Origin of the sequence: Amycolatopsis mongoliensis (assembly GCF_030285665.1) — a bacterium.
Taxonomy (GTDB): Bacteria; Actinomycetota; Actinomycetes; order Mycobacteriales; family Pseudonocardiaceae; genus Amycolatopsis; species Amycolatopsis mongoliensis.
Window position 1 is genome coordinate 113,461 of record NZ_CP127295.1, and the last position, 55,995, is coordinate 169,455.

Below are 55,995 nucleotides of genomic sequence, written 5' to 3' on the forward strand. Positions count from 1 at the left end.
CATTCCGATCGTGCCGCTCCACCTGTACCACCGAACGGCGAAGATAACCGTTTCCGCAGGTACCGACCGTGACGACGGAGCGGGCGGCGGGTACAGGCGCTCGTCCACCACGGTTTCCTAGGCTTTCCGGGTCCGGTGGTGGCGAGGGGTTCGGAGCAGCCGTCGCATGGGGTACGACGGCTGCACCCGAGCCTTCAGACGCCGAAGCGCCCGAGGAGGGCGCGCACGGCGGCTGGTTCCTCGACGTGGGCGTTGTGCCCGAGGCCGGTGAGGGTGACCGCGTCCGGGTCCAGCGCGCACAGCTGCTCCGGTCGGCTCATCGGGTCGTTCTCACCTGCCGCCAGCACGACCGGGCACCGCGCCGCGGCGAGCAGCGCCGGCATGTCCGGTGCGCCGACGCCGAACGCGGCCGGGTCCATCGCGAGGCGCCAACCTCCCTCGGTCTCGCGAAGCCCGGCCGGGTCCGCGGGCGCGATGCCGAGCAGCCCGGACACCTTCAGGTACGCCTGGTCGGCGTCGGCCTGCGTCTCGAACACCCGGGGCGGCCGCGCCGCGAACGTCGCCGCGCGCCCCAGGTCGTCCTGGGTCCACTCGACCTTCACCCCGAGGGCGAGCACGCCCGCGACCTCGACGTCGTACTTGCCGGACGCGAGTTCCAGCCCGAGCACCCCGCCGAGCGAGTGCCCGGCGACGAGGAACGGGCCGCTCCCGGGCAGCGCCCGCGCGACGGCCGTCGTCAGCGTCTCGAAGCTGTAGTGCGGGAGCGGCGCGGACGGCCCGTGGCCGGGCAGGTCGGGCACCAGCACGCGCCGGGGCACCAGTTCGGTCAGGTGGGCCCACACCGCGCCGGTCGCGCCGAGACCGTGCAGGAACAGGACGGCCGGTTCGCCCTCGCCGCCGGTGCGCATGTTCAGCGTGTCCATCGGAGCAGCCTGCCCCAGGACGGCGTGCGGAGCTAGGGTCGGCCTGTGGGGATCACCGATCCGGACACCTACGTGCGAGGTGTCCCGTACGACGAGCTGGCGCGGCTGCGGCGGGCGTCGCCGGTGGTGCGCGTCGACGACTTCTGGGCCGTGCTGCGGCACGCCGACGTGCGGCGCGTCCTGCGCGATCCCGCCCTGTTCTCCTCGCAGCTCGGCGGGACGCAGATCCGCGACCCGGCTTCGGCGGCCGACCTCGCGTACGTGCGCCGGATGATGCTCAACATGGACCCGCCGGAGCACGGCCGGCTGCGCGGGCTGCTGACGCGGGCGTTCACGCCCCGCGCGATCGCGAAGCTGACCGAGCGGATCGAGACGTCGGCGCGGGACCTGGTGGCGAGCGTCGCCGGCCAGGGCGCCTGCGACTTCGCGGCCCTGGCCGCCGACCTGCCGCTGCTGACGCTGGCGGCGGTGTTCGGTGTGCCGGAGCAGGACCGGCGGCTGATGTACGACTGGAGCAACCGCGTGATCGGCTACCAGGACGCCGAGTACGCGGTCAGCTCGACGGTCGACGCCTCGTCGGTGAGCGACCTCGCGCGGGCCGCCCTCGCCGTCCGCCCGTCCCCGGGTCCGGACGGGTCGATGCCGGACCCGCGCACGCGCGCCGGCATGCCGGACCTCTACGCGTACGCCAACGCGCTCGGCGAGTACAAGCGCGAGCACCCGGGCGACGACGTCATGAGCAACCTGATGCAGCACGTCGGCGACGACGGCGGGCGCGTCTCGCTCGCCGAGTTCGAAAACCTCTTCTGGCTGTTTTCCGTGGCGGGCAACGAAACCCTCCGCAACGGCCTGCCCGGCGGGATGCTGGCGCTGCTCTCGCACCCCGCGCAGTACCGGCGGCTGCTGGCCGACCGGGCGCTGCTGCCGTCCGCGGTCGAAGAGATGCTGCGGTGGTGGGCGCCGGTCATGCACTTCCGGCGCACCGCCACCGCCGACGTTTCACTGTCCGATGTGGACATCCGGGCCGGGGACAAGGTGGTGGTCTGGTTCTCCGCGGCCAACCGCGACGAGGCCGTGTTCGAGGACCCGGACGCGTTCGACGTCGGCCGCACCCCGAACGACCACCTGACCTTCGGCCACGGCCCGCACTTCTGCCTGGGCGCGCACCTCGCCCGCGTCCAGCTGCGGGCGATGTTCGGCGCGGTGCTGGACCTGCTCGGCGAAGTGTCACTCGCCGGTGAGCCGGTGCGGCTGCGGTCGAACTTCCAGAACGGCCTGAAGTCGTTGCCGATCCGGTGGGCGCGCTGATGGAGATCCGCGAGATGCGGGCGTTCGTCGCGGTCGCGGAGGCGGGCGTGCTGTCCAGGGCGGCGCGGCAGCTGCACGTGAGCCAGCCGGCGCTGTCCCAGACGATCACCGCGCTGGAACGCCGCCTCGGCGTCCAGCTGCTGGTCCGCACCAGCACGGGCGTCCAGGTGACCGACGCCGGGGCGACGTTGCTCGGCGAGGCCCGCGCGGTGCTGGCCCGCCACGACCAGGCCGTCGCGGCCATGGCCCGGCACACGACGGCCGGCGGCGGCGTGCTGCGCGTCGGCATCCCCTTGGAGCTGCCGCCGGAGCTGCTGCCGTCGGCCCTCGCGCGGCTGGCCGGGGACTGCCCGGACACGCGGGTGCAGGCCCGCCACCTGTCGTCGGTGGCGCAGGTGGCGGCGCTGCGGGCGGACGAGCTGGACGTCGGCCTGGTCCGCGAACGCCCGGCCGGGCCGGACCTCGACGCGCTGCTCGTCGTCTCGGAGAACGTGGGGGTCCTGCTCGCGGCGGACCTCGCGGAGAAGCTCGAAGGGCCGGCCGGGGTGCGCCTGGAGAGCCTGGCCGGGCTCGACTGGTTCGCCTTCGCCCGCGCGGGCAGCCCGGCCTGGTACGACGAGCTGGCGGCGACGCTGCGCAGCCACGGCCTCGACGTCGGCCCGGAGGTGCCGGAGGACCAGCGGCTGATCGTCGAGCTCAAGATCCCGGCGGTCAGCTCGGGTGCGGCTTACGCCTTCGCCCCGCCCGAGTGGCCGTACCCGATGCCGGACACGGTCCGGTGGCTTCCGCTGGCGGGGAATCCGATCGTGCGGCGGACCTGGGCCGTGTGGCCGGCGACGTCGCACCGCCGGGACCTCGCGAAGTTCGTCGCCGCGCTGGAAGACCATCGGCGCGGCGAATCGCGGGCATAAGGAGCGCCGAACGCCGGACCGGAAGTCCGGTCCGGTGCTTTCGCTTGAACCCGGTGACCGGGGAAACACCCCGGCCACGAGGAGTTGAGTGATGACTGAAGGACTGTCCGGGACCACGGCGCTGGTGACCGGCGGAACCAGCGGAATCGGGCGGGCGACGGCGGTCGCGCTGGCCGGGCTCGGGGCCCACGTGGTGCTGTCCGGCCGGGACGCGGCCCGCGGGGCGGAGGTCGTCTCGCGAATCCGGGCGGCGGGCGGGAAGGCCGACTTCGTCGCAGCCGACCTGAAGGACGCTTCGTCGGCGCGTGAGCTGGCGGCGCGGGCGCGGGAGGTGGGCGGGCACGTCGACGTGCTGGTGAACAACGCCGGGATCTTCCCCACCGGGTCCACTTCGGACACGGCCGAGGCCGACTTCGACCGCGTGTACGAGACGAACGTGAAGGTGCCGTTCTTCCTCGTCGCTTCGCTGGCCCCGGAGATGGTTTCGCGCGGCCGCGGTGCGATCGTCAACGTGTCGACGATGGTCGCGGCGCGGGGCATGGCGGGCATGGCGCTCTACGGCTCGTCGAAGGCGGCGGTCGAGCTGATGACCAAGGCGTGGGCGGCGGAGTACGGCCCGTCCGGCGTGCGCGTCAACGCGGTCAGCCCCGGCCCGACCCGCACCGAAGGCACGGCGGCGTTCGGTGACGGCCTCGACGAGCTGGCCTCGGCGGGCCCGGCCGGCCGGGTGGCCGCACCCGAGGAGATCGCCGCGGCGATCGCGTTCCTGGTGACCGAGGAGTCGAGCTTCGTCCAGGGCGCGATCCTCCCGGTGGACGGCGGGCGCTTGGCGGTGTGAGTCCCGCCGGGACGGCGTCACCGCAGGAAGGTGACGCCGTCCTGGGGACGCTCGTCCACGGTCAGCGCGAAGACGTCCGGCCGCGCGTAGTGCCCCGACACGTCGAGGCTCTTCCGCGCCGCCACGATCTCCTCGCGGTCGATCGATGCCGTGATCAGGCCTTCGCCGTCGCGCAGCGGTCCCGCCAGGACGTCGCCCAGCGGGCCGACGATCACGCTCCCGCCGCGGAACGGGTCGTCGCCCTCGCTCTCGTACGGGCACGCCGAAATCACGAAACCGGCCCTCGTCGGCGATGTGGCGCATCGACGCCTGCCAGACCTCGCGGTCGTCCGCCGTCGGGGCGCACCAGATCTCCACGCCCTTCGCGTACATCGCCGCGCGCAGCAGCGGCATGTGGTTCTCCCAGCAGATCGCCGCCCCGGCCAGGCCCACCGCCGTGGGGATCGCCGGGAGCGTCGAGCCGTCGCCGCGGCCCCAGAAGAGGCGTTCGCGCGCGGTCGGGACCAGCTTCCGGTGCTTCGCCACCAGCCCGAGATCGGGGTCGAAGAACACCGCCGTGCTGTACAGCGTCGAGCCGTCCCGCTCGATCACGCCGACGACCAGGCTCGCGCCCGTGCGCGCCGCGAGGCCGGCCAGCGCGGTCGTCTCCGGCCCAGGCACGGCCACCGACGCGCGGAAGTACTCGGGGAACGGCTGCCGGCCCGGGTACCCGCCGAGCACGGCTTCGGGCAGCACCACCAGCGAGGCACCGCGGAGCTCGTCCTCGAACTCCAGGATCCGGTCGACGGAGACACCGGTCCCGAGCTGCAGCGCCGCGACGACCGTCACGAGCGGGCAGGCTCGCGCCGCGGCCGCCACGGCACCACCGCGGACACCCGGCGCTGGTAGTCCGCGTACTCCGGGTAGCGGGACTTGGTGATGCTCTCGGTGAACTTCGTCGACCCGACGAACAGCAGCGTCAGCAGGACCGCGCCCACCACCGTCCACTGCAGACCGCCGGCGACGACGCCGAACGCCGCGACCGCCCACCACTGCGCCTGCTCGAAGAAGAAGTTCGGGTGCCGCGAGTAGCGGAACAGCCCCTCCTGGAGGAACCGCGTCGACGCGCGGCCCGCGTGCTTCTCCCGGTGGAACACCCACTGCTGCTGGTCGGCGACCGTCTCCCCGACGAGGAACGCGGCGAAGACCACCGCGACGACGACGTCGGCGACACCGAACGAGCCCTGGTGCTCCAGCGCTGTGTACGCGGGCAGCGTGATCAGCAGCAGGATCGCGTTCTGGTAGAGCGAGATGAAGAAGAAGTTGAACACCTGGAACTGCCACGGCGCCATCCGCTCGCGCAGCACCGCCCACCGGTAGTCCTCGCCGCCGCGGGCGTAACCACCCTTCCGGGCGAAGTTGAACGTCAGCCGGATCCCCCACAGGGTGACCAGCGCGAACATCACGTCCAGGCGCGCGTCGGCGAACCCGGCCGCGCCGGCGAAGATCGCCAGGTAGGCCACCGGGACGATCGACCAGATCCGGTCGACCCAGGAGTATTCCCTGGTCAGCACCGACATCACCCAAGTGCCGAGCGTCACCCCGGCGAAGACGTACAGGCAGACCCGCAGCGCGTCCATCCCCTCACCATAAGACCTAGGATCGCTCTCATGAACCTGCCGCTGCGGGACCGCAAGATCGACGTGTTCTTCGCGGTGCTGTTCTCGGCCTTCACGGTGACGTCGCTGATCAGCGACCTGCTGCCGACCGTCGGGGTCGACTTCTCGAAGCCGTCGGGCAACTTCTTCGTGAACTCGAACTACTGGTACGCCCACGACGCCGACCCGCTGTTCATGCACCCACCGGACTGGATGCGGATCGTCACCGGGCTCTCGGCGTTCGTCTACATGCCGTTCTACGTCGTGCTCGTGTTCGCGCTGCTGACCGGCCGCAACTGGATCCAGCTGCCGTCGGTGATCTACGCGACGATGATCGTCACGCTGACCGGGGTCGTCGTGTTCGGCGTCGAGTTCTTCGGCGACCCGGCCACCCGCACCGGCAACCCGGCGAAGTTCCTCGCGTTCAACCTGCCCTACGTCCTGGTGCCGCTCCTGCTGCTGGTCCGGATGCGCAAGCCACTCCCGTTCACCCGCCGTTTCTGACCGGAGGCGCCGTGCCGTACTCGTTCCTCAGCCACCTCGAATGCGCCCGGACCGGCGAGAGCCTCGACGCCGACGCGGTCCAGGGCCTCTCGCCGGCGGGCGCGCCGCTGCTCGCGCGGTACGACCTCGACGGCGTCCGCGAAGCCGTGACGCCGAAGGAGATCGCCGGGCGCGAGCCGACGCTGTGGCGTTACCACGAGGTGCTGCCGGTGCGCTCGCCCGAGCGGATCGTGAGCCTGGGCGAGGGCATGACGCCGTTGCTGCGCCTGCCGCGCTACGGTCGTGAGCTGGGGCTTTCGCGGCTGTGGATGAAGGACGAAGGGCTGGTCCCGACCGGCACGTTCAAGGCGCGGGGCGCCGCGGTCGGCGTCTCGCGGGCGGCCGAGCTGGGCGTGGGCGGGATCGCGATGCCCACGAACGGCAACGCCGGCGCGGCGTGGGCGCTGTACGCGGCCCGCGCGGGCCTGTCGAGCCTGATCGCCATGCCGGACGACGCCCCGGCGATCACCATGCGCGAGTGCGTCGCCGCGGGTGCCGAGCTGTACCGGGTGGACGGTCTCATCGGCGACGCCGGGAAGCTCGTCGCCGAGGCGGTTTCGCGTCGTCCGGGAGTGCAGGACGTTTCGACGTTGAAGGAGCCGTACCGCATCGAGGGCAAGAAGACGATGGGGTACGAGATCGCCGAGCAGTTCGGCTGGCGGCTGCCCGACGTGATCCTCTACCCGACCGGCGGCGGGGTCGGGATCATCGGGATCTACAAGGCGCTGCGGGAAATGCTCGAGCTGGGTTGGGTTTCCGGGCCGCTACCGCGGCTGGTGGCGGTGCAGGCGACCGGGTGCGCGCCGATCGTCCAGGCCTTCTCGCAGGGGGCCCGGGAGAGCGTGGTGTTCCCCGACGCCCGGACGGTCGCTTTCGGCATCACCGTGCCCAAGGCGCTGGGCGACTTCCTGGTGCTCGACGCGGTGTACGCGACCGGCGGCACCGCGGTGGCCGTCACCGACGAGGAACTGCTCGCCTCGCAACGGGAACTGACCACTTTCGAGGGCACGTTCATCTGCCCGGAGGGCGGGGCGTGCTTCGCCGCGTTGCGGCACCTGCGCGAGTCGGGGTGGCTCGGCGGCGACGAAGACGTCGTCGTCCTCAACACCGGCGCCGGAATCAAATACCCGGAGACGGTGCCCCTGGACGTCCCGCTGCTCGCTCGGGACGGTCGCATTCCCTAGAGGACCGAGCGGACCGTTTCGGGGTCGCGGGCGACGACCGTCGTGCCGTCGTCGGCCGTGATGATCGGGCGCTGGATCAGCTTCGGATGCTCGGCCAGGGCCTCGATCCACTTCGGCCGGTCCGCGGCGGTGCGGCCCCACGTCTTGAGGCCCAGTTCCTTCGCGATCGGTTCCGCGGTGCGCGTGATGTCCCACGGCTCCAGGCCGAGCCGCTTCAGGACGGCCTTCAGTTCCTTGGCGGTCGGCGGGTCGTCGAGGTAGCGGCGCACGGTGTACTGCGCGCCGGCTTCGTCCAGCAGCGACACGGCGGACCGGCACTTCGAGCACGCCGGGTTGACCCAGATCTCCACGGGCGGCAGCTTACCGTCCTGGTTTTGGAGCACGTGTTCTGTTACGGTCGCGGCATGCCCCGCCCCCGCGTCCACGACCTCGACGCGCTGCTCGACGTCGCCGAGCGGCTGGTCGCGTCGTCCGGCGAGGTCACCGTGCGTGGCCTGGCCGCGGCCGCGGGCGTGCCGAACGGGACGATCTACCACGCTTTCGGCTCGCTCAGCGCGCTGCTGGCGCAGGTCTGGCTGCGCGCGGCGACCGCGTTCCTCGACCTGCAGACCTCACGGGTGGACGCCGCTTCCTCCCCGGTGGACGCCGTCGTCGCGGCGGCCGACACGCCCGCGGTGTTCGCCTCCCTGCGTCCCGACGGGGCGCGGATGCTGCTGAAGGTGCGGGGCGATCGGCTGTTCGGGCCCGAGCTGCCCGACGAGCTGGCGGACGCCCTGCACGCGCTGGACAAGCGCCTGGTCGCGCTGCTCGTGCGGCTCGCGCGCGGGCTGTGGGACCGCGGCGACGGCCTGGCCGTCGAGGTGATCACCACCTGCGTCGTCGACCTGCCGACCGCGTTCTTCCGGCGGGACATCACCGATCCCCTGGTGCGGGAGAGGCTCGCCGCCGCCGTGCGGGCCGTGCTGACCGTGCCCCCTCGAGAGAAGGACCGACCGTGACCGTTTTGCACCTGGGCGACGACGAAAACCGCTTCTCGCCGGAGTGGCTGCAGCGCGTCCATTCCACTTTGGACGAAGTGGACGACGTGCTGGTGACCACCGGCGGCGGCAAGTTCTACTCGAACGGCCTCGACCTCGAATGGCTGATGGCCAACGGGGACAAGGCTGCCGAGTACGTCGCCGACGTGCAGGAGCTGTTCGCGCGCGTGCTGACGCTGCCGGTCCCGACGGTCGCGGCGGTCAACGGCCACGCGTTCGGCGCGGGCGCGATGCTGGCGATGGCGCACGACTTCCGCGTGATGCGCGGCGATCGCGGGTACTTCTGCTTCCCGGAGGCCGACATCAACATCCCGTTCACGCCGGGGATGGCGGCGTTGATCCAGGGCAAGCTGACGCCGGCTTCGGCGATCGCGTCGATGACGACGGGACGCCGGTTCGGCGGCGCGGACGCGTTGTCTTTCGGGCTGGTGGACGAGATCGCGGCCGAGGACGAGGTCGTGAAGGTGGCTTCGGAGCGGGTCCGCGCCCTGGCGGGCAAGGACCGCGGCACGCTGGGCGCGATCAAGGCGACGATGTTCGCCCCGGCGGTCACGGCTCTGCGGACTCCGGCTTAGGCCTCCGGCCCCCGGTATCCAGCTTATCGGGAGCCACCGACAGTTCCGGGTGGCCGCGACCCCGCCTCGAAGTCCGTGAATGGCACATCGAGGGACTTGAAGTCCCTCGATGTGCCATTCACGGCTTTGCGACCTCGGCCAGGCGGCGGCGCAGGTGGGCACGCTCGGGCTCGGTGCCCGCCAGGGCCAGGGCTTCGCGGTAGGCCTCGGCCGCATCGGTGTGGCGCCCGAGGCGCCTGAGCAGGTCTCCCCGCGCCGCCGGGAACGGGCTGTACTCGCGCAGGCGGGGTTCGTCCGCCAGGGCGTCGAGCAGCGGGAGGCCCGCCGCCGGGCCGTCGCGCATCGCCACCGCCACCGCGCGGTTCAGCTCCACCACCGGGGACGGCGCCAGCCCGCGCAGCACGTCGTACAGCCCCACGATCTGCGGCCAGTCCGTGCCCGCCACGTCCGGGGCTTCGTCGTGCAGGGCCGCAATCGCCGCCTGGACGCCGTACAGCCCCGGCGGCCCGCCCGTCAGCGCGACCTCGACCAGCGCGGTCCCCTCCGAGATCATCGCGCGGTCCCAGCGGCCGCGGTCCTGGTCGTCGAGCAGCACCAGGTCGCCGTCGGGACCCGTGCGGGCGTCGCGGCGCGCGTGGATCAGCAGCATCAGCGCCAGCAACCCCGCGACCTCCCGCTCCCCCGGCAGCAGCCGGCGCAGGATCCGGGCCAGCCGGATCGCCTCCTCCGCCAGGTCGAGCCGCTGCAGGTCCGGCCCCGAGCTCGCCGCGTACCCCTCGGTGAAGATCGAGTAGACGACCTGGAGCACGCCCGGCAGCCGCCCGGGCAGCTCGGCGGCGTCCGGCACCCGGAACGGGATCCGGGCCGTGCGGATCCGGTTCTTCGCCCGCACGATCCGCTTGCCCATCGTCGCGCTGGGCACCAGGAACGCGCGCGCCACCTCCGGCGTCGTCAGCCCGGCGAGGCAACGCAGGGTCAGCGCCGTCCGGTCCTCGGCGGGCAGCGCGGGATGGGCGCAGGTGAAGAACAGCTGGAGCCGCTCGTCCGGCAGCTGGCCGTCCGGCGACGGGGCGGGCGCGGCGCGGTCGGCCTCGACCTGCAGCACCGCGAGCCGGGCCGCGTAGGCCTGGTCGCGGCGCAGCCGGTCGACGGCCTTGCGCCGCGCGGTCGTCATCAGCCAGGCCCCCGGCTTCGGCGGCACGCCGTCGACGGGCCAGCGCACCAGCGCGGCCTCGATCGCCTCCGACGTCACCTCCTCGGCCAGGTCGAGGTCGCCGAACCGGCGGACGAGCGCGGCGAGCAGCAACCCGCGCTCCTCCCGGAACACCGCCTGGACCGTGGCTTCCACCCGCCCCGCCACCGGTGTCAGCTCTCGTAGTCGGCGAGCGGGCGCACCACGATCGACCCGCCGTCGCGCGAACCGGGGCAGCGGGCCGCCCAGTCGAGCGCGACGTCGAGGTCCGGGACGTCGACGACGAAGTAGCCGCCGAGCACCTCGCGGGACTCGGCGAACGGCCCGTCGGTGATCACCCTCTCCCCGCGGTCGTCGACCCGGACGGTGGCAGCCGTCGTGAAGTCGGCGAGCGGGTTCCCGTGGAGGTGGACGCCCGCCTCCTTGATCTCCTTGTAGAACAGCTGCCAGCCCTCCGGCGTGCAGCCGCCGGTGACGTCGCCTTCGTCGTTCAGGCCGGCGTTGATCAGCATCAGGTACTTCACGGGATCCTCCGGTTGCTCGGTTGCCGTACGCGGTGACTACGAACGGCCGGCGCCGCCTTGGACACCCTCGCCGAGAATTTTCTCATGTCAAGAAACTTTGACATGATGTCTGCTTTGTTTTACCTTGGCGACGTGACCCACGAAGAGAAGCGCGCCTGGATCCTCGGGATCGCCGCGATCGCGAGCTACGCGGTGTACCTCGTCCTGGTCCTCGGCCGGGCCGGCGAGCGACCGCTGGCCGAAGTCCCCTACGTCGCGACGCTGCTGTGGACGGTCGGCGCGTCGATCGTCGCGACGATCGTGCTGAGCATCGTCGCCGCGATCGCCTCGAAGGACGGTGGGAAGGACCAGCGCGACCGCGAGATCGGCCGGTTCGGCGAGTACGTCGGCCACTCGTTCGTCGTCCTCGGCGCCGTCGCGGCACTGGTGCTGGCGATGGCCGAGGCGCCGTACTTCTGGATCGCCAACGCCGTCTACCTGGCCTTCACCCTCTCGGCGATCCTCGGGTCGGTCGCCCGGATCTTCGCCTACCGCCGGGGTTTCCAGCCGTGGTGAAACCGACCCGCGTCACGAACTCGCTCCGCGCCCTCCGGTTCGCGCACGGCCGGATGACCCAGGCCGACCTCGCCACCCGGATCGGCGTCACCCGCCAGACCGTCATCGCCATCGAGCAGGGCCGCTACTCCCCGTCGCTCGAAATGGCCTTCCAGATCGCGCACGTGTTCGGCGTCCCGCTCGAAGAAGTGTTCCAGTACCCGGAGAAGTCACCGTGAAAGCCATCGTCCAAGACCGCTACGGCAGCCCGGACGTCCTCGAGTTCCGCGACGTCGGCAGACCGTCGCCCGGTGGCGGCGAGGTCCTCGTGCGCGTGCACGCGGCCGGTGTCGACGCGGGCGTGGGGCACCTGACCACCGGGCAGCCCTACCTGCTGCGCCTCCTGGGTTTCGGGTTGCGCCGGCCGAAGCTGCCGGTGCGTGGCCTCGACTTCGCCGGCACGGTCGAGGAGGTCGGCGACGGCGTCACGCGGGTCCGGCCGGGCGACGAGGTGTTCGGCGTCTGCCAGGGCGCGTTCGCCGAGCACGCCGTGGCACGGCAGGACCTCGTCGCGGCGAAACCCGGCGGCCTTTCGTTCGAGCAGGCGGCGGCCGTCCTGGTTTCCGGCGGCACCGCCCTGCAGGCCCTGCGCGACGTGGGCCGCGTCCGGCCCGGGCAGCGCGTCCTGGTCATCGGGGCGGCGGGCGGCGTCGGCTCCTTCGCGGTCCAGCTGGCCAAGGCCTTCGGCGCGGACGTCACCGGAGTGTGCAGCACCGCCAAGACGGACCTGGTCCGCTCCCTCGGCGCCGAGCACGTCGTCGACTACACGCGCGAGGACTTCGCGGCGCGGCGGTACGACCTGATCGTGGACACCGCGGGCCTGCGCTCGCTGACCGACCTGCGCCGGGCGCTGACCCCGCGCGGCACGCTCGTGATCGTCGGCGGCGAAGGCGGCAAGTGGATCGGCGGAATCCAGCGGGTCTTCCGGGCGGCGCTGCTGAACCCGTTCGTGCGGCAGCGGCTGTGCGGGCTCGTCTCCCGCGTGCGCGCCGCGGACCTCGAAGACCTGCGGGACCTGATCGAGGCCGGGCGGCTCACGCCGGCACTCGACCGGACGTACCCCCTCGCCGACGCCGCCGCCGCGATCGGCCACCTGCACGCGGGCCGCGCGGCGGGCAAGGTCGTGCTCATCCCCTGAAGCCGTGGTCCTTCAGCTTCTTGATCCGGTCGATGTGCGCCGGATGGCCGGCCAGCAGCCGGGCCCAGAGGCGCCGCTCGTCACCGCCGCCCAGCCGGATCCACTCGCGCAGCAGCCTGATCAGCTCCGCTCCGTAGCCCAGCCGCGCCGCCACGAGATCGGCTCGGTACTCGCCGAGCCGTTTCGACCAGCCCAGGATCGGGCCGAGCACCGGCGTCAGGAGCAGCCACGGGTCGAGGAAGGCGAGCGCGGTGAGGATGCCCAGCGCCAGCAGCACGGTGACGAGCACGGCCACCGACCGCCCGAAGGCGGCGAACGCCCGTCCGGCGTAGGGCACGGCCAGCGCGAGCACCCGGACGAGGCGGGCCAGGATCCGGGCCGGGAGCTCGAGCCACCACAGGAACAGCGAACCGCGGGTGTGCCCGGCCAGGTGGTGGCCCAGCTCGTGCGCCAGGATCGCCTCGAGGCTCGGCGGCGGGAGGTCGAGCGCGGTCCGCGTCACCGCGACGGTCCGGCCGCCCGCGGCGAAGGCGTTCAGCTCGTCCGAGCGCTCGACCCACAGCCGGTAGCGGCTGCCGTCGACGCCCGCGGCGGCGCAGACGGCCTGCCAGCTCGGGGTGAGCCAGGCGAGCTCGCGCGCGGTCGGCGACCGCATGCCGAACAGCAGCGGCAGCAGGAAGTGCTCGAACGCGGGCACGAAGGTGATCGCGCCGGAGAGCACCCAGCCGGCCGGGATGACCCAGAAGTACTCCGGCCAGGCGAGCTTCCCGGCGAGCGCGAGCACGAGCAGGCCGCTGGCGACCACGGGTATCGCGAGCACGAAGACGAACACGGCGGAGAGGTCGGGTCGTGACCGCCGATGCGGAAGAGGTGGCTGGGGCTCGCCCACGGGCCGTCAGCGAAACGCGTCCGCGTGCGCGGCCGCCCAGTCGGCGAACGTGCGGGCGGGCCGGCCCGTCACCTCCGCCACCGTCGGGGACACCGCCGCCTCGTCCAGGGTTCCGCCCACGTAGAAGTCCCAGAACGCTTCGACGTACTCGCGCGGCATGCTCGCCTCCAGCTCCGCACGGGTCTCGTCGTCGGACAGGCCGACGAACTCCAGCTTCCGGCCGAGCACCTCGGCCAGCACCGCGACCTGGTCGGCGGGCCGCAGCGCCACCGGGCCGGTCAGCTCGTGGATCCGCCCTTCGTGGCCGCCCGCGAGCGCCCGCGCCGCCACGGCCGCGATGTCCGCCGGGTCGATGGACGCGGCCGCCACGTCCGGGAACTGCGCGCGGACCGTGTCGCCCTCGCGCAGCTGCGGGAGCCAGCGCAGCGCGTTCGCCATGAACGCGCGCGGCCGCAGGAACGTCCAGTCCAGCCCCGACTCCCGCACCGCGCGCTCGGCGAGGGTCAGGTACGCCGAGACCGCGTTGTCCAGGTTTTCCAGCGCCGCCGAGCCGCCGGACAGCAGCACGATCCGGCGGACGCCCGCGTCGCGCGCCTTCGCCAGCATGCCCGGCATGTCGCGGTAACCCGGCAACAGGAAGATCCCGTCGACGCCCTCGAGCGCGTCGCCCAGGCTCGCGGGATCGTTGAGATCGCCCACGACGGCTTCGGCGCCGTCCGGGAGCGCGGCGTCCGGCCGGCGCACCAGCGCCCGGACCGGATCGCCCGCTTTCGCCAGCGCCGCAACCACTTCCGCGCCGACGTTGCCGGTGGCGCCGGTGACCAGGAACATCGCTCCACCCCCGGAGTCGGTTCCCGCCCAGCCTAGCGCCACCGGCTGCCGTCAGTCGTGCGCCGGCAGGTCGTCGAACTCGACGACCTGGCGCACCTCGACCTCGATCTCGAGGTCGAACAGCTCGACGTACCGCTTGGCGAACTCGACCGCCTCCGCCTGGTCGGCGGCGTTGATCAGCGCGAACCCGCCGATGACCTCCTTGGCCTCGGCGAAGGGCCCGTCGGTGACCCGGATCGCCGCGCCGCGCGGCTTGCGGACCAGTGCCCCCTTGTCCGACTTGTGCACCCCCTCCGCCGTGATCAGGATGCCCTTCTCCGCCGACTCCTGGATGAACCCGCCCATCTTCTGCATGAACTCCGGGCTGGGGTTCCACGCCTGCGGGTCGTTCTCGTCGATCCGGTGCATCATGAGGAAACGCATGGTCTGCTCCCTGGTTCTCGTCGGCCGGGGCCCGGGTCTTCCCGGGCTCGTCGACCGGCCTTCACCCCCGCGTCGATCAGCCGCTCGCGGCGTTCGACATTTTCCCCGGCGATTTTTCCGGAAGAGTACTGTGACGCGGGTCACTGGGAGGAAGGTGCTCGATGGCCGTTCTGCTCGCGATCGGTACGCGCAAGGGCCTGTGGCTGGCGACCAGCACGGACGACCGCACGAGCTGGGAGGTGACCGGCCCCCACCACCCGATGACCGAGGTGTACGCGGTCGGCATCGACACGCGCCGACCGGCGCCGCGGCTGCTCGCCGGGGTCACCAGCGAGCACTTCGGGCCGAGCGTGGCCACCAGCGACGACCTGGGCACCACGTGGCAGGAGCCCGACCACGCCCCGATCGCGTTCCCGCCGGACACCGCCGAGTCCCTCGTCCGGGCGTGGCAGCTCGTGCCCGGACCGGCGAGCGAGCCCGACGTCGTCTACGCCGGCACCGAGCCGTCCGCCCTCTTCCGCTCGACCGACGGCGGCCGCACCTTCGAGCTCGTCCGCGGCCTGTGGGACCACCCGCACCGCGAGCACTGGACGCCCGGGGGCGGCGGCAAGGCGATCCACACGGTGCTCCCCGACCCGGTCGAGCCGGGCCGCGTCACCGTGGCGATGTCGACCGGCGGCGTCTACCGCACCGAGGACGGCGGCGCGTCCTGGCGGGCGAGCAACACCGGCATCAAGGCCGTGCACGTGCCCGACCCGTACCCCGAGTACGGCCACTGCGTGCACAAGGTCGCGATGCACCCGAGCGCGCCGGACCGGTTCTTCGCGCAGGTGCACCACGGCGTCTACCGCAGCGACGACGCCGGGGCGAGCTGGCAGTCCATCGCCGACGGCCTGCCCAGCGACTTCGGCTTCCCGGTGGTCGTCCACCCGCACCGGCCCGAGGTGGTCTACACGTTCCCGCTGACCGCCGACGTCATGCGGTTCCCGCCCGGCGGCCGGTGCCGGGTGTACCGCAGCGAGGACGCCGGGAAGTCGTGGGAGGCCGTCGGCCCGGGGCTGCCGGACGGGTACTGGGCCGGGGTGATGCGCGACGCGATGTGCCCCGACGACGCCGACCCGGCCGGGATCTACTTCGGCTCACGGACCGGCGACGTCTACGGCAGCCGTGACGACGGCGACAGCTGGGAGCTGCTCGTCGCGCACCTGCCCGACGTCCTGTGCGTCCGCGCCGCGACGGTGTGACCGTGCGGATCACCGTGCTGCTGCCCGGCCCCCTGCGGGAGAAGGCCGGCGGCGAGTCCCACCTGGAGCTCGAGGTCGCCGAGCCGGCCACGCTGGGCGCCCTGCTCGACGTGCTCGCCGAGCGGTACCCGGCGCTCGAGCGGCGGCTGCGCGACGAACAGGCCGGGCTGCGCCGCTACGTGAACTTCTACGTCGACGGCGAGGAGTGCCGCCACCGCGGCGGCCCGTCGGCGGCGTTGCGCGACCGCGGCGAGGTGCAGATCATCCCGTCGGTCGCCGGAGGCTGACCGGTACGCCCTCCACCTCGGCGAACAGCGCCGCCGCCCGCGTGGCCGTCGCCGTCGCGCGCCGGCCGGTGCTGAGCAGCGCCAGGGCGAGGACACCGGCACCGAGCGCGGCCACCAGCCACCAGACGCCGGCCGTTTCCCCCGTCCCGGCAATGGTCCCGGCGAACGCGACACCCAGGGTCGTGCCGGTCTGCCGCCCGGCCGAGGCCAGGGAGCCGGCCACCCCGGCCATCGAGGCCGGCATCCCGGAGACGGCGGTGTTGGTGATCGGCGGGTTGACCGTGCCGAGGAAGACGCCGAACAGCAGGGAGACCGCCAGCACGAGCGAAAGCGGCGTCTCCGGGCCGAGCCACGCCGACGCGGCGCCGCCCAGGGCGAGCGCGACCCCGGCGACGACCAGCGGCAGCCGCGGCCCGCGCGTGCCGACCAGCCGTCCCGTCCTCGGGGACAGGACCAGGACGAGCACGCCGACCGGGAGCAGGCACAGCCCGGCCGTCAGCGCCGGCAGGCCGCGGACGTCCTGCAGGTACTGCGTGGTGAGGAACAGGAAGGCGCCGAACCCGCAGAGCGCGAACAGCGCCATGGCGATCGCGCCGCTGAACGGGACGCTGCGGAAGAGACGCAGTTCGAGCAGCGGGTCGGCGCGCCGCGGTTCGTGGCGGAGCAGGCCCACGACGCCCAGCCCGGCGACGGCGAGCAGGCCGAGGATCACCGGTGACGTCCAGCCGAGCCGGCGCACCTCGATGATCGCTTCCACCACGCCGCCGAGCACGACCACCACGAGCACCTGCCCCAGCGGGTCGAACCGGCGCGCCCGGGCCGCGCGGGACTCGGGCACGAACACGGCGGTGGCCACGATGGCGACGGCGATGATCGGCACGTTGAGCCAGAAGACGGACCGCCAGCCCAGGCTGTCGACGAGTGCGCCGCCGAGGATCGGCCCGAGCGCGAGCGCCAGGCCGGACATCGAGCCGAACACGCCGATGGCGCGGGCGCGGTCGGCCGGGGCGGGGAAGGTGGTGACGACGATGGCCAGGGCCACCGGGTTGAGCATGGTGCCGCCGACGGCCTGCAGCGCACGGGCGGCGACCAGCCAGCCGATGCCGGGCGCCACGCTGCACAGCAGCGACCCGATCCCGAAGACGGCGAGACCGGTCAGGAAGACGCGTTTGCGCCCGAACCGGTCGGCGGTGGACCCGGCGAGCACGAGGAACCCGGCCAGCACCAGCGTGTAGGCGTCGACCGTCCACTGCAGACCGGAGACGGACGCGCCGAGGTCACGGCGGATCGACGGCAGGGCCACGGTGACGATGGAGATGTCCATCACCGCCACGACGATGCTGGCGCAGCAGATCGCCAGCACCAGCGCCGGGTGGCGCGTGTTCGGAACGTTCATGACGACGACGGTAGGATTTAGAGCGTGCTCGAAGTCAAGCCGATCCCCGAGGCCGGGCTGACCATCGCCGAGGCGGCGCGCCGCACCGGGGTCAGCGCGCACACGCTGCGCTACTACGAACGAGCGGGCCTGGTGGTCACGCGGGTGGACCGCACCTCCGGTGGCCGGCGGCGGTACCGGCAGCTGGACCTGGACTGGATCAAGATCTGCACCAAGCTGCGGGCCACCGGGATGCCGATCAAGACGATCCGGCGGTATGCGGAGCTGGTCTGCGCCGGGCGGGGGAACGAGACCGAGCGGCTCGAGCTGCTGGAGTCGCATCGGGCCGATGTGCTGGCTCGGTTGGCGGAGTTGCAGGAGAACCTGGAGTTGATCGATCGGAAGATCGGGGTCTACCGGGGGCGGCTTGAAGCTGGGGATGCCGATGGGCTTTGGGCTCCGGGATCTTCGCGACGGGGGTAGCTCGGTTCGTGTGGCTGGTTTTTCAAGACGCGGCTTCGCCGGGGCGTGGGAAATCGGCGCTTGCTGTTCTTGCTTCCCTCTCGGTGCGGGAGCGCCGATTCCCCACGCAACGGTGTCCCTGCCGGGCTTCGCTTGGATCATCCTTTCGCGTGATGAACATGCGTGCGACTGCCGGTAATCTTGGTGTGTGGACAGCGAAGCGGTGTGGCAAGCGGATGCGGCGGCCTTGGCCGACCGCATCTCGACACTGCTCACTGTTGTTCGGTCTGCCGAGGCTGAAATCGGTGCCCTGCTCGTGGAAATCGAGTCGCGAGGTGTCATGGAGTTGTTCGGATATCGGTCTGTTGCGCGGTTGTTCGAGCACCTTGCCGATGTTCCCAAGACTGGCGCCGAGACCGTGGTGAAACGGGCTCGGGCTCTGAACTCCAGTCGGCTTTTGGATGGTGGCCCTGCACCTGCGGTTGCTCCCGCCACCGGTGCTGCTGCTTCGGGTGGGCGGTTGAGCAACCCGATGATCGACTCCATTGTCGGTGTCCTGCAGCAGGTTCCCGTCGAGCATCGCGATCGCGTCGAGCGGGATTTGCTGTCCTTTGCTGAGGATTCCAGGCACAAGCAGGTCGCTGCGCTGGGTGCGCGGATCGTGGCCCACCTTGATCCCGATGGCGCCGAACCCGACACCGCCGAGCCGGCCACGCCCAGTCGTGAACTGTCGTTGCGTCGCAAGAGATCCGGGGTCTGGGAACTTCAGGGCCGGTTCGATGACGAGACCGGTGCCCGTGCCAGTGCCCTGCTGGACTCCCTGGCCGAACGCCGCAGAGCCGACGACGGTCCCGACTTCCGTTCCCCGCAGGAACGCTACGGCGACGCGTTCTCCGACGCGATCGACCTCGCCCTGAATTCCCCGGACCTGCCCATGCAGGCGGGCGAACGAGCCCACGTCATGGTCGCGGTCTCGTTGGAGGACATGAAGTCTGGTGTCGGCCAGGCGACGTTGGGCGATACCGGCCGCATCTCGGCGGCCGAGGCCCGGATCCATGCCTGCGACTGCCAGATCATCCCCGCAGTCCTGGGCGGCAAGAGCGAGCCCCTCGACCTCGGCCGCCTCCGGCGGTTGGTCTCACCCGGCCTCCGCCGGGCGTTGTACCTACGCGACCGCGGGTGTGCCTTCCCCGGCTGCCATCGGCCACCCCGCCACTGCCAAGGCCACCACATCCGGCACTGGGCAGAGGGTGGCCCCACCGAGTTGGGCAACCTGGTCCTGATGTGCGGGCACCACCATCGGTTGCTGCACCGTTCCGGTTGGCAAGTCCGCATAGCTGCTGATGGATTGCCGAATTCCTGCCACCGGTGTTCTTGGACAGGCGGCGAAAACCCAGGCGCAACAACCTCCACCAACCGTTGCCCTTCGCAGCCTGACCAACGGGAAAGGCCCGCAGCCACCGGCTACGGGCCTGCACCCACGCGTCAGAACAGCGCTGCCTGGGCCGGCTCCTCCGGAGGCGGCTGTCCCCGCCGTCCGTTCAACGCGAACTTGTCCTCGATCGTCTCGTCCGGCTCCGGAAACCCGTACTTCGCGATCAACGGCCGGATCCGCTCCCCGATCGAGTGCCGGTAGGGAGTCTCCGAACCCGACGAGTACAGCTTCGTGTACTCCGCCACCAACGACGGATACTCCCGCCGCAGCCAAGCGAAGAACACGTCCTTCACCCCGCCGGACAAGAACAGCGAGTGGTACAGCACGTCGGTCGCTCCGGCCGAAGCCACCGCCGCGACCAGCTCCTCCAGCTGCGAAGCCGAATCCGAAAGGAACGGCAGGATCGGCGACAGGAACACCGTGCACTCCAGGCCCGCGTCCCGGATCGCGCGGACCGTTGCCAGGCGGGCCGTCGTCGTCGCCGTGCCGAACTCCACCGACTGCCGGAGCTCCTCGTCCAGCAGCGACAGCGACACACCCAAGTGCACCGTCGTCGCCCGCGACGCCTTGACCAACCGGGGGAGGTCGCGGCGGATCAGCGGCCCCTTCGTCAGGATCGAGAACGGTACCCGGTGCCCCGCCAGCGCGTCGATGATGCCCGGCATCAGCTCGTAGCGGCCCTCCGCGCGCTGGTACACGTCCGTGTTCGTGCCGAACGCCACGCGCGGCGGGAGCTTCCGCTTGCGGGCCAGCTCGGCGCGCAGAACCTCCACGATGTTCGTCTTGACGATGATCTCGTTGTCGAAGTCGCCGGCCACGTTCAGCCCGAGGCGCGTGTGGGTCGGTCTCGCGAAGCAGTACTGGCACGCGTGCGTGCAGCCGCGGTACGGGTTGATCGTGTACTCGCCCGGCAACATCCGCGCGTCCGCCGGGACGTGGTTCAACGCGCTCTTCGCGAGCACCTCGTGGAACGTCACGTCGCGGAACTCCGGCGTCCGGACGCTGCGCACCAACCCGGTCAGCCGGGCCAGGCCCGGCAGTGCGCCCGCGTCCACCCGGTCCGTGCGCTGGCCGCTCCAGCGCATCGCGTCTTCGCTCACCGGCCGAGCATGCCCGAAGAACCGGAGCCCCGGCTAGCAGGATTCGGACATCACCGCTACAGCGCTTCGCCCCACTGCCCCGGCCCGGAGACGTGCCGCGGGTCGGTGATCGCGTGGTAGCCGCCGTGCACGAACACCAGCGCCGGCGCGTGCCGGTCGTGGCCCGTGGCCAGCACCTCGCCGACGACCAGCGTGTGGTCGCCCAGGTCGAACTTCTCGGCCAGGGCGCACTCCAGCCAGCTCGCGCCGTCCAGCACGAGCGCCCCGGTCCGCTCCCCCGGCTTCGCCCGCAGGAACGCAATTTCGGAGACGCGCGAAGCACGCGGGCCGGCGAACCGGCGGGCCACGTCCCGGGCGTCCGCCGGCAGGATCGACACCACCCAGCGGCCGGTTTCGAGGAGATCCGCCAGGAACGCCGACTCCTTGCGGAAGGACAGCGAAACCAGCGGCGGGTCGAGGGAGATCGACCCCAGGGAGTTGACGGTCACGGCGTCGTGCCGCCGGCCGCCGGAGGTGTCGCGGTACGTCGTGGCGACGCACACGCCGGTCGCGAAGGTGCGCATCGCACCACGGAGGTCAGGGGACATGGCTCGGCTCACACGGCTTGGGGGAAACGGAAGAACCGGTCCGGGTCGTACCGGCGCTTGACCTCGGCGAGCCGGGCGGCGTTCGGGCCGTAGTAGGCGCCGCGCCAGTCCTCGAGGTCCGGATCGGTGAAGTTGACGTACGACGCGTCCGGCGCGAACTCGCCCGTTTCGGCGTGCAGCGCGTGCAGCCAGTCCAGGTTCGCCGCGGCGACGCCCGGTGCGTCCTGCTCGGTCCACGACGTGTCCAGGCTGAGCAGGAACTTCGTGTCCCGGTGCGGGAACGCGGTGTCCGCCACCGGGACGCGGCCGATCGCCCCGCCCCACGCGAACAACGCCGCCCCGGCGCCGTCGGGGTTGCCGCTGCCCGGCCACTTCTCGACGGCCCGGACGAGCGCCTCCAGCCCGGCGTCCGCGATCGCGTGCGGCGTGCACCGCGTGCGGACGGCGAACGCCCCGCCTTCGCTGCTGTGGTGCAGGAAGGACGCCGCGGCCCAGAAGTCCCGGTCTTCGATGTCCACGCGATCGGGAGCCGCGACGGCGAAGGCCGGCGCCAGCAGCTCCCGCAGGTCCGAGGCCGGGCCGAGGTGGTGGCCCACCACGGAAACGACGCCGTCGTCGCCCGCCGACCGCGCGATGCCGATCCGGGCGGAGAACTCCTCCGGCGCGGCGAGCATGACCCCCTGCATCGCGGCCGGCACCGCGACCGCGTGCGGCCACGCCCAGAGCACGACGCAGGTCGAGCCGGCCGGGGCCGGGCGCGCCTGGAACGTGAAGCTCGTGTTCACGCCGAAGTTGCCGCCCCCGCCGCCGCGACAGGCCCAGAACAGGTCCGGGTTCTCCCCCGCGGACGCCGTGACGACCCGGCCGTCCGCGAGGACGACGTCGGTCGAGACCAGGGCGTCGCACGTGAGGCCGTGCGCGCGGGAGATCGTCGTGACGCCGCCGCCGAGGGTCAGCCCGCCGATGCCGACGGTGTCGGAGTTGCCGAGCGGGAACGTCAGGTCCCACGGCCGCAGCCCGGCGTAGAGCGCCTTCATCGGCGTCCCGCCGCCGACGGTGACCAGCCCGGTGCCGCGATCGACGCGGATGCCGGACAGCCGTCGCAGGTCGAGCACCAGGCCCGGCCCCGCCGAGTGACCCGCGTAGCTGTGCCCGCCGCCGCGGACCGCCACGGGCACTGACTCCGTGCGGGCCCATTCGACGGCCCGGGCGACGTCTTCCGCGCGGGAGACCGAGAGCACCGCCGCGGGGCGGGTGGCGGCGAACCGCCGGTTCACCGGCGCCACGGCGGCGAAGCCGGGGTCGCCGGGGAACCGGAGTTCGCCCAGGCCGCGCAGGCCGTCCCAGGCGGTCATGACGCCCTGCTTTCCGCCAGGACTTCTTCGAGGTAGGAGACGCCGGTGGCCGCGTGCTCGCCGTAGCGTTCCCAGACCTCGCGCAGCACCAGGGTGCCGCCGTGCCACTGCGGGGTGTTGGTGCTGTGCCCGGCGATCACCTCACCGCTCGCCAGGACCATCGTGTAGGCCAGCCGCAGGACGCCGCCGGCGTCGCAGGTGCCGGTCACCGTGCCGCGCCGGACGTGGCCGCCCTCGAACTCGGCCCACACCAGGTCGCCCTGCTGGCGGTACTCCGCGTACGTGCCGTCGCCGCCGCCCAGCGCGCGGAACCGGCGGCCGTCGTAGTGGATGCTCATTCGTCCACGTCCAGGAGTCCGGCCGGCATCGCCAGCGTGGTGCCGGCGGGCGGCGGTTCGATCTCGGTCGCGGCCACCTCGACCAGCGAAGCCGCGTACGCCAGCCGCTGCCGGCACGTCGCGGCGTCGTCCGCCTCGCACACGACGAACGAGTGCCGTGCGATGTAGCCGCCCGGCGGCAGCCGCAGCGTGGTGCCGGGTTCGACCATCGGCGACGCCATGACCAGCCCGGGCGCGTCCCACGGCACCTCGACCGAGTGCACGACGCAGTCGTGGTCCGGGTAGCCGAACCGGATCCCGGCGACCCCGGACCGCGTCGGGGTGACGTCCGGGCGCTGGCCGGTGGCGACGTCGAACAGCACGCTGCCCGGGTCGATGCCGGTGGCCGTCTTGCCCAGGAACGGGATGAGGTCCCCGCCGAGCCGGCCGTTGACCTCGATGATCACCGGGCCGCGGTCGGTCAGCCGCACCTCGGTGTGGGTGATCCCGTTCTCGATGCCGAGCACGCGGTGGGCTTCGGCCAGCACGCGCAGCAGTTCCCCGTCGCGCAGCAGCGGGTCGCCCGCGTCGACGAGGTGGCCGGTCTCCTCGAAGAACGGCGGCATCCCGGTGCTCTTGCGGGCGACGAACAGCGGCAGGTACTCGCCCTTGTGGACGGCGCCGTCGATGCTGATCTCCGGGCCGTCGGCGAAGCCTTCGATGATCGCGCCGCCGCGGTAGGGCTCGTCGCCGACGAGGCTGGCCTCGTGCGCGACGCGGTAGGCGGCGTCGAACTCCCCCGCGTCCCGGGCGAGGGAGACCCCCATGCTGGCGCCGAGCGCGCGGGGCTTGACGACCACCGGGAAGCCGATGCGGGCGACCGCCGCGCGGGCGTCGTCGAGGTCGGCCGCGAGGTGGAAGCCGGGCTGCGGCAGGCCGGCGGCGGTGAGCCGGACGCGGCAGCTGTGCTTGTCGCGGCAGCCGTGCACGCCGGGGATGCTCAGGCCGGGCACGCCGAACTCGTCGGCCAGTTCGGCCGCGGGCATGACCAGCGGCTCGTCCCAGCAGAGCACGCCGGCCACCGCGTAGCGGGTCGCCAGCTCACGGGCGGTCTCGGCGAGCAGCGCGTGGTCGAAGACGTTGACCACGGTGATGTCGTCGAAGTACTCGTGCTGCCAGGTCGGCTTGAGGTTGTTGATCAGGACCAGCCGGAGCCCGTTTTCGCGGGCGCGGCGGGCGACGGAGCGGACGAGGTATTCGCGGTAGAGCTTGAGACCGCTGCCGATGACGAGCAGCGCGCCCGGGTTCGGAGTCATCGAAAGTCCTTTCGGATCAGAGGAACGAGGACTGGGTGGCGAGCTCGGCGACGACGGCCTCCGCGGCCAGCGGGGCGGTGCGGAAGCCGTCGGGGCCGCTGGCCGGACGGGCCCAGGCGGCGGGCCCGACGCGGACGAAGCCGGTGTCGCCGCTTTCGGCGGTGGCGTAGTGGCAGTGCTTGACCCGCACGACGTCGTATCCGTCCACATCGGACACGACGCCGGCCGCGAGGACGCGCGCCGCCCAGCCCGCGTCGTCGTCGGGGCCGGACAGGGTGGTCACCTCGCGCCGGACGGCGTCGGTGCTCACCTTGAGCAGGGTCCCCGCCACCGAGGGCAGCAGCCACGCCCGCCCGTCGGCGCCGAGCCCGCCCGCGGTGGGCGTCGCCGCCCACGCGTGGGCGAGCGCGGCAGGTGGGCGCAGGTAGACCATCGTCTGCCGGTGCAGCTCGACCGGCCGGTCGAGCAGCGCCCCGGTCCAGGGACCGGCGGCGACGAGCACGACGTCGCCGGTCTCGGCCGTGCCGTCGGCGAGCCGGACCCTCGCCCGGTCCGCGTCGACGGCGACGGCCTCCCGGCCGGGCCGCAGCTCGGCGTCCGGGTGGTGGCGCAGCCAGCGCGCGGCGGCGTGCAGCACGCGGTCGGCGAGCAGCGTCCCCGCGTGCGGCTCGAGCACGGCGCCGCTGCCCCGCGGGAACCCGATGAGCGGGTAGGCGGACGGGTGGACGATCCGCAGGGGCACCCCGGCGGCCGCCGCGGTGGCGACGGCCGCCGGCACGAGACCGGGCGGCAGGGCCTGCAGCACCCCGACGCGCCGGTAGAGGCCGGCACCCGGCAGGTGGTCGCACAGCAGGGCGTCGAGCTCACGCCACCGCCGGTGCAGTTCGGCGGCCCGCCGCGTGGCGGCCCGGTCCCCGACGACGAGGGCCCGCAGCGCGCGGTGCTGGTCGAAGGAGGTGGCACCGGGGTGCGGCACGGGGCCGCGCTCCAGCAGCACCACGCGGTGCCCGGCGAGGACGCACCGGATGGCGGTGAGCAGCCCGGTGATGCCACCACCGACCACGACGACCCGAAGGCCGTCGCTCCGGTCGCCGCTAGCCGGACGGCTTCCGCCGGACCCGGCGGTGGTGGTCCCGGGCAGCGTGGCGGCGCTGCCGAGGGGGTCGGCCACCGCGCCTCCCTGCCGGGTACCGGCGGTCATCGGCCGGCCTCCGCTTCCCGCAGCCGGGGCAGCACCGCCGGCGTGAACGACTCCGCGTCGGGCCCCGCGTCCGCACCCAGCGCCTGCTCCGCCAGGTCGACCAGGATCGGCGCCGCTCCGCGCAGCAGGCGGTCGACCTCGAAGCAGAAGCCGCCGGCGTCGGCGACCGTCACCTCGCGGCCGTCGAGGCGGGCCAGCTGCTCCGCGATCGTCTCCGCCGCCCGGTTCAGGCTGAACCCGGCCAGTTCGTACGACGCCGCGAAGCGCTCGGCCATCCGCGAAGCCGCGCGGCGCGACCGCGAAGACACCGGCAGCGGGCCGAGGCCGACCCACCGGTTCACCTTGTCCGCGACCCGGTTCCACGGCTCGACCAGCCGCGACGAGGTCACCCGGGCCAGCCCGTCCCGGCTGAAGCTGGTCCGCTGGTGCTCGGGGCTGGTCGCGGCCAGGTGGAACCGGATCAGGTCCCGCGGCACCTCGGCGGCCAGCTCCCGGCTCCACACCACGTGCCCGCGGCTGGTGGAGAACTTCCGGTGGTCCAGCTCGTAGAACTCGTTGGTGAGGTAGCGCGCCGGCAGGTCGTAGCGGCCGTCCAGGGCCAGGAGCATGGCCGGGCCGGCGATCGCGAACGGGTAGATGTTGTCGAACCCGAGGAAGTACACGATCTCCGAACCCGCGCCGGCGAGCCACAGAGCGTCCTCCGCGGCACCAGGACCCGACCGCTTCTCCGCGGCCAGCGCCGTGGCGTGCATGCTCCACGCCATCGGCTCGGCGTTCGGGTTGACGCGCTGCCCCGCGACCTCGGGGAAGGGCACCTCGATGCCCCACGAGATCGGGTAAGTCACGGGGAAGTCCGGCAACGGCCGCGACAGCATCGCGGCCATCGCCTGCGCCATGTGCGGCCGCATCCCCGAGGCGTGCGCGGCGAAATGCGCCTGAAGCTGCGGGCGGTACCGCTCGACCGGCAGCACCAGCACGTCGGCCTCGCGCAGCACCACGGGGTCCGAAGGGTCCAAAGTGGACCGGACGTCCAGCAGGTCCCCCGCGGCGACCAGCTGCCCGCAGCTCTCGCAGAGCCCCGCGCACCCCTCGGCGAGGCACTCCGGGCAGCTGCCGGACGCGAAGCCGTCCACGAGGAACTGCCCCGAACGCGAGGAGTACGGGAACTTCATCGTGCGCAGTTCCAGCTTGCCGGCCGAGTACAGCCGGCCGACGAAGTCGACGACCCACCCGGTGAACCGGTCGTCGTCGCCGGTGTAGCCGTCGACGCCGATGCCCATCGCGGCGAGGCTGGCTTCGATCTGCGCGGCCGAGGTGGCGACCAGCTCCGCCGGGGTGACGCCGCGCCGGTGCGCGGTCGTCACCACGAACGTCGAGGTGTCCTGGAACCCCGTGCCCAGCAGCACTTCCCGGCCCTGGGACCGGGCGTAGCGGGTGTGCACGTCCGCGGCCAGGAACGGGCCGGCGATGTGCCCGAGGTGCAGGTCCCCGTTCGCCGTCGGGGCGGGTGAGATGACGACGGTCCGGGCGCTCATGACACGCTCGCTTCGTGGCGGGCGGTGAACTGGGCCGACATCTCGGTGTCCCACCACACGCCGTAGTACTCGAAGTCCTGGTCGCCTTCGTTGGCGACGCAGTGGGTCGAGCCGGGCGGCAGCCGGACGATGTCGCCGGCCGAGAACGGGTGCGGCTCGCCGTCGACGACCAGCGTGGCGGCGCCGGCGAGGGCGATGAAGATCTCGTACTCGTGGTGGGAGTGCGCGGTGGACGTGCTGTGAGGGCGCAGGACGCACCAGGCGCCTTCGAAGGGCGCGTTGAGCTCCGGCCAGGGCAGCAGCCGCTGCGAGTCGAGCCCGTACGCGCGTTCCAGGTTGGCGCGGTCGAGGCGGTGGACGTCGATCATGCCGCCACCACCACGGACTTGCCCGACCGGCGGCGGTCGTCGTCCGGGCCCGCACCCTCGCCGCGGCGCTCGACGATGTCCCCGGCGATCTCGGCCGAGCGCTGGGCCAGCACGCTGATCAGCGAGTCGGAGATGCCGTGCGTCGCCTCGTTGACGCCCTGCAGGTACAGCGCGCCGAAGGAGTCGGCGCCGAGGTCGGCGCGGTAGCGGCGGTCGACGGAGATCCCGTCCAGGCCGATCGCGCCGGCCAGGCCGCGGACCATCGACGGCATCCGCGGGTCGAAGCCCGTGCCGAGGAACACCGCGTCGCAGCGGATCTGCTCGACCGTGTCGTGCTTGAGGTCGCGGACGTCGAGCACGATCTCCTCGCCGCCACCGGGCAGGGGTTCGGTCCGGGCGCCGACGACGTCGGCGGAGCCGCGGATCGTCGAGACCGGCTCGCCGAGCATCTTCTGCTTGTAGAGCATCGTGTAGAGCTCTTCGAGGAACGGTGCGGCCAGGCCGCCGTAGTTGGTCAGGCGCATCTCTTCCAGGACCTTCGCCCGCGCCTCTTCGGACATGGTGAAGAACTCGTCGACGAAGGACGGGAAGAACAGCTCGTTGACGAACTTGCTGGTCTGGTAGTCCTTGAGGGCGATCGAGCGCAGCAGCAGCGTCGGGGACGAGCCCGGCGCTTCCTGGTGCAGGGCCATGAACATCTCGGCCGCGCTCTGCGCGCCGCCGATGACGACCGGCCGCAGCGGCTTGCCCGGGCGGGCCAGGCCGGTCGTCCCCGCGATCCGGGTGCTGAACTCGGTGCTGTGCACGACCCGCTCGGCCGGCAGCCCGCGGAACACGTCCGGCACGTGGGCGTCCCGGCCGCCGCCGACGACCAGGTCGCGGCAGAGGATCGTGTCGCCGTCCGACAGCGGGACGGTGAAGCCGAGCACCTGGCCCGACTCCGAGTGGATCGGCAGGACCCGCTCGGCGCGGGCGTTGTAGCGCACCCGGACCTGCTCCAGCGAGTCGGCGACCCATTGCAGGTAGGCCGAGACCTGCCAGCGGAAGGGGTTGAAGGTGCCGAGGTTGACGAACTCGTCGAGCTCGCCGCGCTCGTGCATGAAGTTGAGGAACGAGAAGCGGCTGCGCGGGTTGCGCAGGGTCACCAGGTCCTTCACATACGAAACCTGGCTGCGTGCCCACGGCAGCATCAGGTTGCGCTGCCACTTCACGTCTTCGTACTGCTCGAGGATCATGGCACCGCCGGCGACGCCGGACCGGCCGCACTCCTCGAGGGCCACGGCCAGTGCGAGGTTCGCCGGGCCGGCCCCGATCATCAGGACATCCACTTCGTGGACGGTCATGGTCTTCTCCGCTTTCTGGATCGGCTTTCCGGATCGACGTGCGGCGCGCCGGGTCGCGGCGCGCCGCACGCGGTGCTACTTGCTGACGGTGACGCTGAAGAGGTCGAGCTCGCGGAACTGGGTGGGCTGGACGTTGTGCAGCCGGGTCGCCCAGGCCGCGGTGCCGGACTGCCACCAGATCGGGATGGTCGGCATGTCCTGCAGGACGAGCTTTTCGGCCTGCTGGTAGAGCGCCTGGCCCTGCTGCTGCGACGGGGCGGCGTCGGCCTGCTGGAGCAGGGCGTCGACCTTCGGGTTGGAGTACTGGCCGACGTTCGAGGCCGCACCGGTGCGGAAGAGCGGGTTGAGGAAGTTCTCGATCGACGGGTAGTCCGCGACCCACGCCGAGCGGTAGATGCCCGTGACCGTCCGGTTGTCGAGCTGCTTGCGGAAGTCGCCCAGCGTCGTCTGCGGGGTGAACTTGCAGGCGCGGCCGAGGGAGTCCTGGATCTGCCGGCAGATGACCTCCATCCACTCCTGGTTGCCGGAGTCGATGTTGGACGTCAGCTCGATGTCACCCTGGAAGCCCGAGGCGTCGAACAGCTGCTTGGCCTTCTGCGGCTGGTAGGTGCACAGCTCGCCGCACTGGTTGTCGAGGTGACCCTGCACGTTCGGGGCGACCAGGCCGTCGGCCGGGGTGCGGCCGCCGTTGAAGACCTTCTGGATCAGGGCCTTCCGGTCGATCGCCATGGAGATCGCCTGCCGGAACTGCGGGCTGGCGTAGCGCTTGTCGAACAGCGGGAACGCGATCGCCTGGTAGCCGAGGTAGGTGTAGGTCTTGCGCCGGTCCTCGGGCAGGTCCTTCTTGATCTTGCCGCCCTGGGTCGAGGTCCACGGCGTGAAGGACAGGAAGTCGAGCTTGTTCGCGAGGACGTCCGCGTACGCCTTGTCCAGGTCGGTGTAGAAGCGGAAGTCGATGCCGCCGATGTTCGGCTTCTGCGCGCCGGCGAAGCCGTCGAACCGCTTCACGACGAGGTCCTTGCCCGGCGTGTACGAGTCGAACTGGAACGGCCCGTTGCCGACGGGGTGCGCTTCGAACGCCTTGCGGTCGGCGAAGAAGCTCGCCGGCATCGGGAAGAACGCCGCGTAGCCGAGCTGGACGCCGAACTCCGAGAACGGCGCGTCGAGGGTGACGGTGAACGTCCTGTCGTCGACGACCTTCAGGCCCGGCAGCTCCTTGGCCGCCGGCCGGGCGGCCGGCTGCTTGCCGTCCGGGGTCGCGTTGTTGACCTGCGAGAAGCCCACGACGTGCGAGAAGTAGCTGGCGCCGGCCATCAGGTTCGGGGAATACGCGGTGTAGTTCCACGCGTCGACGAAGCTCTTCGCCGTGACCGGCGTGCCGTCGTGGAACTTCCAGCCGTCCTTGATCTTGATGGTCCACACCTTGGAGTCGGTGGTGGTGACCGAGTCCGCGACGGCGTTGTGCGGGGCGGCCGTCTTGGCGTCGTACTCGATGAGGCCGCGGAACAGCGTGCCCAGCACGCTGATGCCGCCGACCTCGGTGGTGTTGCCCGGCACGAGCGGGTTGGCCGGCTCGGTCTCGCTGTAGCTGATGACCGCGTCGCGATCGATGTTCGCCGCGGCGGGCGCGGCCGCGCCGTCCGGCGGCGGAACGGCGGTGGTGCCGCTCGGGGTGCTGCACGCGCTGAGCGTCACGGCCAGCACGGCGGCCGCGCACACGGCGGCCCGGAGCTTTCGCATGGGTGTCTTCCTTCTCTTTCGGGGTGGGGTGCGGGTGGAGTCAGCGCCGGCCGGAGGTGATTCCGAGCGCCAGCGGGAACGCGGGCCGGCCCCCGAGCAGGTGGGCGCCGGCGGTCTGCAGGATCCGGTCCTGCGCCACGATGTGCTGGCACATCGTGGTGGTGTCGCGCAGCCAGCGGTCCAGCGGCGAAGGCCGGTAGATCGCGGTGGTCTGCACGAGGTCGTAGAGGCGGGTGACGATCGAGCGCGCCGTGCGGAACGCGTGCCGCCGGGACAGCGGCAGCGCGGCCCGCTCGCGCGGGGTCAGGTCGTCGAGGGAGCCCCCCGCGGACAGGACTTCGTGCTGACGCCGCAAAGCGCCGTAGACGCCTTCGCGAGCAGCGGCGAAGTCGCCTTCGCAATCGGCCAGGGTGGTCTGCGTGCGGTAGTCGTCCTCACGGCCGGCGGACACGGCGGCGTCCGTGGCGTGGTCGAGTGCGGCGCGGGCGACGCCGAGCGCGACGCCCGGCATGTTCCGCATGTGCACCTCGGGCTGGGCCAGCGGACCCGAACCCCCGCGCACGTCGGCGAACGTCAGCGTGTGCTCGGCGGGCACGAACACGTCGGTGATCGTGTAGTCGCAGCTGCCGCTGCCCGCCAGGCCGGTGGTGTGCCAGGTGTCGAGGACCTCGACGTCGGCCCTGGGCACCATGAGCAGGATCGAGTCGTGCGGCGACCCGTCGGCGCCGGGCTCGGGCTGGCCGTCGCGATAGAGGAAGGCGCCGGAGACGACCCAGTCGGCGTGCGTGACGCCGCTGCCGAACTGCCAGCGGCCGGTGAGGCGGTAGCCGCCGGGGACGATTTCCGCGCGGCCGTTGGGAAAGAGCAGCCCGGCGGTCGCCACGTCCAGGCTGGGGAACATCTCCGCGGCGACCGCGCGGTCCAGGAACGACGCGTAGAGGCCGGTGTCCGACCCGATCATCGCGCACCACCCGGCACCGGCGTCGCCGTGGGCCAGGGCCTCGATCACCTCGGTCTGCTCGGCCGAGGTGAGCTCGGGACCGCCGTGGTCGCGGGAGAAGCCCATCCGGAAGACGCCGGTGCCCCGCAGGAGGTCCACGACGTCCGGGGGCAGCCGCCGGGCCCGTTCGATCTCCTCGGCGCGCTCGCGCAGCACCGGGGCGAGGGCCTGGGCCCGGGCGAGGATCTCGGCCGCGGTTTCCGGCGGGCGGACCGGCAGCGGCTCGACTACGGTCATCACATCACTTCCCTCGATGTCTTCTTCTCGGTCGCGCGGAGTCTTCCGGGCCGCGTGGAAGTGATTGAAGCCAGCGCTTTAATTGATGGAAACGGTTGTCCGGCAAGGAAAATCAACACAGCCGCAAATGAAGTAGACAGGCGAAGGGCCATGAGGGACGTTCGTCCCGCACCGGGGACGGCAGCCGCCGCACCGGAAACCGATCTCGGTCCAGTTCGCCGAAATCGACCACGAACCGATCATCGACCTCTGATCTCCGCGCACACCGGCCGGATGCAGCAATCACTGCGTCCGGGCGGGCGCGGGTAAGACGAATTCCGCGACAACCGCGTCACGCTCCGACAATGGCCGTTGCACACGTCACTGCGGAATTGATTTTCCGGCGACGACAACTCTGCCAGTCAACTGGAAAGGCCGCTGCAATGAGGAAGCCGGCACCCGGACCACGGTGCGGCACACCCCCTTCGCACGCCACCTGGAGGCTCGGCCGTGACCACCACCGAAAAACCCGCCGGCGTACTGGCCGTCCTGCGCCGGACGCCCACTCCCGTCCGCTCCCTGCTGGGGGGCGTGCTCGTCAACCAGCTCGGCGCGTTCGTCCAGACGTTCATGGTGCTGTACCTGGTCTTCCGCGGCTTCTCCGCGGGACAGGCCGGCCTCGTCATCGCCGCCTACAGCATCGGCTCGGTCCTCGGCGGCCTGGCCGGCGGCGAGCTGGTCCACCGCGTCGGCCCGCGGGCCACCATCACCGCCGCGATGGCCGGCTCGGCCGCGATCCTCGCCGTCGTCCCGTTCTTCGGCCGCCCCGGGCTCCTCGTTCCGCTGATGGCCGCGCTGCTGCTCGCGGGCCTCGCGACCCAGAGCTACCGGCCTGCGGCCGCCGTCCTGCTCAGCGAGCTGATGCCCGACGCCGACCGCGTCATGGGGTTCTCGATGATGCGGATCGCCCTCAACCTCGGCGCGGCACTCAGCCCGCTGATCGCGGCCGGGCTGATCCTGCTCGACTGGAACCTCCTGCTGTGGTTCGACGCGGCGACCGCGCTGCTCTACGCGGTGCTGGCGGTCCGGCTGCTGCCCGACCTCCGCGTCGGACGTGAGACGTCCGCGCCGGCCGAGAGCGGAACCCGGGCCGCGTACCGGACCCTGCTGCGCGACGGGCGGTTCTGGTTCTTCCTGGGCTCGGTGCTGATCGGGTCGGTCATCTACGTCCAGTACACGGTCGCGCTGCCGCTGAAGATCACCGCCGAGGGGCACTCCGCCGGCCTCTACAGCGTCGTGCTCGTGACCGCTTCGGCCGTGCTGATCCTGTGCGAATTGAAGATCACCTCGTACGTCACGCGCTGGCCGGGCCACGTCGCCGCGACGGCCGGGACCGTGCTGATGGGCCTGGGCGTCGCCGGTTTCGGGATCAGCGGCGGCTCGGCGGTCGCCCTCGTCGCGTGCACGGTCGTCTTCGTCTTCGGGATCATGACCAACGGACCGACGATGTTCGCCTACCCCTCGACGTTCCCCGCCGCCGTCAAGGCGCGCTACATCAGTGCCCACCAGGCGACTTTCGGCCTGGGCATGGCACTCGGCCCGCTGTTCGGCGTCGCCGCGTGGGTCGCGCTGGGCAACGGCGTCTGGTGGCTGTGCGGCGCGCTCGGCCTGGTGGCGGCGCTGTGCGCCCTGCTCGGCATGACGGCCCGCCGCGCCACCCCCTGAGATCCCGGACCCCGACGGCCGTCCGCTGCACGCGGGCGGCCGTCGAGTGTTGCCGCAATTCACCGGAATGACGTAAACAGCACCAGAAATGATCTACAAAGTGTCAGAGCAATGCACGAACGGGCTAACAAGACCGCCAAACAGCGGAAGAGACACCGGCCGCGAAGAGCGACGCTGAGTGAGTGAGGGGAAGGGGATTCACATGGGCAGACCAGAAAAGCCCGTCAACACGTCCGGTGGCATCGCCACCCAGTTCGCCCGGGAATTGCGCGAACTGCGCGCGCGGGCCGGCAACCCGACCTACCGGGAAATGGCCCGGTCGGCGATGTTCTCGTCGTCGGTGCTCTCCAGTGCGGCGAGTGGCAACCGGATGCCCTCGCTGCAGGTGACGCTCGCGTTCGTCGCCGCGTGCGGCGGCGACGACGAGGCGTGGCGCCGGCACTGGCACGCCGCGACGAGCGGCTATACGGAGCCTCCGTTCGGGGGGCGCAGGAGAAGACCGACGTTGTTCCAGCGGCGCGGTACCCCGCCGCACCCGGCGCAGCTACCGCAGCGGCCCCGGGGATTCACCGGCCGGACGGCCGAACTGGCGTGGCTGCGGTCCCCGTGTGACACGCCCCTGGTGATCAGCGGCCCGGCCGGCGTCGGGAAGAGCGACCTCGCGCTGCACTACGCGCATTCGATCGCCGCGGAGACCGACGGGCAGCTCTACGCCGACCTCGGCGGCCTGCGCCACGGCGGCGGCGCTCCACCCGGCCCGGCGACGGCCGACCTCCTCGACGGGTTCCTGCGCGCGCTCGGCGTCGAGGACGACCAGCTCTCCGGTACCTTCGACCACCGGGCCGGGCTGTACCGCACGCTGCTGGCCGAACGCCGGCTCGTCGTCGTGCTGGACAACGTCCAGGACGAACAGCAGGTGCGCCCGCTGCTCGCCGAAACCACCACGAGCACGACGCTGCTGGTCAGCCGCAAACGGCTGCTGGGCCTGCGCGACGTCCACCGGCTGCAGCTGAGCCCGCTGCCGCGCGGCGACTCGATCGCGATGATCACCGCGGCGCTCCCGCACGTCGCCGTCTCCGCCGGCCCCGACTGCGACCAGCTCGCCGAGCTGTGCGGCGACCTGCCGCTCGCGCTCGACCTGGCCCTGCGCAAGATCGCCTCGCGGCCGCGGCTGACGCTGCGGCGCGTCGTCGAAGAGTGGCGCCTCAAAGGCAACACCGTGGACTGGCTGAGCGTCGGGGACCTTTCCCTGCGCGACTCCCTGGACTCCGCCTACCGCACGCTCAGCCCGCCCGCGCGGGAGCTGCTGGAGCGGCTGGCGCAGACTCCGCCCGGCGGGTTCGACGGGGTGTCCGCGGCGCTGGACGAGCTCGTCGAGGAAATCGCCGACGCCGGCCTGCTCACGCACGCCGATCCGTACCTCGACGACCACGGCATGCCGCCGCCCGTGCGCGACTTCGTCCTCGGCATCGTCGAGGCCGGTGGACACGACCTCCCGGCCCTCGCCGGGCCCGTGTCCGCCTAGCAGCGGGACGGCCGGCAACGGCGCCGCCGTCCCCTTGTCTTCTCCGGGGAAGCCCGGCATTGATTGTCCTTTGCGGACAAGGCTCCCAGCCAAGTCCGCGATGGCCTGTAATCAGCACAGCACGGGTTTTCCGCTGACGCAGGCAGGTCGGACGCACCGGTCGTTCCGGCGGAACCCGTTCCCCACGGTTTCCCCGGAAGGACAGGTCATGCTCGACAACGGCATCCCGGTACGGACCCCGCCCACCCCGCGTCCGGGGCCCGGTGCTCACCGACGCTACGCGGCGTATTACGCCATGTCTGCTTCGATCATGCTGCTCGCCGCCGCGGTCTGGCTGTCGACCCGGCTGCGGCCGAGCACGGCATGGCACGACGTCGCGCTGTTCGCGCACCTCGCGTCCCTCATCCTGGGTTTCGGCGCGGTCCTGGTCGCGGACTACTTCTTCGCCCTGTGGGCGTTCGGGCGCGCGTCGTTCGCCGAAGCCGTCCACAGCGCTTCCCGGCTGCACCTGCTGGTCTGGGGCGGGTTGACGGGCCTGGTCGCGAGCGGCGCGCTGCTCTCCCCCGATCTCGGTTCCGCCGCCACGATCGTGAAGCTCTGCCTCGTCGGTGTGCTCGCCGTCAACGGCGTGCGCGCGACGGTGCTGGGCAACCGCATGGCCCTCGTCGAAGGCCCGGTCCCGGTCCGCCTGCTCGTCCAGGGCGGGCTCACCACGGCGGTTTCCCAGCTGTGCTGGTGGGGCGCGGTCGTCATCGGCTTCCTGAACGCGACCCGATGACCGTGCAGCTCTCCGGATCCGGCCGGACCCGCGGCCCCGCGGCCGATCCCGTCGGCGGTCGCGCGCCTCCCGGGCCGGGTTCTCCGCCAGTCCCGGACCGCCCGCCCACCCGACGAATCGAGTGACGATGACCCACCAACGGCTCCTGATGTGTTCCGCGCGGTACTTCCGCATCGACTACGAAATCAACCCGTACATGCACGTCGGCGTCCAGCCCGACGTCGAGGCCGCCATCACCGAACACGAGAACATCGTGGAGGCGCACCTGGCGGCGGGCCGCAAGATCGAGTTCGTGGACGCGGACCCGTCGTGCCCCGACATGACGTACACGGCCAACGCGGCGGTCGTCCGGGGAAAGCGTGCGGTGCTGGCGACGCTGCCTCCCGAGCGCGCGGCGGAGACCCCGCACCACCGGGCGTGGCTGGAGGCGCACGGGTTCGAGGTGGCTTCGACGCGCTACGCGTTCAGCGGCCAGGGAGACGCACTGGCGTGCGGGCCGGTGTTGCTGGCCGCCCACGGGCAGCGCACGGACGTCCGCGCGTTCCGGACCTTGGCGCGGCACCTGGACTACGAGATCGTCCCGCTCCGCACGACGAGTTCCCGGTGGTACGACCTGGATCTGGCGGTGGCGGTGATCCACCCGTCGGTCCTGGCTTACCACCCCCTCGCCTTGGACTCGCGGAGCTTGCGCACACTGCGCGGACTCGGCGTGGACCTGATCGAGGTGGCTCCCGCCGAGGCAGCGGCCTTCGCGCTGAACCTGATCAGCGACGGCCGGACGGTGACGATGACCTCGGGTGCCCCGCGGCTGGCGGCGGACCTGAGGTCGCTGGGGCTGGCGGTGACGGAGCTGGCCACGACGGAACTCCGCAAGGGCGGCGGAGGTATCCGCTGCACGGCGTTGACGCTGGACAACCCGGTCTGACGGCGGTGCCTGGCGAGGGGCGTCCCTCGCCAGGCACGCGGTTCGTCCGCAATGTTCCTTTTCAAAGCCGCTGCACAGCTCTCGCACATGAGCCCCCTACCTTCCTCCAGCAGGGTCGAAGGCATGGAAAACCCGCATCCGGCCTACGAAGGCCGCCCGCTGCCCCGGCCGCGGGACGAGGTCGTCGACCAAGGTCTCGGCTTCGACGTCCAGACGCTGCTCGACCGCCGCCGGGCGCTGCGGTTCCTCGGTCTCGGCGCGGCCGGCGCCGTGCTGACCGCGTGCGGCAGCGGCTCCAGTAGTTCTTCGAGTGTCGCGACGTCGTCGTCGACTTCGACCGCGTCCGGCGAAATCCCGGACGAGACGGCGGGACCGTACCCGGGCGACGGCTCCAACGGACCGGACGTGCTCGAGCAGAGCGGCGTCGTGCGCAGTGACATCCGGTCCAGTTTCGGCACCGGCAGCGGCACCGCCGAAGGCGTGCCCATGACCTTGGAACTGGTGGTGGCGGATCTGGCCAAGGGCGGCGCACCGTTCGCCGGCGTGGCCGTGTACGTCTGGCACTGCGACCGCGCCGGGCGGTACTCCCTTTATTCGGACGGGATCGAAAACGAGAACTACCTGCGCGGCGTCCAGATCGCCGACGCCGACGGCCGGGTGAGCTACACGAGCGTCTTCCCCGCCTGTTACGACGGCCGTTGGCCGCACATCCACTTCGAGGTGTACCCCGACCAGGCCGGCATCACCGACGCCACCCAGGCGATCGCCACGTCGCAGGTCGCGTTGCCGCAGAACGTGTGCGAAGCGGTCTACGCCCGGTCCGGCTACGAGCAGTCGGTAGCGAACCTCGAGAAGGTGAGCCTGAGCAACGACAACGTGTTCGGCGACGACAGCGGCGCGTTGCAGCTCGCCACGGTGACGGGAGACGTCACGAGCGGGTACCAGGTGACGCTGAACGTCGGAGTGAACACGACAACCAAACCCTCGGGCGGCGCGCCGGCGGGTGGGCAGCCACCGTCCCGGTGATGTCCTCGGCACCCAGCAAGCGGGAACCCGCCTCTGGTCAAGCCACCGGAGCTACGACGCGTGCCACCACGGCACGTCAGTGTCGCCGAACAGGACAACGAACAACGACACGGGAAACCGCCCGTCCCACGGAAGGAAGTCGACAACCGTCGTTTCGACTTCTTCAGCGCTGAGCAAACGGACACCAGCCTCCCGGAGCAAGGTGATGATACGGGCTCCCTCCGGAGGCGTCTCCGGTCCGACACCGACGACCACATCGGAGCGAGCTATCTCTCCGTCCACCGGAGTGCGGGCCAGCAGCGCGAACGGTCCTACAGCCGACAACCACAACGACCACACCGGCGTTTTCCCGCCGACCTGCACCACATACGAGAGCTGACGTCATCCTCGCGGTCGGTCCAGCCCTCCACCCGCAGGGGTCTGCCGCAACCGATCCACGAGGGGTTCCCAGGGCCGCGCCCGCAGAGCTTCGGAGAAGAATCCGTAATCCGGCTTCTGCAGGTCTCCATACGCTCGTCGCGCGTATTCGAGAAACTCGTCCATGCTCCTGCCCGTCCCTGGGTCCACGGTGAACGGTGCATTCCATGCTTACTGCGGCTCACTGTCCACTAGAGGTCGATGACGACCTTGCCGTGCACGTGCCGGCCGGCCTGCAACTCGGCCGCGCGGCGGATCTGCTCGATCGGGAAGCTCGCCGCGACCGGCACCCGGAGCCGGCCCGCCGCGACCAGGCGGGCGATCTCCTCCAGGGCGCCGGGGGCGGCGTTCGCGCCGTTGGCCGCCGATACGCCGTCGACTTGCGCGGCGATGGTGCAGATGCGGCTGTCCGGCACGCCGAGCTCCCTCGCGACGTGGAGCGTCTCCGTCCCGTGCAGGTCGATGGCGGCGGTGACACCGCCGGGAGCGAGGGCCCGGACCCGCTCGGCCAAGCCGTCGCCGTAAGCGACCGGCTCGGCTCCGAGACCACGCAGGAACTCGGCCGATGCCGCCGATCCCGTCCCGATCACCCGCGCTCCCGCGAGCCGGGCCAGCTGGACGGCGAACACCCCCACCCCGCCCCCGGCGCCGCCGATCAGGACGGTGTCGTCCGGGCCGGGGGCCACCGCGGCGAGGGCAGCCGATGCCGTGCGGCCGGCGATCGCGAGGGTGGCGGCGGTGCGGTCGTCGACGCCGTCGGGGGTGTGGTGGGCCTCGTTCGCCGCGACCGCCCCGGCCGGGTCGACCACCACGAAGTCGGCGACCGCGCGGGACAGGGCGCCCCCGAACACCCGGTCGCCGGGTGCGAAGCCGGTCACCCCGGCACCGACCTGGTCGACCACTCCCGCGTAGTCGGTCCCGAACCCGGCCGGGAGGCTCAACCCGAACCGGGCGGCGGTCTCGGCGTCGGCGGTCATGATCCAGTCCATCGGGTTGAGACCGGCCGCGGTGACCCGCACCCGGACCTGTCCCGGACCGGCCTGCGGAGCGGGAATCTCGCGGATGTTCAGGACTCCGGGACCGCCGAACGCGTCGAGCTGGACCGCCCTGCTCCTGGCCGTCGAATGCTGGTCACGCTGGTGCTGCATGGACGCCTGCCTCCTTGAAGTGAGGGAATGCAGCGAAACGGACTATGCTCCGTTTACCTGGGCAACCCTAACACAACCGGAGCGTGATCCGTTTTGAGCGAGGCGGAGATGCGGGAACCACGGGCGGACGCGATCCGCAACCGCGACCAGCTGCTGGCGGTGGCGACCCGCATGTTCGTGTCGGCTGACGAGCCGTCGATGCGCGCGATCGCCCGCGAGGCCGGCGTCGGCATCGCCACGCTCTACCGGCACTTCCCGACCCGGGAGTCGCTGGTCGACGCGGTCTACCGCGACCAGGTCGGGCGGCTGACGACCGGCGCCCGCGAACTGCTCGACCGGCTGCCCCCGGCGGCCGCGATGCGGCACTGGATGGACTTGTTCGGGGACTGGATCGCGACCAAGAACGGCATGCTCGACACGCTGCTCACGATGATCGACGCAGGCGAGATCGCCCACGCACAGACCCGGACCGAGCTACTGGCGGCCATCACCACCATTCTCGACGCCGGCCGCGCGGCAGGCGACCTGCGCTCTGACGTCACTGCCGAAGACATCGCCGCGTCCCTCATCGGCATCTTCACCGTGGCCCCCCGGCCCGAGCAGGAAGCCAAGGCCGGCCGCCTGCTGAACCTCCTGATGGACGGCCTCCGGCCGCCCGGCTGAGCCGCTCGAACCGGCGAGCACGTCAGGGAGCCGAAGCTGCTCAGCGCTCAAGCCACGGAGCCAGCAACGCCTCGAGGTCAGCGTCCGACAGCGCACGCGGTCCACCGTGGAACTCGTGCCACCGCGAAGCATCCCGCGCCGCGTTGTACTCCACCTCGAACGCCCGCATCAACACGTACATGAACGTCACCGAACTGAACCGCTCACCCAGCAACGTCCGCGCCTCACGCGCCACCTCCGTCGCGCCGCGACCGCACACGTCCGCGAGCTTCAACGATTCCGCAGCCGGATCCAACAGGCTCGGCGCATACATCACGACAATTTCTCCATCACAAAAGCAGAAACGAAAACTCAGCCTTCGGCGGCCAGCTGACCACAAGCCGCGGCGATCTCCTGACCCCGCGTATCGCGCACCGTGCACGCCACACCACCCGCGTTCACCAGCCGCACGAACTCCCGCTCCACCGGCTTCGGCGACGCGTCCCACTTCGAACCCGGCGTCGGATTCAACGGAATCACGTTCACGTGCACCAACTGACCCAAGTGCTTCCGCAACCGCTTCGCCAGCAACTCGGCCCGCCACGGCTGGTCATTGATGTCACGGATGAGCGCATACTCGATCGACACCCGCCGGCCCGACGTGTCCGCGTAATACCTGGCGGCGGAGAGAACCTCGTCCACCGACCAGCGCTCGTTCACCGGCACCAAGGTGTCCCGCAGCTCGTCGTCCGGCGTGTGCAGCGAAACGGCCAGCCGCACCTGCATCTTCTCGTCCGCCAGCTTGCGAATCGCCGGCGCCAAACCCACCGTCGACACCGTCACCGACCGCTGGCCGATCCCCAGCCCACCCGGCGCGGGATCGGTGATCCGCCGGACCGCGGCCACCACGCGCTTGTAGTTGGCCAGCGGCTCACCCATGCCCACCCTTTTACAACGCCTCTACCAGCGCATACACCAAAAGGTATCGCGAGGCTAAGCCCCTGACAGGCGAGCGGGCAGCAGCCGGAGCAGTCCTGTCCACCGACGCTGCACTATGCACCTGCGCTTGACCTGCTGCGTGGATCCTCAACTCGAGCGCGGGGCGGGCCGAAGCGCCCGCCCCGCGCTCGCGATCAAGTACCGGGATCCGGGATCACGTGAGGTCGGGCCTCGCTCGTTCGGTCAGCCCGCCCGAACAGCCGGCACTTATGACGCTTGCCGGGGTCGAAGAACGCTTCGATCTCCCGGGCCTCGCCTTCCGAGAGCCAACTCGCCGAGTACGACGTGCCGTACCAGTCGATCTCCCCTCCGGAGAGTTCGGCGATGGTGTCGTAGTCGTCCGGGTCGGTGCGGTCGCTGTAGTACCACGTGTCCCCGGCGCCGGCTCGCAGAAACTCCAGGGTGAAAGCCGGCGCGGATCCGGGTGCAGTGGCCTCGACCGTGACGAACAGGTACCCGCAGTCGCGGCCTTCCCGGCGCATCGACGCCACGCGCCCGTCGAACTCCCACATCGGCTTCTCCGGATCCTTCACGCGCTCACCACCACCGTCGGTGGTCGACATGGTAGTTGTTCTTCCACTTACCCTTGTCGGTAGCACGCCACTGGAAGTTCGACTGATACTTGCCGAGCTTCTTCTTGTAACTCGGCGGACGGTACTGCCGCAGTTTGTTCTTCGACAAAAGGAACTTTCCACCTGGGCCGACCCGGGTGGCTCCCCGGCCGACCCAGACCCGTCCCGCGATCCTCGACGTGACACGCCAGGCGCGGATACCGCCGGCCATGCCTTTGCTCGCAGCAGCGGTACGAACGATCTTCGCCGCCTTGAAACCGATCTTCGCGGCGAAGCCCACTGCAGCGACACCCGCGGCGATGTACTTGGTGGCACCGGCGGTCAGAGCCGACGCGGCGAACTGCGCGGCGGCCGCCCAGTTGCCCTGGATGACGTTTCCGACCGCGGCGACCCCACTGGCCACGGCACCGATCGGACCGGGAACCCAGGAAACCACCTCGGCAACCTTCGTGACCGCGGAAACGATGGAACTGAACCAGGAGTTGCCGTCCAGGTCCATCGCGTTGACCGGGTCACCGGCGGTGTAGTCGTAGTCGTTCGCGGAACCACCGTCCACCGGATCGACGGAGAGGAAGCGGCCGAGCAGCGGACTGTAGGGGCGCGCTCCCATCTGCACGATCGAAAGCCCGCCGGCGTGCTCGTAACCACGCTGGTACTGCCCGAGCCAGCCGTAGTCCAGCGAACCCGGCGAGTTGTCGGGCACGTTTTGCGAGTCGACCGCCCCGTTCGACCGCAACGGCTGCCCGAACGGGTCGAACGTCCGCAGCTCGCCGACCCGGTGCCCGGACGCGTCGGTCGTCATCACCAGATCGCCGCGAACCGACGGGTGGTCGTACGAGCTCGCCGAAGCACCCATCGCGGTGAAGTGCACACCACCGGGCAAGGACAGCGACACCGAGGTGAGCCGGCTGTCGGCGCTCAAAGTGAGGTCCGGCGTGTCGCCGTCCCCGGTGAAGCCGTACCGGACGACGGTGTTGTTGTCGCAGTCACGCGGGTCGCGGCGGGTGATCCGGTTCGTCGCGTCGCGGGTGTAGGAGACATCGGCGACGAGCGCGGGGACCGGCCCACGGGTGCTGACCCCGATGTTGCGGTCGGAACCGTCCCAGCGCAGCGCCGTCGTAGTCCCGTCGACAGCCTTCCAGCTCGTGGTATTGCCATCGGTGTCGTAGGCGAACTCCGACAGCACCGTCGCACCTTCGGTGGCGAGAAGCCGGTCGGCGGCGTCGTAGCAGTATCGGGTTTCGGCGGTGCCCGCAGCGGTCTGGTCCAGCAGCCGCATCCGGTTCGTGTTGAGACCCGCGTCGGCCTGCGTGCCGGTGGGGCAGGTCGCCGAAGCCGGTGACGTGAAGTCGTAGGTGTAGTGGTGACCGGTGACGTAGGCCTCGGTGAGCCGTCCTGCGGTGTCGTAGCCATAGTTCGAACCGTCCGGCCTGGCGTCCACCCCACCCAGCGACTCGTCGGTGACGGTGCCGGCGGCGGTACGGGTCACCTGCGACACGACGTCCTTGCCGTCGGCCGTTCGCCAGCCGAGGGCCAGGAGGCGCGCCGCGTTGTCCTTGGTGATCGAGGTCAACGCCGTGCCGTTGCCGTACGTGACGGAGGACAGTTCGCCGGCACCGTCGAAGCCCACGGTGGCGAGCACGACGCCATCCAGCTTTTCCGTGGTGACCCGGCCCGCGTCGTCGTAGCCGAACGAGATCGTCCGAGCGGCGTCCGCGGTGGACGGCGGGGTCAGCGTCGAGCTCAGCGTCCGCCCTGCCTGGTCATAGGCGGTGGTGGTGCGAACCCCGTTGACGTCGGTGTAGGCGACGACCCGGCCGAGGAGGTCCACCGTGGTGGTCACGGTGCCGTTCTCGTCGGAGATGGAACTCGTGAGCGGGTCACCGCCGACCGCGTAGTCGTGCGTCACGGTCCGTGCCGGTGCGTCCGCGCTCGCGGGCACGGTCTCGCGCAGCGGCCGGTCGCGGGCGTCGTAGACCGTGCAGGTCCAGGCACCACCGGTCGATTCGGCGACCACCCGGCCGGACGCGTCATAGACCTGCTCGTCCACTCGTGCCGGCCCCGACGCCGGCGCGGGCGAGGTCGTCAGCTTCGGCAGTCCGCCCTGGTTCAAGGCGGCGGTCCCGGGCGCGCAGGGATTGACCCGCGACTCGGTGTCGCCGTAGTAGCTGTAACCGGTCTTGGCGCCGGTGGCCTTGGTCTTGGCCGTCTTGCGGAGGTAGCCGGTGCCTGGCGGTTCATAGGAGACCGCGCCGGTGATGTTCGCGCCGGACGGGGCAGCCTGGCCGGACGTGGCCAAGCCGTAAGCCGGGTCGAGGCCGTTCTCACCGAAGCGCGTAACCGCGTTCTTGTCCGAGACTCCGCCCGATTCCGAGGCGGTCGTCGACGTCTTCAGGCCGTACCGGGGCTTGAGCTGGGTGCCGGGAACGGGCTGTTGCACGCCGGTGGGCGTGGTCCAATGCAGCTCTAATTGCGCTGTCAGGTCGAACTCGTAGTAGTCGACGCGGATGCGTTTCGCCTGCCCCGCGCTGTCGCTGTGGACTACGCCCTGGCGCCAGGCCGGAGTGGTGTTGCGCCAGTCGTCGATGACGATCTGGTCGTCGACCCAGACCCGGACACCATCGTCGGCGAGCACGCGGAGGGTGTAGTCGCCGGCGGCCGGGAAGACGATGTCACCGCTCGCCCGGAGACCGAAGTGATCGGCGGGAACAGCAGCGTTCGGGGCGTCGGTGTTCCAGTTCTTGACGAACGTCCCGTCCGCGGTGCCGAGGCCTGTGCTGTAGGTCTTCGGCAGGCCTGAAAGCTGATCGTTGCCGAACCACGAAACAGCCAGTCCGTTGATGCCCTCGTCGTAGCCGCTGTGGCCGTGTGACATCCCGCCGGGGCACGAACCACTGGGCAGCTGCCCGGAGAAGCACGACGCTGGCGCCGGTCCGTACGAGTCGACCGGGCGGTCCGCGTAGTCGTAGACCGTCGTCGACTTGCGCCCGGCCGGGTCGGTGGTCGAGAGAGCGAGGTCCTTCGGGGACCATTCCTGGGAAGTGGTCCGGCCTGCGGCGTCCGTGGTCGACGTAGTGCGGTCAGCGTCGTCGTAGGTGACCTTCGAGAAGAACCCGGCCGCCGGGTTCAGGCCGGCGATGTCGGTGAACGTCTGGCGGTTGGCGGGGTCGTAGCGATAGGCGCGGCTCGGCCTGGCCTGCCCGAGGGCCGGAACGGCGGAGACGACCGAGGTGGCCTTCGGCTTGGCGGTGGTGTCGTAACCGACTGTGTGAGTCAGGTCGCCTTCGCTGGCTTTGCGGTTCCCGGGATCTGCGGCGATCCAGTCGTTGGCGACGCTGTCCCGCATGCCCGTCAGCAGACCCTGCGCGTTGTAGCCGTAGTCCGTGATCTCCGAGCCCGGGTCCTCGATCCGGCCGAACTGGTTCCCCCCGACGTACCAAAGGCGCGTTTCGGTGTCGTCCCAGTAGCTGATCCGGCAGAGCATCTGCGAGGGTGGCAAAGCCTGCGCCCCGCTCGGCGGCGTGGCTCCGCCGTAGCAGTCGTCGCCTGCGCGGTTGTAGTGGAGCACCTGCGAGCGCTGGGAAACGGGGTCCTTGATCTCCCGCAGCCGAGAAGGCACACCGTCGTAGATGTACTGCAACGCAGCGGGCTTGCGTGCGTCGGCACTCGACGACTGGCTCTCCAGCTTGCCGTCGGCACGGAAGACGAACACGTCACCGCTGTCCGTCAACGTGACCTTGCCGCCGGCATCGACACCGAGCACGCCGTCCTCGTCGGCCGGCGGTGCGTAGCCACCAACGCTCTTCTTCGTCCAGGTGTGCTTCGCACCGGTGGCGTCGGTCAGGACGACGTTCTGGTCGGTGACCTTGGCCTCGGTGTAGCTCGAGCCCTCACCGTCCAGGTCGGCCGAGAGCGTCCAGCCCTGCGGCAGCACCGGCAGGTCCGAGGTGAACAGCCAGTCGGCCGGGACGATCTGCGGGGCGACAGTGGTGCTGTCGGAGGTGCGGACGAACAACCGCATCTTCGCCGCACCGGTCGCTTCGGCGTTCTCCACCTTGATCGGCACCCGCTGCCCCGCGGTCAGCGAGACACCGGTCGTCTGGGTCCAGTTCAGATCGCTCGCGCTGTTGACCTCGTAGACCTTGGCGCCGTTGATCCACACGGTGCCGCCGTCGTCATGCACCCCGGCGAACTGATAGGTCCCGGCGACCGGGGCCTGGAAGAACCCCTCCCAGCGGGCGACGAACCAGTCCGCGGGCAGGGCGGGGGCGAACGGCGAGTCGGTGCCCCAGTCGACGTTGACCTGCGGCTCGGGCCGCACCAGCACCGGCTGCTGCGCGTCATTGATGATCCCGTTGTGCGACAGGTCGACGAAATACGACGCCTTGAGGCCCTTGTTCTCCGCCTGCTGCGAGTTGTACGTCAGGGTCAGACCCGCGTTCCCGGCCACCGTGGTGAACGTGGGCAAGGACTGCGACGTCGTCACGTTGCCGTTGGCGAGGTTCACACTCACCGGCCCGGCGTCGTCCACGGGCGAGGGGCCGTGGTCACCGATCCGCTGGTCGATCTTGAGGTGGCCGATCCACGTCGGGGTGATCGTCGTGGCGCCGCTGTAGGTCATCGCCTGCCAGGTGTAGGCGACGCCGTCCTGCAAGATCCCTGCCGGAACCGTCCAGGTCGGCGTGGTCAGGCAGCCGGACTCGACCACGACACCGGACTTGGCGTCGGCGCCGGTGGCGATGCGGAAGCAGTACTTGACGGCCTCGCCGTCCGGGTCGGTGACCGGGTTGACCGACAGCGTCGGGGTCAGCGACGTCGACACCGTGCCGTCCGCTGGGGCGACCAGGGTCGCGGCCGGGGCCGGGGAGCCGGTGTCGACGGTCAGGGTGGCGTTGAGGTTCTTGTACGTCCACGTGCCGGCGTTCTCCGCGCCGATCATCATGAAGAACACCGAACCGTCGCGGGCATTGACCCGGTCGCGGATGAACCCGGTCATGCCTTCGCCGACGAAGCTACCGACGTCACCGACCAGCGCGCTGGTCATGTAGCCGCCGACACCGTTGAAGTTGAACGCCGACGCGTGGTATAGGTTCGCGTTCCAGGTCTTGAGCGAGCCGACGACGCTGGTATTGCGGGTCAGGTCCATGCGCGCGCCGACGACGGTCTTGCCGAACAGCGGCGAGTAGTCCATGTGGAAGACGCTGCGGTTGTAAGTGTCACCATTGGCCTGGCTGTTGCCGATCCGCAGCCCGCACGCGTCACAGCCGGTGCCGTCGGAGCGGTAGGAGTGCGACTCGGTGACGCCGTAGGTGAAGGTCGGGTCGACGGACACCGGGTAGACGCGCTTGGGGTCGCGCAGCCAGTTCGGGTCGACCGCGACGGTCAGCCACCAGGCCGCGCCGGCTTTGTCCAGGGTGTAGGTGCCGCCGGTCATCGCCGGCGCGGTCTCGCCGTTGCCCGCGGAGTCCCAGGTCTCGATCGGCGGCAGCACGATCTTCGCCGCACCCGCCTGGTCGGCCAGGGTGACCGCGCCGTTCTTTTCCAGCTTCGGCGTCAGGTCACCGGTGGTGAGCTTGAACTTCCACGACGAGCGGCCGTCGGCCGGCGGGCGCTTGAGCTTGATCGTCTCCTTCACCGCACCCGGCGTGACCTCGTAGTCCAGGTCCGTGCCGGCGGCGACCTCAGGGTAGGTGACCGAATCACCCTTCACCGCGGCCGCTGTCGGAGCGGCCTGGTCGAGGGCCAGTCCGGCGGTGTGGCCGCCGGACTCGACCTGCAGCACCGCCGCGTCGTTGGCCTTGGTGGCCAGGGACGGGCTCAGCGGGTGGTTGTCGGCGTCGGCGCGCTTGGTCGCCGGGTCGGTCTCCAGGGTGGTCTGGACCGGCTGCCACTGACCCTTCTCGTCCTGCACGTTCAGCGGCTGGTTCGACTGCCGCACCGAATGCGTGCCGTCCGGATTGACGTACTCGGTGGTGAACATCGACCGCGACACCGGCGTCGACCGCTGCGGGTCGAAATGCGTGCCCGCTCCCCCGTCCAGACGGCTCTGGGCAGCGAAATCCGCCTTCGACGGCGCCTGCGGCGCGATGGGCGCAGGCTGCGGTGAGGGCAGCAACCCGACGTCGCGCGGGTCGATCGGCTTCGGCGCTTCGGCCAGCCGCGGCGGGGCCGCGATCGCTTCGGTGCTGCCGACGAGCAGAGTCATCGTCAGGGCGAGCACGAGTGCTCTGACCCAGCGGACCAGATGGACAGGACGCGACAACCGCAGCACGACCAGTTCCTCCCCCGGCGACCCGGCATCTCGCCGCGGCCGCCCCCAACGGCCCGCGGAGCACAACTGCCGCCGCGGGATGGCGCTGGGCCTCCGCGCACGTCGTGCCCGGCTTGCCCAGGGTCGGGAATTCTCACCCCTCGCCCGCACCCTGCATCGCCGGAACCTCACACCGTCGTTACACCGTCAAGCGAGGTGAAGCACACAGTAGGCAACCGATCGCTGATCCGGTATAAGCCCAGGTCGCCGCCGCACGCATGCGAAAGTTCACCCGCTACGATCGCTCCCGGTCCCGCCGTCGCCGGACCCGATACGCCCTTTCGGCAGGAGACCCATGGCCCAGCCCGCGCTCGACGCCCCGGACGTCACCGCACCGATCCCGCGCACGACCGCGAAGGTCCGGCGGACTTCCGCGCCGCCGCTCGGCGTCTCGGCACTGTGGGTGTTCACCGCCGTTCCCGCTGCGCTGGCGCTTCTCGCTGCGGTACGCGCGCCGAAGATGCACGTGCTGCTCGACTTCTGGCACGTCTTCGCGAAGATCACGGACGACAACGGCCATCTCCTGCTCGGCCAGGTCTTCACCTACCACCTCGACCAGCCGTTCGTCGTGCCGTCGCTGCTGTTCTACGCCGATGCGGCGTGGTTCGACGGCGACAACCGCGTCCTGACCGTCCTGACCATCGCCCTGCTCGCAGTAGCGGTGTTCGCGCTGCACACGATGCTGCCGCGACACCTGAACACGACGACCCGAGTGGCACTGACCGCGGCCATGTCCTGGCTGCTGTTCAGCTCCCACGCCACCGAACTGTGGCTGCAGAGCACGAACGGCATCAGCTGGGTCCCCGCGGTGACGTTCTGCACGATCGCGATCGCCTGCGCTCACCACGGCCGCCCGATCGGCGCATACGTGGCCGCCGCGCTGGGCTGTCTCAGTTTCGGTGCCGCGTTGCCGATCTGGCTCGCGATCGCCTTCATCGCGTGGCTGCGCAAGGAATCCCGGCTCCACGTCGTGGTCCCTGCGGCAGCCGGGATGGTCATCCTCGCGGCCTGGTGGCTCACCAAGCCCGCCGGAACGCAGTCCGGGGCGACCGCCGCCTTCGACCCGGACGGACGGCTCTCCGTCGTCGCCGCCGCGGTCGGCGGACTGTGGTCGGTGGACATTGCCGTCCTCGCGGTCATCGCCGGCGGCCTGACCATCGCCATGCTCGCCCTGCTGCTACGCCACACGATCACCGACCGGCCGACGGCTGACGCCGGGTGGGCAGGTCTGGCTTGCTACGCCTTCGCGCTGGCTTTGATGCTCGCGCTCGGCCGGACCACGACGAACGTCCCCGGCGGCAACGTCGGGCTGATCAGCCGGTACGTCCTGGTCGCGGCGCTCGCCACGATCGCGCTGCTCGTTCTGACCACGCTGCACCGTCCACAGTGGTCACAACGCTACCTCGTCGTGGCGGTCGTCGCGCTGTCCCTGGTTACGCACGCCATCGGCGGCGGCAAGGCCGACCAGGTGCGCCGCAGCTATACGCCGCTGAGCCTGTCTGCGATCGCTCTCCGAGTCGACGCGCCCGCGGCGCTGGAGGCATTGCACATCCAGCGCGCCGCCGCCCCCGCGGCTCACGCGTTGCGTGCCTACCCCTTCAGCAGCGCCTTCACTCTCGGCTGCCACGGCCCCGAACTCGGCAGCCACCTCGAACTGACGACCGCGCAACCGATGTCCACCGGCGGCCCCGGCACCGCACGCGGAGCGCTCGACACTCCCGCCACCGACGCCGGCGCCATCACCACCGGCTGGGCCGTCATCAACGGCACCCAGCCGGATTGCATCCTCATCACCGACCAAACCGGCACGGTCACCGGCGGCGGCATCACCGGTCTGCCGCTCACCGCCGGACAAGCCACAACAGCCTCACCCGGCGCCACGGCCTGGCAGGCAACAGCAGGCCCGATGAACGGACCGCTCACAGTGCTCGCCGTCCAGAGCGGACGCCTCTACCGGATCAGCTGAACCACGGGTCAGCGCTCAAGCCACGGAGCCAGCAACGCCTCGAGGTCAGCGTCCGACAGCGCACGCGGTCCACCGTGGAACTCGTGCCACCGCGAAGCATCCCGCGCCGCGTTGTACTCCACCTCGAACGCCCGCATCAGCACGTACATGAACGTCACCGAACTGAACCGCTCACCCAGCAACGTCCGCGCCTCACGCGCGACGTCGGTGGCGCCACCGAAATCCGAGAGCTTCAACGATTCCGCAGCCGGATCCAACAGGCTCGGCGCATACATCACGACAATTTCTCCATCACAAAAGCAGAAACGAAAACTCAGCCTTCGGCGGCCAGCTGACCACAAGCGGCCGCGATCTCCTGACCCCGAGTGTCCCGCACAGTACAGGCCACACCGCCGGCGTTGACCAGCCGCACGAACTCCCGCTCCACCGGCTTCGGCGACGCGTCCCACTTCGAACCCGGCGTCGGATTCAACGGAATCACGTTCACGTGCACCAACTGACCCAAGTGCTTCCGCAACCGCTTCGCCAGCAACTCCGCCCGCCACGGCTGGTCATTGATGTCCCGGATCAAAGCGTACTCAATGGACACCCGACGCCCGGAAGTGTCGGCGTAGTACCGAGCAGCCGACAGAACCTCGTCCACCGACCAGCGCTCGTTCACCGGCACCAGCGTGTCCCGCAGCTCGTCGTCCGGCGTGTGCAGCGAAACGGCCAGCCGCACCTGCATCTTCTCGTCCGCCAGCTTGCGAATCGCCGGCGCCAAACCCACCGTCGACACCGTCACCGACCGCTGGCCGATCCCCAGCCCACCCGGCGCGGGATCGGTGATCCGCCGGACCGCGGCCACCACACGCTTGTAGTTGGCCAGCGGCTCACCCATGCCCATGAAGACGATGTTGGACAGCCGGCCCGGCCCACCGGGCATCGTGCCGTCGCGCATGACCGCTGCGGCTGACCGGACCTGGTCCACGATCTCCGCCGTTGACAGGTTGCGGTCGAGGCCGCCCTGGCCGGTCGCGCAGAAGGGGCACGCCATACCGCAGCCGGCCTGGCTGGAGATGCACAGCGTCGCGCGGTCCGGGTAGCGCATCAGGACGCTCTCCAGGAGCGTGCCGTCGTGGGCGCGCCACAGCGTCTTGCGGGTCGCGCCGTTGTCGGCCGCCAGGGCGCGGACCTCGGTCAGCAACGTCGGCATCAGGTCCGCGACCAGGCGGTCCCGCGACGCCGCCGGGATGTCGGTCATCTCCGCCGGGTCGACCGTCAGGCGCGAGAAGTAGTGGTTCGACAGCTGCTTCGCGCGGAACGGCTTCTCCCCCAGCTCGGCGACGGCGGCGGCGCGCTCGGCCACCGAAAGGTCGGCGAGGTGGCGCGGCGGCAGGCCGCGCTTGGGAGCGTCGAAAACGAGCGGGAGGGCAGTCATAACCGCACCAGTGTCCCACGCGACCCGAGCCACTGCCCGGGCCGCCCTGGCCGGGTGTACGCCAGGTCACCCGCGGACCGGACGGCGCCGCCGCCGTCCGCCCTGGCTAGATTGTCGATCGCCCGGTGAAACCGGCCGGGGCGCTCGTGAGTCCAAGGGCGGACGAAAGAGGTGAGCCCGTGCGGAGCCGTTTCATCCTGGCCGTCGCGGTGGTGCTGGGCACCGCCGCGTGCAGTACCGCCACCGGTGGTCAGGCACAGCCCGTCCCGACCGTGACCAAGGTCGCCGGGCCGCAGGTCGTCGTGGCGACCATGCACGTCGCCCTGCCCGTCGGGACGCGGTACACGGACAAGAGCCAGGACGGCCTGCTCGACGGCTGCGTCGCCGAAGGCAGCGCCGTCTGCCACGCGCGGCTGCTGGACCTGCGCGAAGCGGCTTCGGACCCCAACGCGCCCCTCAACCTGCCCAGCGCGAAGCGGCCCTTCGGCTGGTACACCGGCACGGACGTCCCGACCTGCATCACCGCCGCGTCGCCGCCCGGGGACGCCGCCGTCGCGACCGGCAGCGATCTCCTCGACTCCGGCTTCAAGCCGATCGGCCCCAAGAAGGCCGAGTACGGCAAATGGCAGGTCACCTGCCAGGACGCGACCCAGAACAACCAGGTCCGGATGTGGTGGCTGCCGACGAGCAAGATCCTCGTGGTCGAGTACGGGTCGTCCCGCGACTGGGACGAGAAGATGGACGCGATGCTCGCCGCGGCGACCTTCAGCTGACGACGTCCAGCGCCGCCCGGATGATCGCGTCCGTGTCGATGCCGTGGTGGCGGTACACGTCCTCCAGCGACCCGGACTGACCGAAGCCCGTGACGCCCAGCGCGACCGACGGCACCCGGTTGATCCCGGCCAGGAACGCCAGCGTGTGCGGGTGCCCGTCGAGGACGGTGACCAGCGGCTTCGCCCGCGAAGCCGGGAACGCCTGGTCGAGGATCCACGACTCCGCGCCGCCCCGGCCCGACCGGGCCTGCAGAGCCTCGAACAGCAGGCCCGGGCTGGTCACGCACACGACGTCGGCCTCGACGCCCACCTGCGCCAGCCGCACGGCCGCCGCCAGGGTGTCCGGCACCAGCGCGCCCATCGCCGCCAGCGTGACCGCCGGGGAAGACGCACGGCGCAGCAGGTACGCGCCCGCGACGGCCTGACGGCGACGGCGTTCGCGCGCCGCCGGGTCGGTGGGCACGTCGGCCAGGGTCTGGTCGACCGGGCGCGTGGAGAGCCGGAAGTACGACGACGTGCCGCCCGGCTTGCCGAGCCGGCCGAGCGCCGCCAGCAGCGTCCACTCGGTGTCGATCGCGAACGCCGGTTCGTAGCTGACGCAGCCGGGCTGCTCGATGCCGATCGACGGCGTGGTGATCGACTGGTGCGCGCCGCCTTCCGGGGCGAGCGTGACGCCGGACGGCGTGCCGATCAGGATCGACTGCCCGCCCGCGTAGATGCCGAACGACCACGGCTCCAGCGCGCGCTCGACGAACGGGTCGTACATGACGCCGATCGGCAGCAGCGGCTCGCCCCACCGGCTCCAGGTCGCGCCCAGCTCCCCCAGCAGTCCCACCAGGTTCGTCTCGGCGATGCCCAGCTCGACGTGCTGGCCGGTCGGCTTCTCCCGCCAGTGCATGATCGTCTCGGGGTCGTCCTCGAACCAGTCGCGGCGCTCGGTCGCCGACCAGACGCCGACCTTGTTGACCCAGCCGCCGAGGTTGGTCGTCGAGCTGACGTCGGGGCTGACCGTCACGACCCGCTTCGCCGCTTCGGGCGCTTCGCGCGTCAGGTCGAGCAGCACGCGTCCCAAAGCCGCCTGTGTCGTCGCGGTCCCGGACGGTGTCCGCCCGATGTCGACGGGCAGCTCGAGCGACGGCACCGAAGGGATGTCAGGACGGCGAAGGCGCGAAGCGACTTCAGTGCACAAGACCGCTTCAGGCGACCCTGATGCGAAGCCCTCCCACGGCGAAGCGAGGTCCGTCCCCAAGGAGGAAGCCAGCTCCTCCATCTGCGCCACGGTCAGCAGCGACGAGTGGTTCTGCGGATGTCCCTGCGTCGGAAGCCCGCGCCCCTTGACGGTGTAGCAGAAGATCACCGTCGGGCGACTGTCCGAAATGGACGCGAAGACCTCGTCCAGCGACCCGAGGTCGTGGCCGCCGAGGTTCCGGATCGCGGCCAGCAGAGTCTCGTCGTCCAGCGAAGCCACCAACGCGGCCAGCGCGGCGTTGCCCGCCGGCAGCCGGTCGCGCAGCTGGGCGGCGTCGCACCGCAGCAGCCGCTGGTACTCGGGGTTCGGCATCGCGTCGATGCGGGCCCGCAGCTCCGCGCCGCCGGGCCGGGTGAACAGCTCCTCCAGCAGCCGCCCGTACTTCAGCGTCAGCACCTGCCAGCCGGCCGCGTCGAACATGCCCTGCAGCCGCCCGGCCGCGATGTTCGGCACGACGCGGTCGAGCGACTGGCGGTTGAGGTCGACGATCCAGACGATCTCGCCGAGCTCCGCGACACCCGGGTCGAGGATGGCCTCCCAGATCGCGCCCTCGTCCAGTTCGGCGTCGCCGACCAGCGAGTACTGCCGGCCGGTGCCGGCCGACGAGCCCCGGGTGGTCAGGTAGCGGCGGGCCAGCGCGCCCCAGATCGGCGCGGTGGCGCCGATGCCGACCGAGCCGGTCGAGTAGTCGACGGGGTCGGGGTCCTTGGCGCGGCTCGGGTAGCTCTGCAGGCCGCCGAACTCGCGCAGCGTCGGCAGGTAGGCCTCGTCGAGCTCGCCGAGCAGGTAGTTGATCGCGTGGAGCACCGGCGACGCGTGCGGCTTCACCGAGACACGGTCCTCGGGGCGCAGGTGCCGGAACCACAGCGACGTCATGATCGAGACCAGCGACGCGCACGACGCCTGGTGCCCGCCGACCTTGAGCCCGGACGGGTTGGGCCGGACGCGGTTGGCCTGGTGCACGATCGCGGTGGCGAGCCACAGCACCCGCCGTTCGATCGCGGCGAGTGTGCCCGTCTCCCGATCGGTCGCGGAGGCCTGAGTCATCGTCGACACCCTTTCGTGCAGGAAGCGCCCCCAAGGACAGCACTGGTGGACGCAACGCACAACCGATGTCGCCGGAAGTGCGCAGAATGCACACCGCAGGCGGACGGCTCAGGTCTCCGGGTGCGCAGAATGCACGCGCTCGAGCAGGGGCGCCAAGCGGTACGGGACGAGCTCGCGCATGACGAGCGAGATGTTCGTCCGCTCAACCCCGGGCGAGGCCAGGATGTGCCCGGCGACGCGGTAGAGGTCGTCGGCGTCGACGGCGACCACCTGCACCATCAGGTCGCTCGCCCCGGTCAGCCCACACACCTCGGTGACCTCCGGGATCTCGGCCAGCGCGTCGGCGATCTCCGCCAGCCGCCGCTGGTCGACCTGGGCGTTGACGAACGCCCGCAGCGGGTAGCCCAGCCGGGCCGGGTCGATGCGGCGCTCGAACGACCCGAGCACGCCGCGCTGCTCCAGCCGCGCGAGCCGGGCCTGCACCGTGTTGCGGGACAGGCCCAGCCGCTCGGCCAGCGCGACCGCGGTGGACCGGGGGTCCTCCCCCAGCGCCTGGAGCAGGCGCGCGTCGATCTCGTCGATGGTGTCCGGCACGCGCCGATCTTCTCAGCCCAGGTACCGCCGCCTGCCGATCGGGACCACCAGGGGCGTGCCCGGTGAGCGCCCGGCCACGGAACCGAAGTTGCCTTCCGACTGTTTCCGATATATCGTGAACGTGTCGCAACCGTTCGAGAAAGGAACACCGACATGCGTAGGCAACGACACCCCTTCACCCAAGATCACCCCTTCGCCCAGGAACGTGGGCGCGCACCCTTCGGTGGCTTCGGCGACTTCCCCCCGGGCTTCGGCCCGCGCGGCGGACGCGGCCGGGGTCACGGACCGGGCCGGCGGGGTCACGGCGGACGGCGCAGCCGCCGCGGTGACGTCCGCGCCGCGATCCTGGCGCTGCTCGCCGAGCAGCCCCGGCACGGCTACGAGATCATCCGCGAAATCGGCGAGCGCTCCGGCGGCTTCTGGCGGCCGAGCCCCGGCTCGGTCTACCCGACACTGCAGCTGCTGGCCGACGAAGGCCTGGTCATCGGCAAGGACGAGCACGGCAAGAAGCTCTTCGAGCTGACCGACGCCGGCCGCACCGCCGCTGAGGAGCAGGACAGCACCCCGCCGTGGGAGCAGATCGCGCAGGACGTCGAACCCGGCGAGATCGGGCTCGCCAAGGCGGGCAAGAACCTGGCCGCCGCCGTCGTGCAGATCATGCGGGCGGGCACCGAGAGCCAGCAGGCCCGCGCGGCCGACGTGCTCAACGACGCCCGGCGCTCGCTCTACGGCATCCTCGGCGAAGACGAGGACGAGTCCTCGGCTTCTTCGGAAGAGACAGCCGAGTGACCTGGCAGGACGAGGCCGGTGGGCTTGACCCGCGTGTGGACGCGGTAGCCCACCGGCAACGTCAGGTCGTGCGCGCGATTCCCATTACGCTGCACCGACTCCGCGATCGCCTGTTCGGCGACTCGCTTGCTGAACTCGATCTTCAGCACCGCTTCGAGGTCGCCCACCGTGTCGAACCGCCACTCGGTGGCGACCCGCCGGCAGCCGAAGCCGGCCCGGGCGAAGAACCGTTCGACGGCGGCGGGGTCGTAGTGCGGTAGGTCGGCGCGCATCCAGGTGCCGTAGGGCTCACTGGTCACGTCGAGGTCGACGATCAGGAACACCCCGCCCGGCCGCAGCACCCGCTCGGCCTCCGCCAGCCCGGGCTCGCAGCCGGGCCCGAAGAAGTACGCCGTGCGCGCGTGGACGACGTCGACGCTCGCGCTGCGGACCGGCAGCCGCTGGGCCCGGCCCCTCCGGACGTCCACGTTCGGCAGACCCTTCACGCGCTCGAGCGCGCTTCGCACGAGCGGCTCGTGCGGCTCCACCCCGAGCACCGAGCGCGCGTCCCGGGCGAAGCGCGGCAAGTGGAACCCGTCGCCGCAGCCGACGTCCAGCACGTCCCGGCCGGCCCAGTCGCCCTCCTCGCGCAGCACTCGCCAGATCTCGCCGCCGCGGTCCTG

53 protein-coding genes and 3 pseudogenes (1 of these 56 only partly in view) are annotated in these 55,995 nt (G+C 71.2%); 23 read left to right on the forward strand and 33 right to left on the reverse strand.

Features of this window, described 5'->3' with window-relative positions; translation table 11 throughout:
• Positions 1-194: 194 nt before the first annotated feature.
• On the reverse strand, positions 195-923 hold the full coding sequence (locus tag QRX60_RS00515; protein WP_285998816.1) for an alpha/beta fold hydrolase: 729 nt from the start codon (positions 921-923) through the stop codon (positions 195-197).
• A gap of 45 nt (positions 924-968) precedes the next feature.
• Between QRX60_RS00515 and QRX60_RS00520 the strand changes: the two genes are divergently transcribed.
• The 3 genes from QRX60_RS00520 to QRX60_RS00530 all read left to right on the forward strand — a co-directional run bounded on the left by QRX60_RS00520 (position 969) and on the right by QRX60_RS00530 (position 3,980).
• Entirely contained in the window at positions 969-2,231 is a 1,263-nt protein-coding gene (locus QRX60_RS00520; RefSeq protein ID WP_285998817.1) for a cytochrome P450, read from the forward strand.
• Positions 2,231-3,142, forward strand: a complete 912-nt coding sequence (locus tag QRX60_RS00525; protein ID WP_285998818.1) for a LysR family transcriptional regulator — start codon at positions 2,231-2,233, stop codon at positions 3,140-3,142. The genes QRX60_RS00520 and QRX60_RS00525 overlap by 1 nt, the downstream gene beginning before the upstream one ends.
• Positions 3,143-3,233: 91 nt before the next feature.
• The gene (locus tag QRX60_RS00530; RefSeq protein WP_285998819.1) at positions 3,234-3,980 is read left to right on the forward strand and encodes an SDR family NAD(P)-dependent oxidoreductase; all 747 of its coding nucleotides are present in this window, start codon (positions 3,234-3,236) and stop codon (positions 3,978-3,980) included.
• Positions 3,981-3,997: 17 nt separating this feature from the next.
• On the opposite strand, the gene QRX60_RS51415 is transcribed toward QRX60_RS00530, so the two are convergent.
• The 3 genes and pseudogenes from QRX60_RS51415 to QRX60_RS00540 all read right to left on the reverse strand — a co-directional run bounded on the left by QRX60_RS51415 (position 3,998) and on the right by QRX60_RS00540 (position 5,599).
• The gene (locus QRX60_RS51415; RefSeq protein ID WP_332845818.1) at positions 3,998-4,252 is read right to left on the reverse strand and encodes a nitrilase-related carbon-nitrogen hydrolase; all 255 of its coding nucleotides are present in this window, start codon (positions 4,250-4,252) and stop codon (positions 3,998-4,000) included.
• A 67-nt stretch (positions 4,253-4,319) separates the two neighbouring features.
• Positions 4,320-4,838: pseudogene (locus QRX60_RS51420) on the reverse strand (nitrilase-related carbon-nitrogen hydrolase); the annotation flags it as partial.
• On the reverse strand, positions 4,805-5,599 hold the full coding sequence (locus QRX60_RS00540) for a DUF1295 domain-containing protein (RefSeq protein WP_285998820.1): 795 nt from the start codon (positions 5,597-5,599) through the stop codon (positions 4,805-4,807). The gene QRX60_RS00540 and the pseudogene QRX60_RS51420, both read right to left, overlap by 34 nt.
• Before the next feature lie 30 nt (positions 5,600-5,629).
• Here QRX60_RS00540 and QRX60_RS00545 point away from each other — a divergent pair, with 30 nt between their 5' ends.
• Both QRX60_RS00545 and QRX60_RS00550 read left to right on the forward strand, forming a co-directional pair.
• Entirely contained in the window at positions 5,630-6,121 is a 492-nt protein-coding gene (locus tag QRX60_RS00545) for an EXPERA domain-containing protein (RefSeq protein ID WP_285998821.1), read from the forward strand.
• An 11-nt stretch (positions 6,122-6,132) separates the two neighbouring features.
• Positions 6,133-7,344 carry a threonine synthase gene (locus QRX60_RS00550; RefSeq protein WP_285998822.1) on the forward strand — a complete coding sequence of 404 codons (1,212 nt, stop codon included), beginning with the start codon at positions 6,133-6,135 and terminating at the stop codon, positions 7,342-7,344.
• On the opposite strand, the gene QRX60_RS00555 is transcribed toward QRX60_RS00550, so the two are convergent.
• On the reverse strand, positions 7,341-7,694 hold the full coding sequence (locus QRX60_RS00555) for an arsenate reductase family protein (RefSeq protein ID WP_285998823.1): 354 nt from the start codon (positions 7,692-7,694) through the stop codon (positions 7,341-7,343). The genes QRX60_RS00550 and QRX60_RS00555 overlap by 4 nt on opposite strands.
• A 54-nt stretch (positions 7,695-7,748) precedes the next feature.
• Between QRX60_RS00555 and QRX60_RS00560 the strand changes: the two genes are divergently transcribed.
• Together QRX60_RS00560 and QRX60_RS00565 are read left to right on the forward strand one after the other, a co-directional pair.
• The gene (locus tag QRX60_RS00560) at positions 7,749-8,342 is read left to right on the forward strand and encodes a TetR/AcrR family transcriptional regulator (RefSeq protein WP_285998824.1); all 594 of its coding nucleotides are present in this window, start codon (positions 7,749-7,751) and stop codon (positions 8,340-8,342) included.
• The gene (locus QRX60_RS00565) at positions 8,339-8,956 is read left to right on the forward strand and encodes an enoyl-CoA hydratase/isomerase family protein (RefSeq protein WP_285998825.1); all 618 of its coding nucleotides are present in this window, start codon (positions 8,339-8,341) and stop codon (positions 8,954-8,956) included. The genes QRX60_RS00560 and QRX60_RS00565 overlap by 4 nt, the downstream gene beginning before the upstream one ends.
• A gap of 118 nt (positions 8,957-9,074) precedes the next feature.
• Here QRX60_RS00565 and QRX60_RS00570 read toward each other — a convergent pair whose 3' ends face one another.
• Entirely contained in the window at positions 9,075-10,316 is a 1,242-nt protein-coding gene (locus QRX60_RS00570; RefSeq protein ID WP_285998826.1) for an RNA polymerase sigma factor, read from the reverse strand.
• 5 nt (positions 10,317-10,321) lie between these two features.
• A complete protein-coding gene (locus QRX60_RS00575) occupies positions 10,322-10,672 on the reverse strand; it encodes a YciI family protein (RefSeq protein ID WP_285998827.1) in 351 nt (116 codons plus the stop codon).
• Between the two features lie 102 nt (positions 10,673-10,774).
• Between QRX60_RS00575 and QRX60_RS00580 the strand changes: the two genes are divergently transcribed.
• Genes QRX60_RS00580 through QRX60_RS00590 form a run of 3 tightly spaced genes read left to right on the forward strand, consistent with a single transcriptional unit; the run spans position 10,775 to position 12,404 of the window.
• Positions 10,775-11,227 (forward strand): hypothetical protein, encoded by a 453-nt coding sequence (locus QRX60_RS00580; RefSeq protein WP_285998828.1) that lies wholly within the window; start codon positions 10,775-10,777, stop codon positions 11,225-11,227.
• Positions 11,221-11,445, forward strand: a complete 225-nt coding sequence (locus QRX60_RS00585; protein WP_285998829.1) for a helix-turn-helix transcriptional regulator — start codon at positions 11,221-11,223, stop codon at positions 11,443-11,445. Before QRX60_RS00580 ends, QRX60_RS00585 begins: the two co-directional genes overlap by 7 nt.
• Positions 11,442-12,404 (forward strand): NAD(P)-dependent alcohol dehydrogenase, encoded by a 963-nt coding sequence (locus QRX60_RS00590; protein ID WP_285998830.1) that lies wholly within the window; start codon positions 11,442-11,444, stop codon positions 12,402-12,404. Before QRX60_RS00585 ends, QRX60_RS00590 begins: the two co-directional genes overlap by 4 nt.
• Here QRX60_RS00590 and QRX60_RS00595 read toward each other — a convergent pair.
• The 3 genes from QRX60_RS00595 to QRX60_RS00605 form a co-directional block, all read right to left on the reverse strand.
• Positions 12,394-13,236 carry a M48 family metalloprotease gene (locus QRX60_RS00595; RefSeq protein WP_285998831.1) on the reverse strand — a complete coding sequence of 281 codons (843 nt, stop codon included), beginning with the start codon at positions 13,234-13,236 and terminating at the stop codon, positions 12,394-12,396. The genes QRX60_RS00590 and QRX60_RS00595 overlap by 11 nt on opposite strands.
• Positions 13,237-13,299: 63 nt before the next feature.
• Positions 13,300-14,124 carry an NAD(P)H-binding protein gene (locus QRX60_RS00600; RefSeq protein WP_285998832.1) on the reverse strand — a complete coding sequence of 275 codons (825 nt, stop codon included), beginning with the start codon at positions 14,122-14,124 and terminating at the stop codon, positions 13,300-13,302.
• A 51-nt stretch (positions 14,125-14,175) separates the two neighbouring features.
• Positions 14,176-14,547 (reverse strand): YciI family protein, encoded by a 372-nt coding sequence (locus QRX60_RS00605; RefSeq protein WP_285998833.1) that lies wholly within the window; start codon positions 14,545-14,547, stop codon positions 14,176-14,178.
• Between the two features lie 161 nt (positions 14,548-14,708).
• Between QRX60_RS00605 and QRX60_RS00610 the strand changes: the two genes are divergently transcribed.
• On the forward strand, positions 14,709-15,791 hold the full coding sequence (locus QRX60_RS00610) for an exo-alpha-sialidase (RefSeq protein WP_285998834.1): 1,083 nt from the start codon (positions 14,709-14,711) through the stop codon (positions 15,789-15,791).
• Between the two features lie 2 nt (positions 15,792-15,793).
• The gene (locus tag QRX60_RS00615) at positions 15,794-16,078 is read left to right on the forward strand and encodes a MoaD/ThiS family protein (protein WP_285998835.1); all 285 of its coding nucleotides are present in this window, start codon (positions 15,794-15,796) and stop codon (positions 16,076-16,078) included.
• Here QRX60_RS00615 and QRX60_RS00620 read toward each other — a convergent pair.
• Positions 16,053-17,474 carry an MFS transporter gene (locus QRX60_RS00620; RefSeq protein WP_285998836.1) on the reverse strand — a complete coding sequence of 474 codons (1,422 nt, stop codon included), beginning with the start codon at positions 17,472-17,474 and terminating at the stop codon, positions 16,053-16,055. The two genes, QRX60_RS00615 and QRX60_RS00620, sit on opposite strands and share 26 nt — an antisense overlap.
• A gap of 24 nt (positions 17,475-17,498) precedes the next feature.
• Between QRX60_RS00620 and QRX60_RS00625 the strand changes: the two genes are divergently transcribed.
• Together QRX60_RS00625 and QRX60_RS51425 are read left to right on the forward strand one after the other, a co-directional pair.
• A complete protein-coding gene (locus QRX60_RS00625) occupies positions 17,499-17,936 on the forward strand; it encodes a MerR family transcriptional regulator (protein ID WP_285998837.1) in 438 nt (145 codons plus the stop codon).
• A gap of 187 nt (positions 17,937-18,123) precedes the next feature.
• A pseudogene (locus QRX60_RS51425) lies at positions 18,124-19,352 on the forward strand (DUF222 domain-containing protein).
• Between the two features lie 48 nt (positions 19,353-19,400).
• Here the strand turns inward: QRX60_RS51425 and QRX60_RS51430 are convergent.
• From QRX60_RS51430 to QRX60_RS00685, 11 genes are all read right to left on the reverse strand, one after another.
• Positions 19,401-20,450, reverse strand: a complete 1,050-nt coding sequence (locus QRX60_RS51430) for a radical SAM protein (protein WP_332845819.1) — start codon at positions 20,448-20,450, stop codon at positions 19,401-19,403.
• 56 nt (positions 20,451-20,506) lie between these two features.
• Complete coding sequence (locus tag QRX60_RS00640; RefSeq protein ID WP_285998839.1) at positions 20,507-21,013, reverse strand: flavin reductase family protein; 507 nt, start codon at positions 21,011-21,013, stop codon at positions 20,507-20,509.
• Between the two features lie 32 nt (positions 21,014-21,045).
• Positions 21,046-22,392: an FAD-binding oxidoreductase gene (locus QRX60_RS00645; RefSeq protein WP_285998840.1), complete on the reverse strand. Its 1,347-nt coding sequence runs from the start codon at positions 22,390-22,392 to the stop codon at positions 21,046-21,048.
• Positions 22,389-22,730, reverse strand: coding sequence for a hypothetical protein (locus tag QRX60_RS00650; protein ID WP_285998841.1), 342 nt, complete (start codon positions 22,728-22,730; stop codon positions 22,389-22,391). The genes QRX60_RS00645 and QRX60_RS00650 overlap by 4 nt, the downstream gene beginning before the upstream one ends.
• Positions 22,727-24,025, reverse strand: a complete 1,299-nt coding sequence (locus QRX60_RS00655) for an ATP-grasp domain-containing protein (RefSeq protein ID WP_285998842.1) — start codon at positions 24,023-24,025, stop codon at positions 22,727-22,729. Before QRX60_RS00655 ends, QRX60_RS00650 begins: the two co-directional genes overlap by 4 nt.
• A gap of 16 nt (positions 24,026-24,041) precedes the next feature.
• Positions 24,042-25,196: an NAD(P)/FAD-dependent oxidoreductase gene (locus tag QRX60_RS00660; protein ID WP_285998843.1), complete on the reverse strand. Its 1,155-nt coding sequence runs from the start codon at positions 25,194-25,196 to the stop codon at positions 24,042-24,044.
• Positions 25,197-25,222: 26 nt separating this feature from the next.
• Complete coding sequence (locus QRX60_RS00665; RefSeq protein ID WP_285998844.1) at positions 25,223-26,761, reverse strand: class I tRNA ligase family protein; 1,539 nt, start codon at positions 26,759-26,761, stop codon at positions 25,223-25,225.
• Complete coding sequence (locus QRX60_RS00670; protein ID WP_285998845.1) at positions 26,758-27,129, reverse strand: cupin domain-containing protein; 372 nt, start codon at positions 27,127-27,129, stop codon at positions 26,758-26,760. The genes QRX60_RS00665 and QRX60_RS00670 overlap by 4 nt, the downstream gene beginning before the upstream one ends.
• Positions 27,126-28,472, reverse strand: coding sequence for a SidA/IucD/PvdA family monooxygenase (locus QRX60_RS00675; protein WP_285998846.1), 1,347 nt, complete (start codon positions 28,470-28,472; stop codon positions 27,126-27,128). The genes QRX60_RS00670 and QRX60_RS00675 overlap by 4 nt, the downstream gene beginning before the upstream one ends.
• A 75-nt stretch (positions 28,473-28,547) precedes the next feature.
• On the reverse strand, positions 28,548-30,212 hold the full coding sequence (locus QRX60_RS00680; RefSeq protein WP_285998847.1) for a peptide ABC transporter substrate-binding protein: 1,665 nt from the start codon (positions 30,210-30,212) through the stop codon (positions 28,548-28,550).
• 40 nt (positions 30,213-30,252) lie between these two features.
• Entirely contained in the window at positions 30,253-31,449 is a 1,197-nt protein-coding gene (locus tag QRX60_RS00685; RefSeq protein WP_285998848.1) for an acyl-CoA dehydrogenase family protein, read from the reverse strand.
• A gap of 489 nt (positions 31,450-31,938) precedes the next feature.
• On the opposite strand from QRX60_RS00685, the gene QRX60_RS00690 reads away from it, so the two are divergent.
• The 5 genes from QRX60_RS00690 (at position 31,939) to QRX60_RS00710 (ending at position 37,407) form a co-directional block, all read left to right on the forward strand.
• Positions 31,939-33,153 (forward strand): MFS transporter, encoded by a 1,215-nt coding sequence (locus QRX60_RS00690; RefSeq protein WP_285998849.1) that lies wholly within the window; start codon positions 31,939-31,941, stop codon positions 33,151-33,153.
• Between the two features lie 202 nt (positions 33,154-33,355).
• Positions 33,356-34,678 carry a helix-turn-helix domain-containing protein gene (locus QRX60_RS00695; RefSeq protein WP_285998850.1) on the forward strand — a complete coding sequence of 441 codons (1,323 nt, stop codon included), beginning with the start codon at positions 33,356-33,358 and terminating at the stop codon, positions 34,676-34,678.
• A 295-nt stretch (positions 34,679-34,973) separates the two neighbouring features.
• The gene (locus QRX60_RS00700) at positions 34,974-35,456 is read left to right on the forward strand and encodes a hypothetical protein (protein WP_285998851.1); all 483 of its coding nucleotides are present in this window, start codon (positions 34,974-34,976) and stop codon (positions 35,454-35,456) included.
• Between the two features lie 127 nt (positions 35,457-35,583).
• Positions 35,584-36,381: a dimethylarginine dimethylaminohydrolase family protein gene (locus tag QRX60_RS00705; RefSeq protein ID WP_285998852.1), complete on the forward strand. Its 798-nt coding sequence runs from the start codon at positions 35,584-35,586 to the stop codon at positions 36,379-36,381.
• A gap of 123 nt (positions 36,382-36,504) precedes the next feature.
• Positions 36,505-37,407, forward strand: a complete 903-nt coding sequence (locus QRX60_RS00710) for an intradiol ring-cleavage dioxygenase (protein ID WP_285998853.1) — start codon at positions 36,505-36,507, stop codon at positions 37,405-37,407.
• A gap of 51 nt (positions 37,408-37,458) precedes the next feature.
• Here QRX60_RS00710 and QRX60_RS00715 read toward each other — a convergent pair whose 3' ends face one another.
• Entirely contained in the window at positions 37,459-37,773 is a 315-nt protein-coding gene (locus QRX60_RS00715) for a hypothetical protein (protein ID WP_285998854.1), read from the reverse strand.
• A 242-nt stretch (positions 37,774-38,015) separates the two neighbouring features.
• The gene (locus QRX60_RS00720) at positions 38,016-38,972 is read right to left on the reverse strand and encodes an NADP-dependent oxidoreductase (protein WP_285998855.1); all 957 of its coding nucleotides are present in this window, start codon (positions 38,970-38,972) and stop codon (positions 38,016-38,018) included.
• A gap of 93 nt (positions 38,973-39,065) precedes the next feature.
• On the opposite strand from QRX60_RS00720, the gene QRX60_RS00725 reads away from it, so the two are divergent.
• On the forward strand, positions 39,066-39,635 hold the full coding sequence (locus tag QRX60_RS00725; protein WP_285998856.1) for a TetR/AcrR family transcriptional regulator: 570 nt from the start codon (positions 39,066-39,068) through the stop codon (positions 39,633-39,635).
• Positions 39,636-39,675: 40 nt separating this feature from the next.
• On the opposite strand, the gene QRX60_RS00730 is transcribed toward QRX60_RS00725, so the two are convergent.
• The 4 genes and pseudogenes from QRX60_RS00730 to QRX60_RS00745 form a co-directional block, all read right to left on the reverse strand.
• The gene (locus tag QRX60_RS00730; RefSeq protein WP_456298881.1) at positions 39,676-39,951 is read right to left on the reverse strand and encodes a hypothetical protein; all 276 of its coding nucleotides are present in this window, start codon (positions 39,949-39,951) and stop codon (positions 39,676-39,678) included.
• Positions 39,952-39,986: 35 nt separating this feature from the next.
• A pseudogene (locus QRX60_RS00735) lies at positions 39,987-40,559 on the reverse strand (radical SAM protein); the annotation flags it as partial.
• Between the two features lie 188 nt (positions 40,560-40,747).
• The gene (locus QRX60_RS00740) at positions 40,748-41,176 is read right to left on the reverse strand and encodes a hypothetical protein (RefSeq protein WP_285998857.1); all 429 of its coding nucleotides are present in this window, start codon (positions 41,174-41,176) and stop codon (positions 40,748-40,750) included.
• A complete protein-coding gene (locus QRX60_RS00745) occupies positions 41,151-47,456 on the reverse strand; it encodes a PA14 domain-containing protein (RefSeq protein WP_285998858.1) in 6,306 nt (2,101 codons plus the stop codon). Before QRX60_RS00745 ends, QRX60_RS00740 begins: the two co-directional genes overlap by 26 nt.
• Before the next feature lie 334 nt (positions 47,457-47,790).
• Here QRX60_RS00745 and QRX60_RS00750 point away from each other — a divergent pair, with 334 nt between their 5' ends.
• Entirely contained in the window at positions 47,791-49,461 is a 1,671-nt protein-coding gene (locus QRX60_RS00750) for a DUF2079 domain-containing protein (RefSeq protein ID WP_285998859.1), read from the forward strand.
• Positions 49,462-49,469: 8 nt separating this feature from the next.
• On the opposite strand, the gene QRX60_RS00755 is transcribed toward QRX60_RS00750, so the two are convergent.
• Together QRX60_RS00755 and rlmN are read right to left on the reverse strand one after the other, a co-directional pair.
• Complete coding sequence (locus QRX60_RS00755) at positions 49,470-49,736, reverse strand: hypothetical protein (RefSeq protein ID WP_286003464.1); 267 nt, start codon at positions 49,734-49,736, stop codon at positions 49,470-49,472.
• A 38-nt stretch (positions 49,737-49,774) separates the two neighbouring features.
• Positions 49,775-50,881: a 23S rRNA (adenine(2503)-C(2))-methyltransferase RlmN gene (gene rlmN / locus QRX60_RS00760; protein WP_285998860.1), complete on the reverse strand. Its 1,107-nt coding sequence runs from the start codon at positions 50,879-50,881 to the stop codon at positions 49,775-49,777.
• A 179-nt stretch (positions 50,882-51,060) separates the two neighbouring features.
• Between rlmN and QRX60_RS00765 the strand changes: the two genes are divergently transcribed.
• Positions 51,061-51,654: a CpaB family protein gene (locus QRX60_RS00765; protein WP_285998861.1), complete on the forward strand. Its 594-nt coding sequence runs from the start codon at positions 51,061-51,063 to the stop codon at positions 51,652-51,654.
• Here QRX60_RS00765 and QRX60_RS00770 read toward each other — a convergent pair.
• Both QRX60_RS00770 and QRX60_RS00775 read right to left on the reverse strand, forming a co-directional pair.
• Entirely contained in the window at positions 51,647-53,950 is a 2,304-nt protein-coding gene (locus QRX60_RS00770) for a transketolase-like TK C-terminal-containing protein (protein WP_285998862.1), read from the reverse strand. The two genes, QRX60_RS00765 and QRX60_RS00770, sit on opposite strands and share 8 nt — an antisense overlap.
• Positions 53,951-54,058: 108 nt before the next feature.
• Complete coding sequence (locus tag QRX60_RS00775) at positions 54,059-54,544, reverse strand: Lrp/AsnC family transcriptional regulator (protein WP_285998863.1); 486 nt, start codon at positions 54,542-54,544, stop codon at positions 54,059-54,061.
• A gap of 153 nt (positions 54,545-54,697) precedes the next feature.
• On the opposite strand from QRX60_RS00775, the gene QRX60_RS00780 reads away from it, so the two are divergent.
• Positions 54,698-55,333, forward strand: a complete 636-nt coding sequence (locus QRX60_RS00780; RefSeq protein ID WP_285998864.1) for a PadR family transcriptional regulator — start codon at positions 54,698-54,700, stop codon at positions 55,331-55,333.
• Here the strand turns inward: QRX60_RS00780 and QRX60_RS00785 are convergent.
• Positions 55,270-55,995, reverse strand: the 3' portion of a protein-coding gene (locus QRX60_RS00785) for a class I SAM-dependent methyltransferase (protein ID WP_285998865.1). Its footprint extends 87 nt past the window's final position; only the last 726 of its 813 coding nucleotides appear in the window; its start codon lies off the right edge, out of view — the gene reads right to left on this strand; it ends in the stop codon at positions 55,270-55,272. The two genes, QRX60_RS00780 and QRX60_RS00785, sit on opposite strands and share 64 nt — an antisense overlap.

Excerpts from the sequence above, each read along its gene's own strand:
- QRX60_RS00750 (WP_285998859.1), top strand. The coding sequence starts at position 47,791 with ATGGCCCAGCCCGCGCTCGACGCCCCGGACGTCACCGCACCGATCCCG.
- QRX60_RS00545 (WP_285998821.1), top strand. The coding sequence starts at position 5,630 with ATGAACCTGCCGCTGCGGGACCGCAAGATCGACGTGTTCTTCGCGGTG.
- QRX60_RS00645 (WP_285998840.1), bottom strand. The coding sequence starts at position 22,392 with ATGACCGCCTGGGACGGCCTGCGCGGCCTGGGCGAACTCCGGTTCCCC.
- QRX60_RS00525 (WP_285998818.1), top strand. The coding sequence starts at position 2,231 with ATGGAGATCCGCGAGATGCGGGCGTTCGTCGCGGTCGCGGAGGCGGGC.
- QRX60_RS00705 (WP_285998852.1), top strand. The coding sequence starts at position 35,584 with ATGACCCACCAACGGCTCCTGATGTGTTCCGCGCGGTACTTCCGCATC.
- QRX60_RS00695 (WP_285998850.1), top strand. The coding sequence starts at position 33,356 with ATGGGCAGACCAGAAAAGCCCGTCAACACGTCCGGTGGCATCGCCACC.
- QRX60_RS00610 (WP_285998834.1), top strand. The coding sequence starts at position 14,709 with ATGGCCGTTCTGCTCGCGATCGGTACGCGCAAGGGCCTGTGGCTGGCG.
- QRX60_RS00580 (WP_285998828.1), top strand. The coding sequence starts at position 10,775 with ATGATGTCTGCTTTGTTTTACCTTGGCGACGTGACCCACGAAGAGAAG.
- QRX60_RS00540 (WP_285998820.1), bottom strand. The coding sequence starts at position 5,599 with ATGGACGCGCTGCGGGTCTGCCTGTACGTCTTCGCCGGGGTGACGCTC.
- QRX60_RS00780 (WP_285998864.1), top strand. The coding sequence starts at position 54,698 with ATGCGTAGGCAACGACACCCCTTCACCCAAGATCACCCCTTCGCCCAG.
- QRX60_RS00675 (WP_285998846.1), bottom strand. The coding sequence starts at position 28,472 with ATGACCGTCCACGAAGTGGATGTCCTGATGATCGGGGCCGGCCCGGCG.
- QRX60_RS00620 (WP_285998836.1), bottom strand. The coding sequence starts at position 17,474 with ATGAACGTTCCGAACACGCGCCACCCGGCGCTGGTGCTGGCGATCTGC.
- QRX60_RS00655 (WP_285998842.1), bottom strand. The coding sequence starts at position 24,025 with ATGACTCCGAACCCGGGCGCGCTGCTCGTCATCGGCAGCGGTCTCAAG.
- QRX60_RS00640 (WP_285998839.1), bottom strand. The coding sequence starts at position 21,013 with ATGCGCACCTTCGCGACCGGCGTGTGCGTCGCCACGACGTACCGCGAC.
- QRX60_RS00680 (WP_285998847.1), bottom strand. The coding sequence starts at position 30,212 with ATGCGAAAGCTCCGGGCCGCCGTGTGCGCGGCCGCCGTGCTGGCCGTG.
- QRX60_RS00560 (WP_285998824.1), top strand. The coding sequence starts at position 7,749 with ATGCCCCGCCCCCGCGTCCACGACCTCGACGCGCTGCTCGACGTCGCC.
- QRX60_RS00665 (WP_285998844.1), bottom strand. The coding sequence starts at position 26,761 with ATGAGCGCCCGGACCGTCGTCATCTCACCCGCCCCGACGGCGAACGGG.
- QRX60_RS00740 (WP_285998857.1), bottom strand. The coding sequence starts at position 41,176 with ATGTCGACCACCGACGGTGGTGGTGAGCGCGTGAAGGATCCGGAGAAG.
- QRX60_RS00710 (WP_285998853.1), top strand. The coding sequence starts at position 36,505 with ATGGAAAACCCGCATCCGGCCTACGAAGGCCGCCCGCTGCCCCGGCCG.
- rlmN (WP_285998860.1), bottom strand. The coding sequence starts at position 50,881 with ATGACTGCCCTCCCGCTCGTTTTCGACGCTCCCAAGCGCGGCCTGCCG.
- QRX60_RS00670 (WP_285998845.1), bottom strand. The coding sequence starts at position 27,129 with ATGATCGACGTCCACCGCCTCGACCGCGCCAACCTGGAACGCGCGTAC.
- QRX60_RS00605 (WP_285998833.1), bottom strand. The coding sequence starts at position 14,547 with ATGCGTTTCCTCATGATGCACCGGATCGACGAGAACGACCCGCAGGCG.
- QRX60_RS00515 (WP_285998816.1), bottom strand. The coding sequence starts at position 923 with ATGGACACGCTGAACATGCGCACCGGCGGCGAGGGCGAACCGGCCGTC.
- QRX60_RS00685 (WP_285998848.1), bottom strand. The coding sequence starts at position 31,449 with ATGACCGTAGTCGAGCCGCTGCCGGTCCGCCCGCCGGAAACCGCGGCC.
- QRX60_RS00700 (WP_285998851.1), top strand. The coding sequence starts at position 34,974 with ATGTCTGCTTCGATCATGCTGCTCGCCGCCGCGGTCTGGCTGTCGACC.
- QRX60_RS00530 (WP_285998819.1), top strand. The coding sequence starts at position 3,234 with ATGACTGAAGGACTGTCCGGGACCACGGCGCTGGTGACCGGCGGAACC.
- QRX60_RS00755 (WP_286003464.1), bottom strand. The coding sequence starts at position 49,736 with ATGTATGCGCCGAGCCTGTTGGATCCGGCTGCGGAATCGTTGAAGCTC.
- QRX60_RS00650 (WP_285998841.1), bottom strand. The coding sequence starts at position 22,730 with ATGAGCATCCACTACGACGGCCGCCGGTTCCGCGCGCTGGGCGGCGGC.
- QRX60_RS00770 (WP_285998862.1), bottom strand. The coding sequence starts at position 53,950 with ATGACTCAGGCCTCCGCGACCGATCGGGAGACGGGCACACTCGCCGCG.
- QRX60_RS00720 (WP_285998855.1), bottom strand. The coding sequence starts at position 38,972 with ATGCAGCACCAGCGTGACCAGCATTCGACGGCCAGGAGCAGGGCGGTC.
- QRX60_RS00600 (WP_285998832.1), bottom strand. The coding sequence starts at position 14,124 with ATGTTCCTGGTCACCGGCGCCACCGGCAACGTCGGCGCGGAAGTGGTT.